The organism is Streptomyces sp. NPDC026417, assembly GCF_055567695.1.
Genome location: NZ_JBVHPY010000011.1, coordinates 127907 through 183021 on the forward strand (window position 1 = coordinate 127907; position 55115 = coordinate 183021).

Annotated in this window: 56 protein-coding genes, 1 tRNA gene and 1 riboswitch (1 of these 58 cut by a window edge); of the genes, 36 read left to right on the forward strand and 21 right to left on the reverse strand. The window is 70.5% G+C overall.

The annotated features are described in order from the left end of the window. Positions 1–151: 151 nt before the first annotated feature. Positions 152–1480: a nicotinate phosphoribosyltransferase gene (locus ACZ4NT_RS19145; protein ID WP_121402699.1), complete on the reverse strand. Its 1329-nt coding sequence runs from the start codon at positions 1478–1480 to the stop codon at positions 152–154. An 80-nt stretch (positions 1481–1560) separates the two neighbouring features. Here ACZ4NT_RS19145 and clpS point away from each other — a divergent pair, with 80 nt between their 5' ends. The 7 genes from clpS to ACZ4NT_RS19180 all read left to right on the forward strand — a co-directional run bounded on the left by clpS (position 1561) and on the right by ACZ4NT_RS19180 (position 6382). Next, complete coding sequence (gene clpS, locus ACZ4NT_RS19150) at positions 1561–1878, forward strand: ATP-dependent Clp protease adapter ClpS (RefSeq protein WP_121402701.1); 318 nt, start codon at positions 1561–1563, stop codon at positions 1876–1878. A gap of 80 nt (positions 1879–1958) precedes the next feature. After that, on the forward strand, positions 1959–2564 hold the full coding sequence (locus ACZ4NT_RS19155; protein ID WP_467726465.1) for a DUF2017 domain-containing protein: 606 nt from the start codon (positions 1959–1961) through the stop codon (positions 2562–2564). A 332-nt stretch (positions 2565–2896) separates the two neighbouring features. Next, entirely contained in the window at positions 2897–4339 is a 1443-nt protein-coding gene (locus ACZ4NT_RS19160; protein WP_121402705.1) for an amino acid permease, read from the forward strand. Positions 4340–4430: 91 nt separating this feature from the next. Further along, positions 4431–4853, forward strand: a complete 423-nt coding sequence (locus ACZ4NT_RS19165; RefSeq protein ID WP_121402706.1) for a M67 family metallopeptidase — start codon at positions 4431–4433, stop codon at positions 4851–4853. 79 nt (positions 4854–4932) lie between these two features. Then, positions 4933–5034 carry a putative leader peptide gene (locus tag ACZ4NT_RS19170; protein ID WP_356134259.1) on the forward strand — a complete coding sequence of 34 codons (102 nt, stop codon included), beginning with the start codon at positions 4933–4935 and terminating at the stop codon, positions 5032–5034. 113 nt (positions 5035–5147) lie between these two features. Next, on the forward strand, positions 5148–5426 hold the full coding sequence (locus tag ACZ4NT_RS19175; protein WP_121402709.1) for a MoaD/ThiS family protein: 279 nt from the start codon (positions 5148–5150) through the stop codon (positions 5424–5426). Positions 5427–5431: 5 nt separating this feature from the next. Continuing rightward, positions 5432–6382 (forward strand): cysteine synthase, encoded by a 951-nt coding sequence (locus ACZ4NT_RS19180; RefSeq protein WP_121402710.1) that lies wholly within the window; start codon positions 5432–5434, stop codon positions 6380–6382. 130 nt (positions 6383–6512) lie between these two features. Here ACZ4NT_RS19180 and ACZ4NT_RS19185 read toward each other — a convergent pair whose 3' ends face one another. Continuing rightward, positions 6513–6980 carry a type II toxin-antitoxin system PemK/MazF family toxin gene (locus tag ACZ4NT_RS19185; protein WP_467726468.1) on the reverse strand — a complete coding sequence of 156 codons (468 nt, stop codon included), beginning with the start codon at positions 6978–6980 and terminating at the stop codon, positions 6513–6515. Positions 6981–7218: 238 nt separating this feature from the next. Here ACZ4NT_RS19185 and ACZ4NT_RS19190 point away from each other — a divergent pair, with 238 nt between their 5' ends. Further along, a complete protein-coding gene (locus tag ACZ4NT_RS19190; RefSeq protein ID WP_121402712.1) occupies positions 7219–7971 on the forward strand; it encodes an MBL fold metallo-hydrolase in 753 nt (250 codons plus the stop codon). A gap of 61 nt (positions 7972–8032) precedes the next feature. Here the strand turns inward: ACZ4NT_RS19190 and ACZ4NT_RS19195 are convergent, their stop codons facing one another. Further along, positions 8033–9298, reverse strand: coding sequence for a PTS transporter subunit EIIC (locus ACZ4NT_RS19195; protein ID WP_467726470.1), 1266 nt, complete (start codon positions 9296–9298; stop codon positions 8033–8035). A gap of 238 nt (positions 9299–9536) precedes the next feature. Further along, positions 9537–10823, reverse strand: a complete 1287-nt coding sequence (locus ACZ4NT_RS19200) for a PTS transporter subunit EIIC (protein ID WP_121402715.1) — start codon at positions 10821–10823, stop codon at positions 9537–9539. Between the two features lie 121 nt (positions 10824–10944). On the opposite strand from ACZ4NT_RS19200, the gene ACZ4NT_RS19205 reads away from it, so the two are divergent. The 4 genes from ACZ4NT_RS19205 (at position 10945) to rdgB (ending at position 13286) form a co-directional block, all read left to right on the forward strand. Beyond that, entirely contained in the window at positions 10945–11232 is a 288-nt protein-coding gene (locus ACZ4NT_RS19205; protein WP_121402717.1) for a PTS glucose/sucrose transporter subunit IIB, read from the forward strand. A 74-nt stretch (positions 11233–11306) separates the two neighbouring features. Continuing rightward, positions 11307–12041, forward strand: a complete 735-nt coding sequence (gene rph / locus ACZ4NT_RS19210) for a ribonuclease PH (protein WP_121402719.1) — start codon at positions 11307–11309, stop codon at positions 12039–12041. 83 nt (positions 12042–12124) lie between these two features. After that, entirely contained in the window at positions 12125–12517 is a 393-nt protein-coding gene (locus ACZ4NT_RS19215; protein ID WP_121402721.1) for a hypothetical protein, read from the forward strand. A gap of 166 nt (positions 12518–12683) precedes the next feature. Then, the gene (gene rdgB / locus ACZ4NT_RS19220; RefSeq protein WP_121402723.1) at positions 12684–13286 is read left to right on the forward strand and encodes an RdgB/HAM1 family non-canonical purine NTP pyrophosphatase; all 603 of its coding nucleotides are present in this window, start codon (positions 12684–12686) and stop codon (positions 13284–13286) included. Between the two features lie 56 nt (positions 13287–13342). On the opposite strand, the gene ACZ4NT_RS19225 is transcribed toward rdgB, so the two are convergent. The 5 genes from ACZ4NT_RS19225 to bcp all read right to left on the reverse strand — a co-directional run bounded on the left by ACZ4NT_RS19225 (position 13343) and on the right by bcp (position 16984). Further along, a tRNA-Leu gene (locus ACZ4NT_RS19225) sits at positions 13343–13426 on the reverse strand. Between the two features lie 85 nt (positions 13427–13511). Next, on the reverse strand, positions 13512–14174 hold the full coding sequence (locus ACZ4NT_RS19230) for an HNH endonuclease signature motif containing protein (protein ID WP_467726473.1): 663 nt from the start codon (positions 14172–14174) through the stop codon (positions 13512–13514). After that, a complete protein-coding gene (locus tag ACZ4NT_RS19235; RefSeq protein ID WP_467726474.1) occupies positions 14171–14824 on the reverse strand; it encodes an HNH endonuclease signature motif containing protein in 654 nt (217 codons plus the stop codon). Before ACZ4NT_RS19235 ends, ACZ4NT_RS19230 begins: the two co-directional genes overlap by 4 nt. Positions 14825–14899: 75 nt before the next feature. Further along, positions 14900–16408: a glycine betaine/L-proline transporter ProP gene (gene proP, locus ACZ4NT_RS19240; protein ID WP_467726476.1), complete on the reverse strand. Its 1509-nt coding sequence runs from the start codon at positions 16406–16408 to the stop codon at positions 14900–14902. A gap of 108 nt (positions 16409–16516) precedes the next feature. Then, positions 16517–16984: a thioredoxin-dependent thiol peroxidase gene (gene bcp / locus ACZ4NT_RS19245; RefSeq protein WP_121402729.1), complete on the reverse strand. Its 468-nt coding sequence runs from the start codon at positions 16982–16984 to the stop codon at positions 16517–16519. A gap of 166 nt (positions 16985–17150) precedes the next feature. On the opposite strand from bcp, the gene ACZ4NT_RS19250 reads away from it, so the two are divergent. The 3 genes from ACZ4NT_RS19250 to ACZ4NT_RS19260 all read left to right on the forward strand — a co-directional run bounded on the left by ACZ4NT_RS19250 (position 17151) and on the right by ACZ4NT_RS19260 (position 18345). Continuing rightward, the gene (locus tag ACZ4NT_RS19250) at positions 17151–17489 is read left to right on the forward strand and encodes a DUF3618 domain-containing protein (protein ID WP_121402731.1); all 339 of its coding nucleotides are present in this window, start codon (positions 17151–17153) and stop codon (positions 17487–17489) included. A gap of 43 nt (positions 17490–17532) precedes the next feature. After that, on the forward strand, positions 17533–17877 hold the full coding sequence (locus ACZ4NT_RS19255) for a GroES family chaperonin (protein WP_121402733.1): 345 nt from the start codon (positions 17533–17535) through the stop codon (positions 17875–17877). A 47-nt stretch (positions 17878–17924) separates the two neighbouring features. Further along, positions 17925–17994, forward strand: a riboswitch (guanidine-III (ykkC-III) riboswitch). Between the two features lie 30 nt (positions 17995–18024). Further along, positions 18025–18345 carry a DMT family transporter gene (locus tag ACZ4NT_RS19260; RefSeq protein WP_121402735.1) on the forward strand — a complete coding sequence of 107 codons (321 nt, stop codon included), beginning with the start codon at positions 18025–18027 and terminating at the stop codon, positions 18343–18345. 11 nt (positions 18346–18356) lie between these two features. Here ACZ4NT_RS19260 and ACZ4NT_RS19265 read toward each other — a convergent pair whose 3' ends face one another. Further along, positions 18357–20729 carry a transglycosylase domain-containing protein gene (locus tag ACZ4NT_RS19265; protein WP_467726478.1) on the reverse strand — a complete coding sequence of 791 codons (2373 nt, stop codon included), beginning with the start codon at positions 20727–20729 and terminating at the stop codon, positions 18357–18359. Between the two features lie 201 nt (positions 20730–20930). Between ACZ4NT_RS19265 and ACZ4NT_RS19270 the strand changes: the two genes are divergently transcribed. From ACZ4NT_RS19270 to ACZ4NT_RS19285, 4 genes are read left to right on the forward strand one after another with little or no spacing between them, the layout of a single operon-like run. After that, positions 20931–21731: an ABC transporter permease gene (locus ACZ4NT_RS19270; RefSeq protein ID WP_467726480.1), complete on the forward strand. Its 801-nt coding sequence runs from the start codon at positions 20931–20933 to the stop codon at positions 21729–21731. Beyond that, the gene (locus ACZ4NT_RS19275) at positions 21724–22569 is read left to right on the forward strand and encodes an ABC transporter permease (RefSeq protein ID WP_467726482.1); all 846 of its coding nucleotides are present in this window, start codon (positions 21724–21726) and stop codon (positions 22567–22569) included. Before ACZ4NT_RS19270 ends, ACZ4NT_RS19275 begins: the two co-directional genes overlap by 8 nt. Positions 22570–22574: 5 nt before the next feature. After that, positions 22575–23603 carry an ABC transporter ATP-binding protein gene (locus ACZ4NT_RS19280; protein WP_121402741.1) on the forward strand — a complete coding sequence of 343 codons (1029 nt, stop codon included), beginning with the start codon at positions 22575–22577 and terminating at the stop codon, positions 23601–23603. Between the two features lie 44 nt (positions 23604–23647). Beyond that, positions 23648–24571 carry a DUF1707 SHOCT-like domain-containing protein gene (locus ACZ4NT_RS19285; protein ID WP_467726485.1) on the forward strand — a complete coding sequence of 308 codons (924 nt, stop codon included), beginning with the start codon at positions 23648–23650 and terminating at the stop codon, positions 24569–24571. 79 nt (positions 24572–24650) lie between these two features. Here the strand turns inward: ACZ4NT_RS19285 and ACZ4NT_RS19290 are convergent, their stop codons facing one another. Continuing rightward, entirely contained in the window at positions 24651–26009 is a 1359-nt protein-coding gene (locus tag ACZ4NT_RS19290; protein WP_467726487.1) for an SGNH/GDSL hydrolase family protein, read from the reverse strand. A gap of 149 nt (positions 26010–26158) precedes the next feature. Between ACZ4NT_RS19290 and ACZ4NT_RS19295 the strand changes: the two genes are divergently transcribed. From ACZ4NT_RS19295 to ACZ4NT_RS19310, 4 genes are all read left to right on the forward strand, one after another. Then, positions 26159–27562 carry a DUF445 domain-containing protein gene (locus ACZ4NT_RS19295; RefSeq protein ID WP_467726489.1) on the forward strand — a complete coding sequence of 468 codons (1404 nt, stop codon included), beginning with the start codon at positions 26159–26161 and terminating at the stop codon, positions 27560–27562. Positions 27563–27743: 181 nt separating this feature from the next. Then, entirely contained in the window at positions 27744–29249 is a 1506-nt protein-coding gene (locus tag ACZ4NT_RS19300; RefSeq protein ID WP_121402748.1) for an MFS transporter, read from the forward strand. A gap of 209 nt (positions 29250–29458) precedes the next feature. Continuing rightward, positions 29459–29929: a hypothetical protein gene (locus ACZ4NT_RS19305; RefSeq protein ID WP_467726491.1), complete on the forward strand. Its 471-nt coding sequence runs from the start codon at positions 29459–29461 to the stop codon at positions 29927–29929. Between the two features lie 13 nt (positions 29930–29942). Further along, a complete protein-coding gene (locus ACZ4NT_RS19310; RefSeq protein WP_121402752.1) occupies positions 29943–30302 on the forward strand; it encodes a VOC family protein in 360 nt (119 codons plus the stop codon). A gap of 99 nt (positions 30303–30401) precedes the next feature. Here ACZ4NT_RS19310 and ACZ4NT_RS19315 read toward each other — a convergent pair whose 3' ends face one another. Next, positions 30402–30920 (reverse strand): levansucrase, encoded by a 519-nt coding sequence (locus ACZ4NT_RS19315; RefSeq protein ID WP_121402753.1) that lies wholly within the window; start codon positions 30918–30920, stop codon positions 30402–30404. A gap of 10 nt (positions 30921–30930) precedes the next feature. Further along, on the reverse strand, positions 30931–31380 hold the full coding sequence (locus ACZ4NT_RS19320) for a hypothetical protein (protein ID WP_121402755.1): 450 nt from the start codon (positions 31378–31380) through the stop codon (positions 30931–30933). 151 nt (positions 31381–31531) lie between these two features. Here ACZ4NT_RS19320 and ACZ4NT_RS19325 point away from each other — a divergent pair, with 151 nt between their 5' ends. Next, positions 31532–32557, forward strand: coding sequence for a helix-turn-helix domain-containing protein (locus ACZ4NT_RS19325; RefSeq protein WP_121402757.1), 1026 nt, complete (start codon positions 31532–31534; stop codon positions 32555–32557). 70 nt (positions 32558–32627) lie between these two features. On the opposite strand, the gene ACZ4NT_RS19330 is transcribed toward ACZ4NT_RS19325, so the two are convergent. Continuing rightward, positions 32628–32930, reverse strand: a complete 303-nt coding sequence (locus ACZ4NT_RS19330) for a hypothetical protein (RefSeq protein ID WP_121402759.1) — start codon at positions 32928–32930, stop codon at positions 32628–32630. Between the two features lie 182 nt (positions 32931–33112). On the opposite strand from ACZ4NT_RS19330, the gene ACZ4NT_RS19335 reads away from it, so the two are divergent. The 5 genes from ACZ4NT_RS19335 (at position 33113) to ACZ4NT_RS19355 (ending at position 41187) form a co-directional block, all read left to right on the forward strand. Beyond that, positions 33113–34645, forward strand: coding sequence for an ATP-binding protein (locus tag ACZ4NT_RS19335; protein WP_121402761.1), 1533 nt, complete (start codon positions 33113–33115; stop codon positions 34643–34645). After that, positions 34642–35664, forward strand: coding sequence for a PD-(D/E)XK motif protein (locus ACZ4NT_RS19340; protein WP_467726495.1), 1023 nt, complete (start codon positions 34642–34644; stop codon positions 35662–35664). The genes ACZ4NT_RS19335 and ACZ4NT_RS19340 overlap by 4 nt, the downstream gene beginning before the upstream one ends. A gap of 52 nt (positions 35665–35716) precedes the next feature. Further along, positions 35717–38692 carry a Z1 domain-containing protein gene (locus ACZ4NT_RS19345; RefSeq protein WP_467726497.1) on the forward strand — a complete coding sequence of 992 codons (2976 nt, stop codon included), beginning with the start codon at positions 35717–35719 and terminating at the stop codon, positions 38690–38692. A gap of 132 nt (positions 38693–38824) precedes the next feature. Further along, positions 38825–39892: a DNA cytosine methyltransferase gene (locus ACZ4NT_RS19350; protein WP_467726499.1), complete on the forward strand. Its 1068-nt coding sequence runs from the start codon at positions 38825–38827 to the stop codon at positions 39890–39892. A gap of 11 nt (positions 39893–39903) precedes the next feature. Next, positions 39904–41187: a DNA cytosine methyltransferase gene (locus ACZ4NT_RS19355; protein ID WP_121402764.1), complete on the forward strand. Its 1284-nt coding sequence runs from the start codon at positions 39904–39906 to the stop codon at positions 41185–41187. A gap of 13 nt (positions 41188–41200) precedes the next feature. Here the strand turns inward: ACZ4NT_RS19355 and ACZ4NT_RS19360 are convergent, their stop codons facing one another. The 5 genes from ACZ4NT_RS19360 to ACZ4NT_RS19380 form a co-directional block, all read right to left on the reverse strand. Then, complete coding sequence (locus tag ACZ4NT_RS19360) at positions 41201–42163, reverse strand: DUF6339 family protein (RefSeq protein WP_183116836.1); 963 nt, start codon at positions 42161–42163, stop codon at positions 41201–41203. Next, the gene (locus tag ACZ4NT_RS19365) at positions 42163–43140 is read right to left on the reverse strand and encodes a hypothetical protein (RefSeq protein ID WP_121402766.1); all 978 of its coding nucleotides are present in this window, start codon (positions 43138–43140) and stop codon (positions 42163–42165) included. Before ACZ4NT_RS19365 ends, ACZ4NT_RS19360 begins: the two co-directional genes overlap by 1 nt. Next, positions 43137–45221 (reverse strand): transcriptional regulator, encoded by a 2085-nt coding sequence (locus tag ACZ4NT_RS19370; protein ID WP_467726501.1) that lies wholly within the window; start codon positions 45219–45221, stop codon positions 43137–43139. The genes ACZ4NT_RS19365 and ACZ4NT_RS19370 overlap by 4 nt, the downstream gene beginning before the upstream one ends. Before the next feature lie 205 nt (positions 45222–45426). Continuing rightward, positions 45427–45849, reverse strand: a complete 423-nt coding sequence (locus tag ACZ4NT_RS19375; RefSeq protein ID WP_121402770.1) for a very short patch repair endonuclease — start codon at positions 45847–45849, stop codon at positions 45427–45429. A 69-nt stretch (positions 45850–45918) separates the two neighbouring features. Beyond that, the gene (locus ACZ4NT_RS19380) at positions 45919–46932 is read right to left on the reverse strand and encodes an SEC-C metal-binding domain-containing protein (protein ID WP_121402772.1); all 1014 of its coding nucleotides are present in this window, start codon (positions 46930–46932) and stop codon (positions 45919–45921) included. Positions 46933–47160: 228 nt separating this feature from the next. On the opposite strand from ACZ4NT_RS19380, the gene ACZ4NT_RS19385 reads away from it, so the two are divergent. The 6 genes from ACZ4NT_RS19385 to ACZ4NT_RS19410 all read left to right on the forward strand — a co-directional run bounded on the left by ACZ4NT_RS19385 (position 47161) and on the right by ACZ4NT_RS19410 (position 52281). Beyond that, entirely contained in the window at positions 47161–47961 is an 801-nt protein-coding gene (locus ACZ4NT_RS19385; protein ID WP_467726503.1) for a class E sortase, read from the forward strand. Positions 47962–48065: 104 nt separating this feature from the next. Beyond that, positions 48066–48326, forward strand: coding sequence for a DUF3311 domain-containing protein (locus ACZ4NT_RS19390; RefSeq protein WP_467726505.1), 261 nt, complete (start codon positions 48066–48068; stop codon positions 48324–48326). Beyond that, positions 48323–49846: a sodium:solute symporter family protein gene (locus ACZ4NT_RS19395; protein WP_467726507.1), complete on the forward strand. Its 1524-nt coding sequence runs from the start codon at positions 48323–48325 to the stop codon at positions 49844–49846. The genes ACZ4NT_RS19390 and ACZ4NT_RS19395 overlap by 4 nt, the downstream gene beginning before the upstream one ends. 258 nt (positions 49847–50104) lie before the next feature. Next, the gene (locus ACZ4NT_RS19400; protein WP_121402778.1) at positions 50105–50416 is read left to right on the forward strand and encodes a DUF6412 domain-containing protein; all 312 of its coding nucleotides are present in this window, start codon (positions 50105–50107) and stop codon (positions 50414–50416) included. Between the two features lie 109 nt (positions 50417–50525). Continuing rightward, positions 50526–51275, forward strand: coding sequence for a YidC/Oxa1 family membrane protein insertase (locus ACZ4NT_RS19405; protein WP_121404709.1), 750 nt, complete (start codon positions 50526–50528; stop codon positions 51273–51275). Between the two features lie 148 nt (positions 51276–51423). After that, positions 51424–52281 carry a fumarylacetoacetate hydrolase family protein gene (locus tag ACZ4NT_RS19410; protein ID WP_121402780.1) on the forward strand — a complete coding sequence of 286 codons (858 nt, stop codon included), beginning with the start codon at positions 51424–51426 and terminating at the stop codon, positions 52279–52281. A gap of 83 nt (positions 52282–52364) precedes the next feature. Here the strand turns inward: ACZ4NT_RS19410 and ACZ4NT_RS19415 are convergent, their stop codons facing one another. Continuing rightward, positions 52365–52838: a heme-degrading domain-containing protein gene (locus ACZ4NT_RS19415; protein WP_121402781.1), complete on the reverse strand. Its 474-nt coding sequence runs from the start codon at positions 52836–52838 to the stop codon at positions 52365–52367. Further along, entirely contained in the window at positions 52835–53944 is a 1110-nt protein-coding gene (locus ACZ4NT_RS19420; protein ID WP_121402784.1) for a Gfo/Idh/MocA family oxidoreductase, read from the reverse strand. The genes ACZ4NT_RS19415 and ACZ4NT_RS19420 overlap by 4 nt, the downstream gene beginning before the upstream one ends. A gap of 47 nt (positions 53945–53991) precedes the next feature. Between ACZ4NT_RS19420 and ACZ4NT_RS19425 the strand changes: the two genes are divergently transcribed. Further along, positions 53992–55115, forward strand: partial view of an ROK family transcriptional regulator gene (locus ACZ4NT_RS19425; RefSeq protein WP_121402786.1) — the 5' portion only. 40 nt of this gene lie beyond the right edge of the window; 1124 of the gene's 1164 nt are visible here — the first part of the coding sequence; the start codon lies at positions 53992–53994; its stop codon lies beyond the right edge, outside the window.

Below are 55115 nucleotides of genomic sequence, written 5' to 3' on the forward strand. Positions count from 1 at the left end.
CCTTGGGGGGGGGGGGGGGGGGGGGCGTTTTGTTGTTGCGGGGAGGGGGGGGGCTTTGTTTTGCGTCCCCGCCAACCTTTTGTTCATGTGCGACCACGCGGCCGGGGGGGGGGCCCCCCCCCCCCCCCCCCGCGCCCCTCGGAGGTATTCCTCAGACGTATTCCGTCGGGATGACCGGCTCGCCGCGCGAGAGCTGGGTCGCCGACAGCGGCAGGTTCGCCCGGGCCGCCGCGTGCCGGCTGCGGACGACGTCCAGGGACTCGCGGGCCAGCACCCGGCCGCCCCTGACCAGCTCGACCAGCAGCAGGCGGTCGGCGAGTTCCTCGGGCACGGGCCCGGTGCCGATCACCTCGGCCTCCGCGACGCCGTACCTGTCCTGCCGGCGTGCGGCCCACTTGCGGCCGCCGACGGAGGTCTTGCCGCCCGTCGACTTCTTCGCCACCGGCTCCAGCGGGGCCTTCGGATCCGCCGACCCCGCGCGGGCCACCAGCTTGTAGACCATCGAGGACGTCGGGTGGCCGGATCCCGTCACCAGCTGGGTGCCGACGCCGTACGCGTCCACCGGCGCCGCCGCCAGCGAGGCGATCGCGTACTCGTCCAGGTCGGAGGTGACGACGATCTTCGTCTTGGCCGCGCCGAGCTCGTCCAGCTGCTGGCGCACCCGGTGCGCGACCATCAGCAGGTCCCCGGAGTCGATGCGCACGGCGCCCAGCTCCGGCCCCGCCACCTCGACCGCGGTACGGACGGCCTCGTCCACGTCGTAGGTGTCCACGAGCAGCGTGGTCCCCCGGCCGAGGGAGGTGACCTGGGCCTGGAAGGCGTCCCGCTCGCGGTCGTGCAGCAGCGTGAACGCGTGGGCGCTCGTCCCCACCGTGGGAATGCCGTAGCGGAAGCCCGCGGCCAGGTCGGAGGTGGTCGCGAAGCCGCCGACGTACGCGGCGCGCGCGGCGGCCACCGCGGCCAGCTCGTGGGTGCGGCGGGCGCCCATCTCGATGAGCGGCCGGCCGCCGGCGGCCGAGGACATCCGGGACGCGGCCGCCGCGATCGCGGAGTCGTGGTTCAGGATGGACAGGATCACGGTCTCCAGGAGCACGCACTCCGCGAAGGAGCCCTCGACCCGCAGGATCGGCGAGCCGGGGAAGTACACCTCGCCCTCGGGATAACCCCAGATGTCCCCGCCGAAGCGGTACGCCGCGAGCCACTCCAGGGTGGGCCGGTCGACGATCCCGTTCTCCTCCAGGAAGCCCAGCACGTCCGCGTCGAAGCGGAAGTTCTCGACCGCGTCCAGGACGCGCCCGGTGCCCGCCACCACGCCGTACCGACGGCCGTCCGGCAGCCGCCGGGTGAAGACCTCGAAGACCGAGCGCCGCTCGGCGGTCCCCCCTGCCAACGCGGCCTGCAGCATGGTCAGCTCGTACTGGTCCGTGAAGAGCGCCGTCGAGGGGACGTCCACCGGCAGCCCAAGGTCCGCTGTGTTCATGACGACGGATCGTACTCCCATCTCGTCACACTGACGATTTGTGGGTCTCGTTTGGCCGGGTGCCCCCCTCAGGTGGCAGCATGGGCGGTGTGACGGCTCCCGCACCCCTAGAGACCGAAAAGACAGAGTCGGCGGAGGAGGTCTTCGCCGTACCCGAGCCCGACGTCCCCTGGGTGACGATCGTCCACAACGACCCGGTCAACCTGATGAGCTACGTGGCCTACGTCTTCCAGACGTACTTCGGCTACTCCAAGGACAAGGCCACCAAGCTCATGCTCGACGTCCACCACAAGGGCCGGGCGGTCGTCTCCAGCGGCACGCGCGAGGAGATGGAGCGCGACGTGCAGGCCATGCACGGCTACGGTCTGTGGGCGACCCTTCAGCACGACCGGAAATGACCGCACCGGCCGCGGCGCGGCACCGCAGGGCCGAACCGGCCGACCGCAGCGCGCAGTACTGGAAGTAGCGACGCAACCTGATGCCAGGACACTTCGAACCGCTCCCCGGCGGCGGCGCGGCCGTCGCGCTCGACGAGGTCGAGATCTCCATCATCCGCTCGCTCGCCGTGCAGCTCCTGGAGCTCATCGGCCCCGGCCCCGCCGAGAACGCGCCCGACGACCCGCTCGCCGAGCTGTTCGCCGAGGGCCCCAGTGAACCGCCCGCCGACCCCGTGCTGCAACGCCTCTTCCCGGACGCCTACGGCGGCCCCGACGTCGACGCCCACTCGCCCGAGCAGGCCGAGGAGCAGCGCGCCCACTCCTCGGAGTTCCGCCGCTTCACGGAGAACGACCTGCGCGCGGGCAAGCGGGACAACGCGCTGACGGTGATCCGCTCCCTGGACGCGCTGACCCCGGCCGGGGACGGCGGCGCGATCCTCGAACTGTCGGCGCAGGAGTCCGAGCAGTGGCTGCGGGCCCTCAACGACCTGAGGCTGGCGATCGGCGCCCGGCTGGACCTCGTCGACGAGGAGGACACCGACCTCCTCTACCGGCTCCCGGACGAGGACCCGCGCAAGCCGATGGTGCTGGCCTATCTGTGGCTGGGCGGCCTCCAGGAGACCCTCGTGGAAACCCTTATGCCCTGACCTGTCACGACAAGCCACCCTCTGTTGTTCGCTCAGCGGACGCTCAAATCCGGATAACGATCGCGTCACCGCAGCCGCGTCCTATGGGGCGCGGCTCGACTTTTGTCCGGTTCTTCCTGTGGTGTGCGCCACGAACGCCTCCGCCGATCACTGTTGCGGCCGTGATAAATCTTCACGACCGCCCGACGGGACGACACCCATGTCCCGCCGGGTGCGCCACCGAGCCGGCGGATCGCCGGCCAGGCACAGGCTCCATCACATCCGGGGGGATCGGGACCCGATCCGAGGCCACGCAGACGGCTCGGGTCGGCATGGAGAAAGGCGCACCAACCATGACCTCATCGCAGGTCGACAAGCAGTACGACGGCAGTGAGGCCGTACAGAGCGCGGCGACCGACGAGGGCGAGGGCTACCAGCGCGGTCTCGGCGCCCGCCAGATCCAGATGATCGCCATCGGCGGCGCCATCGGCACCGGGCTGTTCCTCGGCGCCGGCAAGGGCATCTCGAAGGCGGGGCCCAGCCTGATCCTCGCCTACGCCATCGCGGGCGTGGTCATCTTCTTCATCATGCGGGCCCTCGGCGAACTGCTCATGTACCGGCCCGTGTCGGGCTCCTTCTCGGAGTACGCACGCGAGTTCATCGGCCCCTTCGCAGGCTTCGTGACCGGCTGGACGTACTGGCTGTTCTGGGTCATCACCGGCATGACCGAGGTCACGGCAGCCGCCCAGTACATGAAGTACTGGACCCACGACGGCGTCCCGCAATGGGTCACCGCACTGGTCTTCACGATCATCCTGTACGCCGCGAACCTCATCTCCGTGAAGCTCTTCGGCGAGCTGGAGTTCTGGTTCTCCATGGTCAAGGTCACCGCCATCGTCGGCATGATCCTGATCTGCGCCGGCATCCTCACCCTGGGCTTCTCCGACGCGGGCGACACGGCCTCGGTCAGCCACCTGTGGAGCGACGGCGGCTTCTTCCCGCACGGCGTCGGCAACACCCTGATGACCCTCCAGATGGTCATGTTCGCGTTCCTCGCGGTCGAGCTCGTCGGCGTCACCGCGGGCGAGTCCAAGGACCCGAAGACCGTTCTGCCCAAGGCCATCAACACCGTGCCGTGGCGCATCGCCGTCTTCTACGTCGGCGCCCTGATCATGATCCTCTCGGTCGTGCCGTGGACGCACTTCCAGCCGGGCGTCTCCCCGTTCGTCGCCGCCTTCGAGAAGATGGGCCTCGGCGTCGGTGCGGCCATCGTCAACTTCGTCGTCCTGACCGCCGCCCTGTCCTCCTGCAACTCCGGCATGTACTCCACCGGCCGCATGCTGCGCGACCTCGCGCTCAACGGCCAGGGCCCCCGCTTCTTCACCCGGCTCACCAAGAACGGCCTGCCCCTGATCGGCACCTCGTTCTCCGCCGCGATGATGCTGGTGGGCGTCTGGATCAACTACCAGTGGCCCGGCGAGGCGTTCAACTACGTCGTCTCCTTCGCCACCATCTCCGGCATGTGGGCCTGGATCATCATCCTGGTCTGCCAGATCCGCTACCGCCTGAAGTCCGACCGCGGCGAACTCCCGGTCTCCGAGTTCCGGGCCCCGGGCGGCATCTGGGCCAGCGTCTTCTCGCTCGCCTTCATCGGCATGGTGATCGTGATGATGGGCATCGACAAGGACGCCCGCATCTCGCTCTACTGCGCCCCGCTGTGGGCCCTGATCCTGGGCGTCTCCTACCTGGTGCTCAAGAGCCGCGACCCGCAGGCCGCCGCCTTCGCCAAGCGCTGACGACAGCGGAAGCCGGCCCACGCGTCCGGCATCCGGGCCGCCCCGTACCACCCTTCGGTACGGGGCGGCCCTTCTGCTTATCCTGACCGGCATGCTGACCATCACCCAGGAGCTCTTCGACCAGATCGTCGCGCACGCGCGGCAGGACCACCCCGACGAGGCCTGCGGCGTCGTCGCGGGCCCGGCCGGCTCGGACCGCCCGGAGCGGTTCATCCCGATGCTGAACGCGGCCCGCTCGCCCACCTTCTACGAGTTCGACTCGGGCGACCTGCTCAAGCTGTACCGCGAGATGGACGACCGCGACGAGGAACCGGTCGTCATCTACCACTCCCACACGGCGACCGAGGCCTACCCCTCCCGCACCGACATCTCCTACGCCAACGAGCCCGGCGCGCACTACGTCCTGGTCTCCACGGCCGACGCCGACGAGGCGGGACCCTTCCAGTTCCGCTCCTACCGGATCGTCGAGGGCGAGGTCACGGAGGAGGAGGTCACCGTGGTGGAAAGCTACTGATCCCGCATTCCGGTCAGAATTCATCCACCATTCGAGATCACACTCCGGGACCCCGGCCGGGAATCGATACGATGAGCCCATGGTTTCCCACGACGTGAGCGAGAAGACGCCGGGCACGCTGCTCGTGGCGCGGCTGCACGTCGACCTGTGCAGGCTCAACAGCGCCCTCTGTCCGCGCTGACTCCTGCCGCCGTACGGCCGTGGAGCCGCGGCGTCCCCCTCGCGTCCCGCTACGCACGCAGCGCCGCCGCGCGCCCACCGACCCGACTTTCCTCCCGACAGGAGCCCGCAATCATGGCCATCGAGGTCCGCATCCCCACCATCCTCCGCACCTACACCGACGGCCGGAAGGCCGTCGAGGGCGGCGGGGAGACCCTCGCCGAGCTCTTCGCCGACCTCGAGACCCGGCACACGGGCATCCAGGCCCGGATCGTCGACGGCGGCGAGCTGCGCCGCTTCGTCAACGTCTACCTGAACGACGAGGACGTCCGCTTCCTCGACGGCATCAACACCAAGCTGACCGACGGCGACAACGTCACGATCCTGCCGGCCGTGGCCGGCGGCATGGCCTGATCGGTATGCGCTACGACTCCCCGCTGGCCGCGGTGGGCAACACCCCTCTGGTGCGCCTGCCGCGGCTGTCGCCGTCCGAGGACGTGCGCATCTGGGCCAAGCTGGAGGACCGCAACCCCACCGGCTCGGTCAAGGACCGCCCGGCCCTCCACATGATCGAACAGGCGGAGAAGGACGGCCGGCTCACGCCCGGCTGCACCATCCTGGAGCCGACCTCCGGCAACACCGGCATCTCGCTCGCCATGGCCGCCAAGCTCAAGGGCTACCGCATCGTCTGCGTCATGCCCGAGAACACCTCGCAGGAGCGCCGCGACCTGCTGGCCATGTGGGGCGCCGAGATCATCTCGTCCCCGGCGGCGGGCGGCTCCAACACGGCGGTACGCGTCGCCAAGGAGCTCTCGGCCGAGCACCCGGACTGGGTGATGCTCTACCAGTACGGCAACCCCGACAACGCGGGCGCCCACTACGCCACGACCGGCCCGGAGATCCTCGCCGACCTCCCCTCGATCACGCACTTCGTCGCCGGCCTCGGCACCACCGGCACCCTCATGGGCGTCGGCCGGTTCCTGCGCGAGCACCGGCCCGGCGTCAGGATCGTCGCCGCAGAGCCGCGCTACGACGACCTGGTCTACGGCCTGCGCAACCTCGACGAGGGCTTCGTCCCCGAGCTGTACGACGCCTCCGTCCTCACCACCCGCTTCTCCGTCGGCTCGGCGGACGCCGTCACCCGGACCCGGGAGCTGCTCCAGCAGGAGGGCATCTTCGCCGGTGTCTCCACCGGCGCCGCCCTCCACGCGGCGATCGGGGTCGGCAGGAAGGCGGTGGCGGCCGGAGAGTCCGCCGACATCGTCTTCGTCGTGGCCGACGGCGGCTGGAAGTACCTGTCGACGGGCGTCTACACGGCCGCGACCACGGAAGAGGCCATCGAGACGCTGCACGGACAGCTCTGGGCCTAGGCAGAGGGCTCCGAAAGCGCGCGCCGGAGGGGCCGGGGAACACCCGGTCCGTCCGGTGTCCGGCGTCCGGCCTTCGCGACCCGGGACCCCGGCCCCGCACGGACGGCCGCGGCGGGACCCGCCGGGACGGTCACGACAGGTGGCGCACCCGGTCCCACAGCACGGGGTCCACGATCCCCACCCGCCGCCGGAAGTCCCCCACCGGAACGTGCCGCAACTCGTCCGTCTCCAGGAAACTGGGCCTGCCGTGGGCATCGCCCACCGATCCCGGGGGCAGCGGGATCACTCCGGCCCGCTCGTCGTGGTACTTGCTGGTGATCTTCGCGACCGTGGCCCGGCCCCCGCGCACGGACAGCACCAGGCAGGGCCGGTCCTTCGCGCCGGGCGCGTCCTCGTAGGGCACGTTCGCCCACCAGATCTCCGCGGGCCGCGGCTTCGGCACCCGCCCCCGCGGCCTGGGCGTCCGGCCGGTCGGCCGGCCCGGCGGACGCGTACGCCCCGGCGGCCGGCGCCCGCGGCGCCCCCAGCCGTCGACCAGCGTCGCAACCAGCGCGAGCAGCACCACGGCCACCAGGGCGAGCCACCAGGACGTGTCCATACCGTAGAAGGTACCGGCGCGCACCTCCGCCCGCCGCCCCTGCCGCCGCCCCCGCCCGGTGGCCCGCCCGCCCCACGTCCATCCGAACCGGTGACAGCACAGGTGAGTTCGCCCACAACGGCCCCTGGCGGAGGAGCGACGGGACCTTTTGCGCCTTACGCTCGACGGACCGCACGACCCCCGTTCCCGTTTCGTTTCTGCCTTTGCATTTCCCGCCAGCGCGGAGGTTCCAGCTCTCATGAAGCTCACCGTCGTCGGCTGCTCGGGGTCGTTCCCGTCCGCGGAATCGGCCTGCTCGAGCTACCTCGTCGAGGCCGACGGCTTCCGGCTGCTCCTCGACATGGGCAACGGTGCCCTGGGCGAGCTGCAGCGCCACTGCGGTCTCTACGACCTCGACGCGATCTTCCTCAGCCATCTGCACGCCGACCACTGCATCGACATGTGCGCGTACTTCGTCGCGCGCTACTACCGCCACGACGGCGGACGCTGCGGCCCGATCCCCGTCTTCGGACCCGAGGGCACCGAGCAGCGGCTGACCACCGCCTACGCGGACACGCCCTCCGCCTCCTCGATGAGCGAGGTCTTCGACTTCCACACGGTCAAGCCGGGCACCTTCGAGATCGGCCCGTTCACCGTGCACACGGAGAAGGTGCGCCATCCCGTGGAGGCGTACGGCATCCGGGTCGAGCACGGCGGCCGGTCGCTGACGTATTCCGGGGACACCGGAGTGAGCGACACCCTGGACCAACTGGCCCGTGACAGCGACCTGTTCCTCTGCGAGGCGGCGTTCACGCACGGCAAGGAGAACATCCCCGACCTCCACCTCAACGGCCGCGAGGCGGGTGAGACGGCCGCCCGCGCGGGCGCCCGCCGGCTGGTCCTCACCCACATCCCCCCGTGGACGGACCCCCAGGCCAACCTGGCGGACGCCCGGGCCGCGTACGACGGCCCGGTGGAACTGGCGGTGCCCCGCAGGTCCTACGAGGTGTAGCCCCCCGCACACACGAGAAGGCCCCCGGAGCGGACTCCGGGGGCCTTCTGCGGTGGCTCGTCTACTTGGCCTCCGCCTTCTGGAGCTCCGCCAGTTCCTCGTCGGACTCGCGGCCCGGCGTCGGCAGGTTCCACTTCGTGATCGCGAAGCGGAAGACGGCGTAGTAGACCGCGGCGAAGCACAGGCCGACCAGGACCAGCCCCCACGGGTTGGTCGCGATGCCGAGGTTCAGGCCGAAGTCGACCGCGCCGGCCGAGAAGCCGAAGCCGTCCTTCATGCCGAGCGCCCAGGTCAGCGCCATCGAGACACCGGTGAGGACCGCGTGGATCGCGTACAGGGCCGGCGCGATGAACATGAAGGTGAACTCGATCGGCTCCGTGACGCCCGTGACGAACGAGGTCAGTGCGAGCGAGAACATCATGCCGCCGACGACCTTGCGGCGCTCGGGGCGGGCGCAGTGCACGATGGCGAGGCAGGCTGCGGGCAGCGCGAACATCATGATCGGGAAGAAGCCGGTCATGAACTGTCCGGCGGTCGGGTCACCGGCGAGGAAGCGCGAGATGTCGCCGCTCTTGCCCTCGTACGAACCGGCCTGGAACCAGGGGAAGGAGTTCAGCAGGTGGTGCATGCCGATCGGGATGAGCGCACGGTTGGCGACACCGAAGATGCCCGCGCCGACGGCGCCGGAACCGACCAGCCACTCACCGAAGTTGTGCAGGCCCGTACCGAGCGCCGGCCAGATGTAGCCGAAGACGACACCGATGACGAGGCCCGCGAAGGCGGAGAGGATCGGGACGAGGCGGCGGCCGCCGAAGAAGCCCGCCCAGTCGGGCAGCTTGGTCCGGTAGAACTTCTGGTACAGCAGGGCCACGACTATGCCCATGACCACACCGCCGAGGACCTTGGCGTCCACGGCCGCGTCGACCATGACGACCTTGCCGTCGACGACCGTTGCGACCTTCGGCAGGTTCTTGTCGGTGAACGTGGCGAGCACGTTCTTGAAGACGAGGTAGCCGACCACGGCCGCGAGGGCGGTGGAGCCGTCCGACTTCTTCGCGAAACCGATCGCGATACCCACGGCGAACAGCAGCGCCATGTTGTCGAGGATGGCGTTGCCACCGGCCGACATGAAGCCGGCGATCTTGGTGAGGAACCCGGGGAACGACTCGCGTCCCAGCATGTCGGTGTTGCCGAGGCGCACCAGGAGCGCGGCGGCGGGCAGGACGGCGACCGGAAGCATCAGGCTGCGGCCGATGCGCTGCAGAACAGCCATCGCGCCGGCACCCTTCTTCTTCTCGGCCGCGGGAGCGGCGCTGGCCGTGGACACAACTTCCTCCAGTGGGCAAGGCGCCGCCCGGGGACAGGGGGTTTGGGGAGCGGCGTGGTCTACACCACTCAGTGGTGTAGACCTGTTGTAGCACGGTGAAGGCTGGATAAGGAACCCGCGGATTTTGTGGCCTCGGCCATAGCGGAGGAAGTGGTTCCATACATGCCGAAGGGCCCCCGGACCAGGCAGGTCCGGGGGCCCTTCGGGCGGCCACGGGGCTCCGGGCCCCGTGGCGGCGCTACGCCTTGGTCGTGTCCTCGACCTCCTCCTCGGGCTCGCGCCCCGGAGTCTTCAGGTCGAACTTGGTGATCGCGAACCGGAAGATCGCGTAGTACACCGCGGCGAAGCACAGCCCGATCGGAACGATCGCCCACGGCCTGGTCGCCAGGTTCCAGTTGATGACGTAGTCGATCAGGCCCGCCGAGAAGCTGAATCCGTCGTGCACCCCCAGCCCCCAGGTCACCGCCATCGAGACACCCGTGAGCACCGCGTGGATCGCGTACAGCACCGGCGCGATGAAGAGGAACGAGTACTCGATGGGCTCCGTGATACCGGTCACGAACGACGTCAGCGCGACCGAGAGCATCAGACCGCCGATCTCCTTGCGGCGATGCGGCTTCGCGCAGTGCGTCATCGCCAGACAGGCGGCCGGCAGCGCGAACATCATGATCGGGAAGAAGCCCGAGGTGAACTGCCCCGCGTTCGGGTCGCCCGCCAGGAACATGTTGATGTCACCGTGCACCACCGTCCCGTCCGGCTTGGTGAAACTGCCGAACTGGAACCAGATGGGCACGTTCAGGAACTGGTGCAGACCGATCACCAGCAGCGCCCGGTTCGCCACACCGAAGACACCGGCACCCCACGCCCCGAGGCCCACCAGCCAGTCGCTGAAGTTCTCCAGCCCGTCACCGATCGGCGGCCACACCCACAGGCACAGCGCCGAGAACGCGATGGACACGAACGCCATGATGATCGGCACCAGCCGGCGGCCGTTGAAGAACCCGAGCCAGTCCACCAGCTTCGTACGGTGGAAACGCTGCCAGAAGTACGCCGACAGCAACCCGATCACGATGCCGCCGAAGACCCCGGGATTCTGGTACGTGAACTCCACCACGGAGTTGTCCTCCGCCTGGCAGCCCAGCTTGATCGCGATGCTGCCCGACGGACAGTCCTCCGGAAACGCGCGCAGCACGTTGTAGTAGACGAGGAAGCCCACCACCGCCGCCAGCGCCGTGGAACCGTCCGCCTTCTTCGCCATTCCGATGGCCACGCCCACGCAGAACAGCATCGGCAGCCCGAGCTGACCGTCGAGCAGCGCGCCACCCGCCGCCCCCATCACCTTGGAGACGTTGTCCCAGCCGAGCCCCTCCGCGCCGAACACGTCCGGCTGGCCGAGCCGGTTGAGAATGCCCGCCGCCGGCAGCACCGCGATGGGCAGCTGAAGACTCCGGCCCATCTTCTGGAGCCCCTGGAAGGCGGTGTTCCAGCGGGCGCGCGCTGGTGAGACGGCGCTGTCGGCACTCATGGGCGTCCTCCGGGAACAGGACCGGGTTTGGCGGCCGTTGAAAAGTGGTGTAGACCAGTTGCGAACGGTGAGCTGTCGTGATCGTCATCTTTCGGCACGGACACCATGACCGCTCGCGAAGATGGGCCAACTGTGGGTTACTGCGACAAAAGCGGTTCGGATCAGGGAGAAGGACATGGCCACCAAGGCTGAGAAGATCGTTGCCGGGCTCGGCGGCATCGAGAACATCGAAGAGGTCGAGGGCTGCATCACCCGCCTCCGCACCGAGGTCGTCGACCCCGGCAAGGTCGACGAGGCCGCCCTGAAGGCCGCCGGCGCCCACGGCGTCGTCAAGATGGGCACCGCCATCCAGGTCGTCATCGGCACCGACGCGGACCCCATCGCAGCCGACATCGAAGACATGATGTGAGCAGCTGAACCCCCGAGGGGCCGCTTCCCGTACCCGGAGCGGCCCCTCGCCCGTATACGGCTAGGCTCGTCGCCATGTCTCGAATCGACGGCCGCACCCCCGACCAGCTCCGCCCCATCACCATCGAGCGCGGCTGGAGCAAGCACGCCGAGGGCTCCGTCCTCGTCTCCTTCGGCGACACCAAGGTCTTCTGCACCGCCTCCGTCACCGAAGGCGTCCCCCGCTGGCGCAAGGGCAGCGGCGAGGGCTGGGTCACCGCCGAGTACTCCATGCTGCCCCGCTCCACCAACACCCGCGGCGACCGCGAATCCGTCCGCGGCAGGATCGGCGGCCGCACCCACGAGATCAGCCGCCTCATCGGCCGCTCCCTGCGCGCCGTCATCGACTACAAGGCCCTCGGCGAGAACACCATCGTCCTCGACTGCGACGTCCTCCAGGCCGACGGCGGCACCCGCACCGCCGCCATCACCGGCGCCTACGTCGCCCTCGCCGACGCCGTCGCCTGGGCCCAGGGCAGGAAGCTCGTCAAGGCCGGCCGCCAGCCCCTCACCGGCACCGTCTCCGCCGTCTCCGTCGGCATCGTCGCCGGCGTCCCCCTCCTCGACCTCTGCTACGAGGAGGACGTCAAGGCCGACACCGACATGAACGTCGTCTGCACCGGCGACGGACGCTTCGTCGAGGTCCAGGGCACCGCGGAGGCCGAGCCCTTCGACCGCAAGGAACTCAACGCCCTGCTCGACCTGGCCGTCTCGGGCTGCGACGAACTGGCCGCCGCACAACGCGCCGCCCTCGAGGCAACCACGCGCTAGCCGTTCGCGTTCTTAGGGGTACGGACGCACGGCCCCGCCGTGCGTCCGCCGACCACATCATGCCCACGGGGAGGGACCGTTCCATGGCTTCGCGCCACCGCCGCCGCACCGCGGTATTCGCCGTCGTCGCCGCACTCGTCGCCGTTCCGGCGGCCGTCGGCTGCGACGCCGTCAACAAGGCCCTGGACTGCGTCCAGACCGCAGACGCCATAGCCGACAGCGTCACCGACCTCCAACAAGCCGTCGAGAACGCGGCCGACGACCCGACGCAGACGGACGAGTCCCTCACCTCCATCGAGCAGAACCTCGACAAGATCGGCGACACCACCGACAACGCCGACGTCGACAAGGCCGTCGACGACCTCGGCCGAGCCGTCGACAACGTCCGCACCGCCATCAAGAACGGCGACGACACCCCCGACATCAGCCCGGTCACCGACGCCGCCGGCGAACTGACGAAGGTCTGCACGCCGTAGCACCGGCACACCGACGACGACCTCCCCGCCGTACCACCGGCGAACCGTCAACGGCCCGCCCGCCACCGCAACACCGGCGAACCGACGACGGCCCGCCCGCCCTTGACGCCGGCCACGTCCCCGGGCGGACCGCCCGGGCCCCGCGCACCCCTGGATACTGGTGCGCATGACCCGCCTGATCCTCGCCACCCGCAACGCCGGAAAGATCACCGAGCTGCACGCGATCCTCGCCGACGCAGGACTGCCCCACGACCTCGTCGGCGCGGACGCCTACCCCGACATCCCCGACGTCAAGGAAACCGGCGTCACCTTCGCCGAGAACGCCCTGCTCAAGGCGCACGCCCTCGCCCGGGCCACCGGACTGCCCGCCGTCGCCGACGACTCCGGCCTCTGCGTCGACGTCCTCGGCGGCGCCCCCGGCATCTTCTCCGCCCGCTGGGCCGGCCGCCACGGCGACGACGCGGCCAACCTCGACCTGCTCCTCGCCCAGCTCGGCGACATCGCCGACCCCCACCGCGGCGCCCACTTCGCCTGCGCGGCGGCGCTCGCCCTCCCGGACGGCACCGAACGCGTCGTCGAGGGCCAACTGCGCGGCACCCTGCGCACCGCCCCCTCCGGCACGAACGGCTTCGGCTACGACCCGATCCTCCAGCCGGACGGCGAGACCCGCACCTGCGCGGAACTCTCCCCCGAGGAGAAGAACGCGATCAGCCACCGCGGCAAGGCGTTCCGCGCCCTGGTACCGGTGGTACGGGAACTGCTGGGCTGAGACACGAAGAAGCCGTGGCGCCGACCCTTCGAGGCTGGCGCCACGGCTTCCCGCGGTGCGGCCGGTGGGACTCGAACCCACACGGGTGTGAACCCACTGGGACCTAAACCCAGCATGACTGCCAGTTCCATCACGGCCGCGCGCAGCCGGTGAGATGACTCGACCGGCGGCGATTCAGTGTACCGAGGACGGGCTGATCGGCGGAGGCCCGTGGGCAGACGCCCTCTACGTGCGGCGCCGTCGGCCCCCACGGCACCACGTGGCGGTGACCGCATGGCAGTTGGGGCAGAGCAGCCGCAGGTTCTCGCGCCGGTCGTCGCTCCAGTCCCCGTTGATGTGGTCGATCTCCAGCGTCATCGGCGCACCGAGCCACCGAGGGCCGGTACCGCACTCGGCGCATTCGTCGGGTACGCCGATCTCGTGGAGTGCGCGGCGCAGGAGTGCTGTTCTCGTCCTGCGCTGACCGCTGTGCCGGACGAGCACGTCCTCCGGCCGTTTCAGGGCCGTCGGACCGGGTTTGCCCCGCTGGTGAGCTTGTCCCAGAAAGTGCGAGGTGTCGATGCCGTACGCGCTGGTCAGCCGGGGAAGCAGCGCGCGCATCCTCGAGTCGACAGGGCGTTGCAGTGACCGGAGGGCTCCGGCGACGGAGGTCGATTGGCCGACTGCTCGCCGCAGCTCCTCCTCCGTCGGCAGATCCCGGTCCCCGCGGCGGCGGCTGCGGGGAAAGTGCGAGATGTCGATCCCGAAATGCTCGAATCGGCTGTAGAGATAACGGCGGAGATGCCCATAGGGCCGTGTGCCGAAGAAGGCGATGACCTCGTCGATGTCGGAGCACTGCTCGGCGGCCTCGATCAGCGCTGCGCGGGTGTACCGCTCTCCGCTGCTCATGCGCTGCCGCCCGCGGCGCGTCCCTTGTTGCGTCCTCGGTAACTGCCCGTGACCGCATGGCAGTTGGGGCACAGGAAACGGAGGTTCTCGATGCGGTTGTCCCGCCGGTTGCCGTCGACGTGATCGACCTCCAGGGGGAGCGGGCGTCCGCGCCAGACTGGTGCGATCCCGCAGCGTGCGCACCGTTCCGGCACCCCCAGAGCCGTCATCGCCGACTTGAGGCGGGTGCCGGGAACGCGTCGGGCACCACCGGCCGGCTCCTCGACGAGCAAGGTGTCCGGCGTGCGAGAGCGCCTGCTCTCCCCTCGCCGGGAAGGGGGCTGGAAGTGCGATGTGTCGATCCCGTACGCCTTGATGCGGCGGCTGATGTGCGTGTGATGGCCGCCGACGACTTCGAGTCCGAGCCGGCGCAGCACCTCGCACATGTTCGTCGAGGCCGCGACTGCCGCGGCGAGGACGTCCCGGGTCCACCGAACGCCCTCGCGCTCGAAATGGGAGGTGCTCACCCCGAGCTTCTTCATGCGCGCCTGGAGGTAGCGGCGCGTCGCACTCCCCGGATCCACCCCCAGCTTCTCAAGTGCTTCCGACAGGGTGCGTGACGTGCTTGCCGCTTGGTGCAGGCGGGTTCTCGTGTAGGGGCTGGTTCCCATGATTCCCTCCGTCCGGCCGCGTGTTCGCGGCTCGTACGGAGTAACGAACCGGCTGTCGGGCCGTCACGGAGGTGGTCAGAACCTCGGGGACGGGGCCTGCGCCTCGACCAGGGCGGCTGCTTCCTGGGGGGTGCCCACCGCCGGAGGGGAGCCGGCCAGGGGCTGCCGGGCCGTCTCCTTCATGCAGGCGACCGCGACGACGCCGACGAGGGCCGCGGCCATCGCGTAGTACGCGGGCATCATGTCGCTCCCGGTCACGCTGATGAGGGCGGTGATGACCAGCGGGGTCGTGCCGCCGAAGAGGGAGGCGGAGAGGTTGTAGCCGACCGAGAGGGAGCCGTACCGGACCTGGGTCGGGAAGAGCGCGGGCAGGGCCGCGGACATCGTGCCGAGCATGCAGACCAGGGAGAGGCCGAGCATCAGCATGCCCGCCGACACCGCCACCAGGCCGCCCTGCTTGACGAGCAGGAAGGCCGGTACGGACAGGACGAGGAAGCCGAGCATGCCGGCCATGAGCAGCGGCTTGCGGCCGTAGCGGTCGGAGAGGGTGCCCACCCGGTTGATGAGCAGCATCAGGACGAGCATGGTGGCGATCAGGATCAGCAGGCCGTGGGTCTCGCTGTAGCCCATCTCGTCGGACAGGTACGTCGGCATGTAGGACAGCAGCATGTAGTCGGTGATGTTGTACGCGCCGACCAGGCAGATGCAGAGGATCAGCGTCGGCCAGTGGTCCCGGAAGATCTTCGCGAGGTCGCCCTTGGCGGTCGTCTCGACGGTGGACGCCGCGTCGGTCGCCTTGTGGGCGGCCTCGTCCTCCAGCTTCCGGAAGGCGGGCGTCTCGTCGAGCTTCAGCCGCAGGTACAGGCCGACGAGGCCGATGGGTCCGGCGACCAGGAAGGGCACGCGCCAGCCCCAGGACTCCATGCCGCCGCTGCCGAGCAGCGAGGTCAGCAGGGTCACGAGGCCGGCCGCGCCGACGTACCCGGCGAGCGTGCCGAACTCCAGGAAGCTGCCGAAGAAGCCGCGGCGCTTGTCGGGCGCGTACTCGGCGATGAATGTCGACGCGCCGCCGTACTCGCCGCCCGTGGAGAAGCCCTGGACGAGCCGGAAGAGGATCAGCAGGACCGGGGACCAGAAGCCGATGGTGGCGTACGAGGGGATCAGGCCGATGGCGAAGGTGCCGACGGCCATCAGGATCATGGTGAGGGCGAGGACCTTCTTGCGGCCGATCCGGTCGCCCATCGGGCCGAAGACCATGCCGCCGACGGGCCGGACGAGGAAGGAGACGGCGAAGGTCGCGAACGACGAGAGAAGCTGGACGGTGCCGTTCCCGGACGGGAAGAAGACATGGCCGATGGTGACGGCGAGATAGCTGTAGATGCCGAAGTCGAACCACTCCATGGCATTGCCGAGCGAGGCCGCTTTCACGGCCCGCTTGACCGCCCGGTCGTCGGTGACCGTGATGTCGGTGCGCCGCAGTGGCGGGTTCCTGCGCCGCCTGACCGCACGGAAGAGGGTGCGGTGGCGCTTCACCGCGTCGGGGTCGGCGGTGACCCCGTGGGGCTCGGGCCCGGTGGCCGCCATGGAGGGATCCTCTCGTTGCTGGATCACTTGGTCCAGGGGATCACCTGCTCCATGGTGGCGACCGCAAACGAAGGTCCCCGGCGGGAGGGACCTTCGTCACAGGATCCGTCAGATTCCGAGGTCCTTGATGATCTTCGCCACGTGGCCGGTCGCCTTCACGTTGTACAGCGCCCGCTCGACCTTGCCCTCCTCGTCCACGATCACCGTGGAGCGGATGACCCCGACGACGGTCTTGCCGTACAGCTTCTTCTCGCCGAAGGCGCCGTACGCCTCCAGGACCGTCTTGTCGGGGTCGCCGACCAGGGTCACCTCGAGGGACTCCTTCTCGCGGAACTTGGCGAGCTTCTCGGGCTTGTCCGGGGAGACGCCGATGACGTCGTAGCCGGCGCCCGCCAGTACCTGGAGGTTGTCCGTGAAGTCGCAGGCCTGCTTGGTGCAGCCGGGGGTCAGGGCGGCGGGGTAGAAGTAGACGATGACCTTGCGGCCCTTGTGGTCGGCAAGGGACACGTCGTTGCCGTCGGCGTCCGGCAGGGTGAAGGCGGGGGCGGTGTCGCCGGGCTGGAGTCGCTCGCTCATCGGTACCTCACGTGGCAGGGGCGGGTTTCGGGGAACGAGCCTAATGCGCCCGCGCACGTCCAACAGGGGGTGCCGTGGGGTGCGATCGCCCATGAGCTGACAGACTGTCGACCAGAGACAGTCCGGAGTAACAGAGTTACGTCGCAACGACCACGGAGGCAGCGCGGTGTCGGATACGTCGGAAACGTCGGATACCAGGACTCCGGCGCAGATCGAGGCGGACATCAAACGCCGCCGGGAGGTCCTCGCCGAGACGCTGGACGAGATCGGTGTGCGGGTCCATCCCAAGACCATCGCCGGGGACGCCAAGGCCAAGATGGTCTCCCACATCGACCACACGCTCGGCCGCGCCTACGTGGGCGTGAACCGGGTGGTCGGCGATGTCCGGGGACAGTTCGTCACCGAGGAGGGCGCGCCGCGGCTGGAGCGCATCGTGCCGGTGGCGCTGCTGGCGGTGGGGCTGGTGGGTCTGCTCACGCTGACCCCGCGGCGCCGCAGGCGCTGACCCGATTGCGTACGGAAGTGGCCGGGACAGGTAGGTTCGTGGCGTGAGCGAGAAGAGCCATCACGACGACAAGCTGCCCATCCGGATGCTGCACGACCGTGTGCTCGTGCGGCAGGACGCGGCCGAGGGCGAGCGCCGTTCCGGCGGCGGCATCCTGATCCCCGCGACGGCGGCCGTGGGCCGGCGCCTGGCCTGGGCGGAGGTCGTGGCGGTCGGACAGAACGTGCGGACCGTCGAGCCGGGCGACCGGGTTCTCTACGATCCCGAGGACCGTGCCGAGGTCGAGGTGCGGGGTACCGCCTACGTCCTGATGCGTGAGCGCGACCTGCACGCGGTGGCCGCGGACCGCTTCGAGGGCTCCGAGGACTCCACGGGGCTGTACCTGTAGGCAGGCGCGTCGGGAGGGGCCGGTGACGGGTGTCACCGGCCCCTTTCGCGTTCCTTTGCTACGTTGGAGGGACCCGACGAGACGCGCCGTACCGGGACCTCGCAAAGACGACGCACCCCTGTTGATCCACTGACGGAGGTGCCTGTCATGGCCTGGATTCTGCTGTTCGCCGCCGGTCTGCTCGAAGTCGGCTGGTCGGTCGGGATGAAGTACACCGACGGTTTCACCCGGCCGGTGCCGAGCGTCCTGACGGGCGCGGGCATCGTGGCGAGCATGCTGCTGCTGTCGTACGCGGCCAGGTCCCTGCCGATCGGGACCGCCTACGGCGTCTGGGTCGGGATCGGTGCGGCCGGTGCGGCGGTGCTGGGCATGGTGGTGCTGGGGGAGCCGGTGACCGCCGCCCGGATCTTCTTCGTGTGCCTGCTGCTGGTGGCCGTGGTGGGGCTGAAGGCGACCTCGGGTCACTGAGGCCGCGCCCTCTAGGCGCGTCTGCCGGTGGGCCGGCCGAACAGGCCGGCCGCCGTGCCCGCCGTGTCGCCGCCGTCCGTCGTGCCGCCCGTGTCCGTCGTGCCGCCGTCCGCGGTGCCTCCGGTGTCCGTGCCGCCGCCGTCGGTGCCCCCGGTGTCGGTCGTGCCGCCGTCGGTGGCACCGCCGTCCGTGGTGGTGCCGCCCGTGGTGGGGGTGCTCCCGGTGGTGCCGCCGGTGGTGGGCGTGCCGCCGGTGTCCTGGCCGCCGGTGGTGGGGGAGGCGCCGGTGGTGCCGCCGGTGTCCTGGCCGCCGGTTCCGGGGGTCTGGCCGGTGGGCCCGGTCGACGGCGGTTGCGGCTGCTCCGCGCCCGCCTCCAGTTCCAGGTCGAAGTCCTCCACGGCGCTGCCGCGCAGGGCGGTCCGGGTGTACTGGGCCCAGATCTGCGCCGGGTAGCCGCCGCCGTTGATGCGTGCCTGGCCGAGGGCGCCGTACAGCGGCTCGTGCGCGCCCGTCTCGGGGTCCTGGCCCATCACGGAGACGACGGTGGCGAGGTCGGGCGTGTAGCCGGCGAACCAGGCCGCCTGGTCCTCCTCGGCGGTGCCGGTCTTGCCCGCGGCGGGCCGTCCCGCGGCCTGGGCCGCGGTACCGGTGCCGCCCTCGACGACGCTCTGCAGGACCGACGTGGTGGTGTCGGCGGCCTCCCGGTCGACGGCCTGCCGGGTGTTCCGGCCGGGCAGGTGCACGTCCTCGGCGCCGTCCTTGGTGATGTCCTCCACGAGCGTGTACGTGCCGTGCCTGCCGTGGTTGGCGAGCGTCGCGTAGGCCTGCGCCATGTCGAGGACGCTGGCGGTGGCCGGGCCGAGCGCGATGGACGGGGTGGCGGTCAGGTCGGGGGTGTTGGCGGGGACGCCGAGCGCGACGGCGGTGTTCTTGACCTTCTCGGGGCCTACGTCGACCGCCATCTGCGCGTACACCGCGTTGACGGACTTGTCGGTGGCGGTGCGCACGGTGATCGGCCCGTAGGAGACGTTGTCCTCGTTCTCGGGCGCGTAGGTGCCGCCGCTCCAGCCCTGGACGGGGCGCTTGTCGGTGCCGTCGTAGACGGTGTTCGGGGTGATCGTGCGGCCGTCCTGGGTCGTGGAGCCGTTCTGCACGGCCGAGGTGAAGACGAACGGCTTGAAGGTGGAGCCGACCTGGTAGTCGCGGCGGGTGGCGTTGTTGACGTACTGCTTGGTGTAGTCGATGCCGCCGTACATGGCGACGACCTTGCCGTTGGCGGGGTCGATGGAGACGCCGCCCGCGCGGACGTAGGTGTCGACCTTGCGGTTCTTCTTGTCGAGCCGGTCCATCACCTGGTCGTCGACGGCCTCGACGAAGGCGTTCTGCTTCTTCTTCTGGATGGTCGTCGTGATGCGGTAGCCGCCGGTGGCGAGGGTGTCCTCGTCGATGACCTTGTTCGAGGTCAGCCAGTCGCGCACGGCCTGGACGAGGTAGCCGCGCTGTCCGGACATGCCGGCGGAGCCCTTGGCCTCCCTGGGTGCGGGGAAGGCGACGCCGGCGCGGGCCGACGGGCTGAGCCACTCCTTCTTGACCATGCCGTCCAGGACGTAGTTCCAGCGGGCCACGGCCGCGGACTTGTTCTCGGGGTGCGCGATCACGTCGTACTCGCTGGGCGCGTTCAGCAGCGCGGCCAGGTAGGCGCCCTGGCCCACGCTCAGGTCCTGGGCGTCGACGCCGTAGTACGCCTGGGCGGCGGCCTGGATGCCGTAGGCGTTGCGGCCGAAGTAGCTGGTGTTGAGGTAGCCCTCCAGGATGTCGTCCTTGCTCTTCTCGCGGTCCAGCTTGATGGAGATGAAGAACTCCTTCACCTTCCGCGAGACGGTCTGCTCCTGGCCGAGGTAGTAGTTCTTCACGTACTGCTGGGTGATCGTCGAGCCGGACTGCCTGCCCTTGCCGGTGACGGTGTTCCAGCCGGCGCGGATCATCGCCTTGGGGTCGACGGCCGACTCGGTGTAGAAGTCCCGGTCCTCGGCGGCTAGCACCGCGTGCTGGGTGCCCTTGGCGATCTGGGCGAGCGTCACGTTCTCCCGGTTGACCTCGCCGTCGCGGGCGAGCTGGCTGCCGTCCGCGTACAGGTACACGTTGCTCTGCTTGACCGCGGCGGCGTTCGCCGGCGGGATCTTGACCAGGTAGTAGCCGAGCGCGAAGAGGCCGACGAAGAGGAGGATGACGCCGACGAACGTGCCGAGCACCATCCGCCAGGTGGGGATCAGCCGACGCCAGCCGGTGCGCCGGGGCTTCTTTCCGGACGCCGGCGGAGCCTGTCCGGGCTCGTCGGGCGGCCCGCCCTGGCTGCTGTCCTGCGGCTGCGGCTCGTCGCTCATCTCGGTGCCGGACTCCTGTTTCGCGTGGTACTGACCCGTACGACCTCGTACGTCTTCTGCGCCCCCACTTGAAGACTCTCGCACCAAGCGTTCCGTTCCCCGATCCCGGAACGTGTCGCGGCGGAAAAATGCGTGGCAGGCCGCGTCGTGCGGGGACTAGGCTCCTGCGCTTCGGCCTGAACGGGTAAGGGGGCTGTGCCGGTGGGGACAGCGCGGTTGTACGCGGCGGTCGCGGTGAGCGGGTTCCGGCGGTACGCCACCTATCGGACGGCCACGGCGGCGGGTGTGTTCACCAACACCGTCTTCGGGCTGATCCTGGCCTACACGTACCTGGCGTTGTGGCACGAGAGACCGCATCTCGGGGGGTACGACCAGTCGCAGGCCCTGACCTACGTGTGGCTCGGGCAGGCGATGCTCATGGTGGTCGCCGTGATGGGAGGCGGCTTCGAGGACGAGCTCATCGAGCGCATCCGTACCGGCGACATCGCGATCGACCTGTACCGGCCCGTCGACCTCCAGGCCTGGTGGCTGGCCGCGGACGCGGGCCGGGCCCTCTTCCATCTGCTCGGGCGGGGGGCGGTGCCGATGGTGTTCGGGGCGCTCGTCTTCGAACTCGCCCTGCCCGCGGACCCGCTGGCGTGGCTGGCGTTCCTGGTGGCGGTGGCGCTCGGGGTGGTGGTCAGCTTCGGGATCCGCTTCCTGGTGGCGCTGTCGGCGTTCTGGCTGATGGACGGCGCGGGAGTGGCGCAACTGGCCTTCCTGGCAGGGATCTTCTGCTCGGGCATGCTGCTGCCGCTGAACGTCTTCCCGGGCGCGCTCGGGGAAGTGGTGCGTGCCCTGCCGTGGGCGTCGTTGATCCAGGCGCCGGCGGACGTGCTGCTCGGCCGGGCCGACCCACTGCCCACGTACGCGTTCCAGGCGGCGTGGGCGGTGGGGCTGCTCGCGGCCGGACGGCTGCTGCAGAGCGTGGCGACGCGGCGGGTGGTGGTGCAGGGTGGCTGACACCGGACCGCTCGTGCACGGCGCCCCGGCCCGCCTGCGGGACGCCCTGCGCGCCTACCGCATGATCGCCGCGATGTGGATCCGCTCCACGATGGCCTACCGCGCCTCCTTCGCCATGACGGCGTGCGGCAACTTCGTGGCGACCGCCCTCGACTTCGCGGCGATCCTGCTGATGTTCTCGCAGGTCGACCGGCTCGGCGGGTACACGCTGCCCGAAGTCGCCTTCCTGTACGGCCTGTCCGGGACCGCGTTCGGGATCGCGGACCTCGCGATGGGCTCGATGGACCGGTTGGGCCGGCGGGTGCGCGACGGCACCCTCGACACCCTGCTCGTGCGTCCGGTGCCCGTACTGGCCCAGGTCGCGGCGGACCGCTTCGCGCTGCGCCGCCTGGGGCGGATCACCCAGGGCCTGCTGGTCCTCGGCTGGGCGACCGCGTCCCTGGACATCGCCTGGACGCCGCTCAAGGCGCTGATGGTCCCGGTGACGCTGCTCAGCGGCGGCGCGATCTTCGGGGCCCTGTTCGTGGCGGGCGCGGCCTTCCAGTTCGTGGCGCAGGACGCCTCCGAGGTGCAGAACTCCTTCACCTACGGCGGCAACACGCTCCTGCAGTATCCGCCGACCGTGTTCGCCGGGGACCTGGTGCGCGGGGTGACCTTCGTGCTGCCGCTGGCCTTCGTCAACTGGCTGCCCGCGCTGTACGTGCTGGGCCGCCCCTATCCGCTGGACCTGCCGGCCTGGCTCGCCTTCGCGCCTCCGCTCGTGGCGCTGGGCTGCTGCGCGCTCGCGGGACTGGCCTGGCGCGCGGGACTTCGTTCCTACCGGAGCACGGGGAGTTAGCAGACATGGACCGTCACGACACCGCCGAGGTGACCGGACCGGACCCCGTGGTCCGCCGACCGGTGCCCGCACAGGGCGGCTTCATCGAGCTGGACGGCGTCGAGAAGGTCTTCGACGTGCGCAAGCGGACCGGGTTCCTGCGCGGCGAGCGGCGGCAGGTGCGGGCGGTCGACTCGCTCTCGTTCACCGTGGCGCGCGGCGAGATGGTCGGCTACATCGGCCCGAACGGCGCCGGCAAGTCGACGACCATCAAGATGCTGACCGGGATCCTCACGCCCAGCGGCGGCCGGCTGCGGGTCGCGGGCATCGACCCGTCCCGGGAGCGGACCCGGCTGGCGCAGCGCATCGGCGTCGTGTTCGGCCAGCGTACGACGCTGTGGTGGGACCTGCCGCTGATCGACTCCTACCGGCTCATGCGCCGCATGTACCGCATTCCCGAAGGCCGTTACCGGGAGAACCTGGACCGCTGCGTCGAACTCCTGGAACTGGCGCCGCTGCTGGACGTGCCGGTGCGTCAGCTCTCGCTGGGGCAGCGGATGCGCGGTGACATCGCCGCGGCACTGCTGCACGACCCGGAGGTGCTCTACCTCGACGAGCCGACGATCGGGCTCGACGTGGTCTCCAAGGCCAGGGTCCGCGGCTTCCTGGCGGACCTGAACGCCGAGCGCGGCACCACGGTGCTGCTCACCACGCACGACCTCACCGACATCGAGCAGTTGTGCCGGCGGGTGATGGTCATCGACCACGGGCGGCTCATGTACGACGGTCCGCTGACCGGGCTGCACGAGGTGGGGGAGAGCGAGCGGACGCTGGTCGTGGACCTGGAGCGGGAGATGCCGCCCATCGAGGTGGAGTCGGCGAGGGTGGTGCGGGTGGAGGGGCCGCGGCAGTGGCTGGCCTTCCCGGCCTCGCAGTCGGCGGCTCCGCTGGTGGCGCGGATCGCCGCGGAGCATCCGCTGGTGGACCTGTCGGTCCGCGAGCCCGACATCGAGGCGGTCATCGCGAAGATGTACGCGGAGAAGGCGAGCTCGTAGGCGGCTCATGTACGCGGAGGGAGTGAACTCGTAGGCTGCTGTGCATGACGGACGAACTCCCCGGGCTCCGGGCCTCCGACGCCGATCGTGAACGAGTCGCCGAGCAGCTGCGGGACGCCCTCGCCGAAGGCCGCCTCGACATGGGGGAGTTCGAGGAGCGCCTGGAGGCGACGTACGGGGCCCGTACGTACGGGGAGCTGGCGCCGATCACCCGCGATCTGCCCGGGGCGGCGGTCGCGGCCCCGCTCTCCGCGGCCGAACCGGCCCGGGCGCAGGGGGATTGGGGCGGGCGGATCGTCGGAGGCGAGGGCTCGTCGTCCTGGGGAGTCGCCGTCCTGTCGGGGTTCGAGCGCAAGGGCCGCTGGACCGTGCCGCGCCGCTTCACCTCGTTCGCGTTCATGGGCGGCGGCGACATCGACCTGCGGGAGGCGAACTTCGCCGGGCGCGAGGTGGTCCTCAACTGCGTGGCGGTCATGGGCGGCGTGAACGTCCTGGTGCCGCCGGGCGTCGAGGTGGTCGTCCGCGGTGTCGGCATCATGGGCGGCTTCGACCATCGTGAGGACGGCGTCCCGGGCGACCCCGGCGCCCCGCGCGTCGTGGTCACCGGCTTCGCCTTCTGGGGCGGGGTCGGCGTCCAGCGCAAGCTGACCAAGGCGGAGCGGCTGCGCCTGAAGGAGGAGCGCCGCCGGCAGAAGCTGGAGCGCAGGGCGGCCCGCAAGGAGCTGCGGGGCCCCGGCCGCGACCACCCGGACGGCCTCGACGGCCTCGACGGCCTCGACGACCTCGATGACGCGGACGACGGCGAGGACGTCGACGGACGGGACGGCCGGTACGACGCGCACCGGGCGGCCCTCACGGACCGCCACGACCTGAGGCGCGAGCGGCACGCGGAACGCCGGGAGGAGCACCGCGAGCGCCGGGAGGCGCGCCGCGAGGACCGCGACAGGCACCGGCACGGGGGCCACTGACCGGCGGCGCCGGTGCTGCCGGCCATCGCGGGCCCCGGACGGGCGCCGGCACCGACGGCACCGCACGGCCGCGGCTGCGTCAGAGTTCCGCGGGCACCGGCCCCTTGAGGTCGCCCAGGTCGAAGGAGTCCGCCATCTTCTGGAACCCCTTGTCGCTCGGGTGGAGATGATCGCCCGAGTCGTAGTCGGAGCGCAGCCGGCGCGGGTTGTACGGGTCGCGCAGCGCCTTGTCGAAGTCGACGACCGCGTCGTACACCCGGCCCGACCTGATCTGCGCGTTGACGGCCTGGCGGACGGCCTCGCGGTTGTCCGTGTAGCCGCGGTGGCCCTGGAACGGCATCAGCGTGGCGCCGACGACCCGCAGCCCGCGGGCGTGGGCCTGCCGGACCAGCTTGCGCAGCCCGCCCGCGATCAGCTCGGGGTCGGCCTGGTTCGGGTTGCGCAGGATGTCGTTGACGCCCAGATCGACGACGACGGACTTGACGCCCGTGCGCCCGAGGACGTCCCGCTGGAAGCGGGCGAGCCCGCTCGGGTTGTCGGCGGGGCGGCCCAGGCCCGCGGCCAGCACCTGGTTGCCGCTGATGCCCTGGTTGACGACGCTGTAGCGGGGCACGTCACCGGAGCCCGCCGCCTCGCGCAGCCGGACCGAAAGAGCGTCCGTCCAGCGCCTGTTGGCGCCCAGGGTGGAAGTGACGCCGTCGGTCAGCGAGTCGCCGATCACGACGACCGTGCCGTCCGACTCGTTGCTCAGCACGTCCAGGGCGGTCAGGTAGCGCCAGTACGGGGTCTGCGCCGTGTACGGGGTGCCGGTGACGTCCTCGGCGCGGTCGCCCTCGGCGGTGTAGGAGATCTGCCGCGCCTGCGGGTGGTAGGTGACCGGCCCCGACGGGGTCGGCGAGTAGGTGGTCACGAGGACGTCGCTGCCGCGCGGGACGGTGATCCGCACGACGTCGCTCAGCACCTGCTGTCCGGCCGGGATGACCACCGAGGCGTTGCCCGCGAAGGTCAGCCGGCGCATGGTGTCGGCCGCGGCGGCCGCGTTGTCCGGGGCGGCCGCGACGGCCAGCGAGGCGTGCGTGATGTTGAGCGGCTGCTGCCCGTAGAGATTGGACAGCGTGATGCGGGCACTCGTACCACCGACACTCGCGTGCACGACGTTACGGACGGAGCGGCCCGCCATGCCGTTCGCCTCGGTGCCCGGTTCCGCGCCGGCCGGGGAGGCCGACCAGGCGCCGACCCAGGTGCCGGTGGACGCCGGGGCGGCCGAGTTGTGCGGGGTGCGGCCGCCGGCCATGTCGGTCCGGTCGCCGCCGTCGTCGGTCGAGGCACCGACGTATATGGCGGCGGAAAAGATCACGATCACGGCGATGATCGCGGCGAGCAGGGCGCCGTGCCTTGCGGGGGACACCCCCGCACCCCCGGCGTGACGCTTGGTCATGCGGCGTGTGTCTCCTCGGGCGATGGGAGCCCGAGGCTCCGATGTGATGACCCCATGATGCGGCATGGGGAAGGAGAACACCGAAAGGACCCCTTGGTCCCCGGTGGAACTCCCGTCCGGACAGACGCCGGGAACGCCTGTTCCGTTCCATGAGTCGGTCAGGAAGGGACAATGTGTACGAGGTCACCGAACGGGTGGAGCGGATGCAACATACGAAAGCGGAAGAAACAGGTGTCGAGGGCCAGCATGCCCGACCGGGCGCCCCCGTGAACCGGACATCCCCCGGCCCGATGTCCTCGTTCAGCCCCGCCGACGAGGAGAAGCGCCGCGGGGTGCGCCGGATGAAGATCACTGCTACCGGCCTGCTGCTCTTCGTCGCCCTCGTGTACGTCCTCGCCGAGTGGGCGACGAACGAGGGCGCCGGGGCCTGGGCCGGGTACGTCGCCGCCGCGGCCGAGGCCGGCATGGTCGGCGCGCTCGCCGACTGGTTCGCGGTCACCGCCCTGTTCCGTCACCCGCTCGGCCTCCCGATCCCGCACACGGCGATCATCCCGAACAAGAAGGACCAGCTCGGCGTCTCCCTGGGCGAGTTCGTCGGGGAGAACTTCCTCTCCGAGGAGGTCGTACGGCAGCGGCTGCGGGCCGTCGGCATCGGCAGCCGGCTCGGCGCGTGGCTCGCCGAGCCCGAGCACGCCGACCGGGTCACCGCCGAACTGGCCACGGCGCTGCGCGGCGCCCTGACGGTGCTGCGCGACTCCGACGTCCAGGCGGTGGTCGGGGAGGCCATCACCAGGCGGGCCGAGGCCCAGGAGATCGCGCCCGGCATCGGCAAGATGCTGGAGCGGATCGTCGCCGACGGCGGCCACCGGCGGGTCGTGGACCTGGTCTGCGTGCGCGCCCACGACTGGCTGGTGCTGCACGGCGACTCGGTGATGGACGCCGTGCAGGGCGGCGCCCCCGGCTGGACCCCGCGGTTCGTCGACCGCAAGGTCGGCGAGCGGGTCTACAAGGAGCTGCTCCGTTTCGTCACCGAGATGCGCGACGCGCCCTCGCACCCCGCCCGCGGCGCGCTGGACCGCTTCCTCACCGACTTCGCCTCCGACCTCCAGTCCGACACCGACACCCGGGCCCGCGTGGAGCGCCTCAAGGGCGAGGTGCTCGGACGCGGCGAGGTCCAGGATCTGATCGCCTCCGCCTGGACGGCCGTACGCGCCATGATCGTTTCCGCCGCCGAGGACGAGCGCAGTGAACTGCGGCTGCGGGTCCGCGCCTCCCTGCTCTCCCTGGGCGCGCGCATGGCCACCGAACCCCGGGTACAGGACAAGGTCGACCGCTGGGTGGAGGGCGCTGCGGTGTACGTCGTGACGACCTACCGCAAGGAGATCACCTCCCTGATCACCGACACCGTGGCCGGCTGGGACGCCGAGCACACCACCCGGAAGATCGAGGCCCACATCGGCCGCGACCTGCAGTTCATCCGGATCAACGGCACGGTGGTCGGATCGCTGGCCGGCCTGCTCATCTACGTGCTGTCCCGGGCCCTGGGGGCCTGAGGAGACGGGACGCCGGGCGCCGGCCGCCGGGGCCGCGGGCATGCCGCCGGCCGGTCGCCCACGGGTTGGCGGAATGCCGGGCCGCCAGGGTCCTCCGGCGCGCTGCTCGCCGGGCGTGAGAAACGCAGATCAGGGCACCCTGGAGTGGGTCACCCGCGGGTCACTCAATGGAGAGGGAGCCATGACAGCATCAGCGACGCCGGACTCCGTGCCCGGCTCCACGGGAACCGTCACCACAGCAGTACCGGCCCGCCTGGACCGGCTGCCGTGGTCCCGCTGGCACTGGATGATCGTGATCGGCCTGGGAACCGTCTGGATCCTGGACGGCCTGGAGGTCACCACCGTCGGCAACATCGCGGGCCGCCTCTCCGAGGAAGGCAGCGGACTGGCCATCACCTCGGCGCAGGTCACCGGCGTCGCGGCGGCCCTGTACGTGGCCGGTGCCTGTGCGGGCGCGCTGTTCTTCGGCTGGCTGACCGACCGTTACGGCCGCAAGAAGCTCTTCATGATCACCCTTGCGGTGTATCTCGCCGCGACCGCGCTGACCGCGCTGTCCTTCTCCCCGTGGTGGTTCTTCACGTTCCGCTTCCTCACCGGCTTCGGCATCGGCGGTGAGTACGCGGCCATCAACTCCGCGATCGACGAGCTGATCCCGTCCAAGTACCGCGGCCGGGTCGACCTCATCATCAACGGCAGCTACTGGCTCGGCGCCATCGGCGGGGCCCTGCTGTCCATCGTCATGCTGAACACGGACATCTTCCCCAAGAACATCGGCTGGCGGCTGACCTTCGCCCTCGGCGTCGTTCTGGGCCTGGTGATCCTGCTGGTCAGGCGCCATGTGCCGGAGAGCCCGCGCTGGCAGTTCATCCACGGCCGGGGCGCGGACGCCGACGCGCTGGTCTCCTCAGTGGAGCACGAGATCGAGCAGGAGAAGGGCAAGCCGCTCCCGGAGCCCGACCGGGAGATCACCATCGAGCAGCGCAAGAGCATCGGCTTCGGCCTCATCGCCAAGACCGTCTTCGGCCGCTACCCGAAGCGGGCCACGCTCGGACTCGCCCTCTTCATCGGCCAGGCGTTCCTCTACAACGCGATCACCTTCGGCTTCGGCGCCATCCTCACCAAGTTCTTCGACGTGCCCACCGGCGGCACCGGCTACTACTTCGCCGTCATCGCGGCCGGCAACTTCCTCGGCCCGCTGTTCCTCGGCAAGCTCTTCGACACCGTCGGCCGCCGCATCATGATCTCGTCGACGTATCTGCTCTCCGGCATCCTGCTGTTCGGCACGGCCTGGCTCTTCGACCAGGGCTCCCTCAACGCCGTGACCATGACGGCCTGCTGGTGCGCGGTGCTGTTCTTCGCCTCGGCGGGCGCCTCCAGCGCCTATCTCACGGTCTCGGAGGTCTTCCCGATGGAGACCCGGGCCATGGCCATCGCCTTCTTCTACGCCCTCGGCACCGCCGCCGGCGGCATCAGCGGCCCGCTGGTCTTCGCCGACCTCACGGAGTCCGGCGTGGTCGGCGACACCGTGCTCGCCTTCCAGATCGGCGCGAGCCTGATGTGCGCGGCGGGACTGGTCGCCGCGTTCCTCGCCGTGAACGCCGAGCGCCGTTCCCTGGAGGACATCGCCACCCCGCTGTCGGCCACGGAGAAGGAGTCGTCCGGTCCGACCTCGGCCCCGGCGACCTGAGAGGGCGTCCGGGCGGCAGGAGCGGAGCGCCGTCCGAAGGGGGCCCGGACCGCGGGAGCGGCGCGCTACCCGAGGGGCACCCGACCGGGGTGCGGAGCGTGCCACCCGAGGGGCGCCCGGGCCGGGAGAGTCGAGTGCGCGTACTCACGGCGAGGACCTGAGTACGCGTACTCTGTCGGACCGCCCCCCTCCGGGCGAACCTCGTACGCATGACCGAGAAGCTGTTGAGCCCCTTGCGAACGCGCCCCTGGCCGGAACGCTGGCTGACGCGCGTGCTCGGCGCCGTCCTCTCCGGGACGGCGTATCTCCTGTGCCTGCCCTGGGACCTGCGCAACCGCGTGCAGGTCCCGGGATCCTCCGACGAGACCACGCCGGTGACGGGCGCCGGCGTCCTGCTCCTCGCCGCCGTCCTGATCGTCCTTGCCGCCTACTTCGGCCACCGGGACGCCCTCGCCTGGCCGTTGCTGCTGGTCGCGGTGGTTCCGGCGGCACTCATGCACGTCTCCCTGCGGACCCACCCCGGACCGCCCGACGGGTTCGCGAACGCGTGGCCGCTGGCCTGGGCGTTCTGGACGCTCCTGATCGCCACCGGAGTGCTCGTGGCGGCAGCGGTGGCACGGCAGTTCAGGGCAGACTCGCAGGACGAGGACCTCGTCCTCGCCCACACCTGTGACGCGTGAGGAGCCGCTCGCCATGACTGTCCGCAGGATTGTTCCGAACGTCCGGGTCGAGTCCCCGGAGGCGATGAGCGCCGGCCGGGAGTTCTACGGACTGCTCGGCTTCGAAGAGGTCATGAACCTGGGCTGGATCACCACCCTGGCCTCCCCGTCCCACCCCTCCGCCCAGATCAGCCTCTTCACCGAGGACCGCACCGGGCCGGTCGCCCCCGACGTGAGCATCGAGGTCGACGACGTCGACGCGGTGTACGCCCGGGTACGCGCATCGGGCGCGGAGATCGTACGGGAGCTCCGCGACGAGGAGTGGGGCGTACGGCGGTTCTTCGTACGGGATCCGAGCGGGCTGGTGGTGAACGTGCTGGGGCACCGGGCCTGACCCGACCCGGTCCGGCGGATGGCGCCGGGGGTTCCGGGCGCGCGTGGGCTGTCCGGGCCTGGGGCTACCTGGCCGTGGGGGCCGGGTGGCCCGTGCCGGTCACCGGCCGTAGAAGTACGCGGAACCCTTCTCGACGAAGTGCGAGGCGTAGACCCGGCCGAGCGCGGGCTTGCCGCGGTAGGTGCCCACGTACTGGCGGGCGCTGTCGACCACGACGGGCCGGGTCATCACGGCGAACCTGAGGCGCTGCTGGGCCTCGGCCCAGTGCACGGCCGCCGGGTCCACCCGGTCGCTGACCAGGACGGGGAACGCGCCGATCCCGTTCTGGAAGCCGACCGGCAGGCCGCCCTTGTTGTCCTTGGCGTACTTCATCACCTGGTCGGTGAACCCGGAGACGGCCTCCACGGTTATCTCCGGAACGGCCGCCGCCACCGTGAACAGGTGCAGCCGCGTGGCCATCCAGCGCATGCGGAAGTCCGCCCGGCGCCCCACGAGTACCGGCACCCCGGCCCAGTCCTCCCAGCGCGTACTGCATCCGTCGGCCGTCAGCCGCTGTTCCAACGAGGCGAGATAGGCCTGCGACGCCGGGCTCCCCGGCTGTCCCTGCTGTGCGTACATGAGCGGGATCCTATGCGCCCGTGGTGGACCCCGGTCGCACGATCATCAGAACGGTGACCGTGGCCCAGAGCAGGTTGAACACCCCCGTGAACAGGGCGAGCCGGACCGTCGCCGCCCGGTCTCCCGCCCCCTCCAGAAGCGCGCTCTGCCGGGGCAGGACCAGCGCGGCGAGGACCACGGCCGCGAGTGCCGTCAGCACGATCGAGACGATCAGCCAGACGTCCCCGAGCACGCCCATGTTGCTCGCGGTGGCGAACCCGAAGACGGGCACGACGACGCCGACGGTGGCGTACACCCGGCAGATGCGGTGCAGCAGCCGCGTGGTCGCGAGGGCCCGGGCGTCAGCGGGCGTATCGAGCACCTTGCGCGCGGCGGGCGGGAACAGGCTCGCGGCGACGGTGACGGGACCGACGGCGACGATGGCGGCCAGGACGTGGACGGCGAGGAGGAACTTGGTCACGGGGTGACGCTAGGCGGAGGGTGGATCTTGGAGAAGTGGCGATACTGCCAGGGTCCAACGGATTCTCGCCAAGGCCGTGTGGCCCTTGAACGACGGTCGGAGAGCGAGGGCGAGAGCCGGCCGCAATCCGTCGTACGCCTACGCTCTCGCCATGCACACCGTGGCCGTACTGGCGCTCGACCAGGTCATCCCGTTCGACCTCTCCGCCCCGATCGACACCTTCGGCCGGGCCCGCCTCCCGGACGGCCGCGAGGCCTACCGGGTCCGGGTGTGCGCGGTGGCGGAGGAGGTGAGCGCGGGCCCGTTCGCGGTGCGCGCCCCCTACGGCCTTGACGCCCTGGCGGAGGCCGACACGATCATCCTGCCCGGTGTGGCCGACCCGGCGGCTCCGCTGCCACCGGGCGTGACGGAGGCGCTGCGGGCGGCGGCTGCCGACGGTACGCGCATCGCCTCGATCTGCGTGGGCGCGTTCGTCCTCGCCGCCACCGGTCTGCTGGACGGCCTGCGCGCGACGACGCACTGGGCCGCGGCCGCGGACCTCGCGGCCGGGCACCCGGCCGTCACCGTCGACCCCAACGTCCTGTACGTCGACAACGGGCAGTTCCTCACCTCGGCGGGGGCGGCGGCGGCGATCGACATGTGCCTGCACATGATCCGCCGGGACCACGGCTCGGCGGTGGCGGCGCACGCGGCGCGGATGTCGGTCGTACCGCTCGAACGGGAGGGCGGGCAGGCCCAGTTCATCGTCCACAGCCGGCCGCCGGCTCCGGCCGGCGGCACAATGGAGCCGCTGCTGCACTGGCTGGAGGAGAACGCCGGCAGGGACCTGAGCCTGGAGGACATCGCCGCGCACGCCGGTCTGAGCACCCGCACCCTCAACCGCCGCTTCCGCGAGCAGACGGGCACGACGCCGCTGCAGTGGCTGCACCGGGCGAGGGTCCACCAGGCCCAGTACCTGCTGGAGACGACGACGTACTCCGTCGAACGCATCGCGGCCCAGGCGGGGTTCGGCTCCCCGACGGCGTTCAGGGAACGCTTCCGGCGCGTGGCGGGCACGAGCCCGCATGCCTATCGACGGGCGTTCCGGGGGGTACCGGGGGAGGGGACGCCGGTTCGAGCCCGCGGTGACGGGCCCGCCGCGGGCGTCGGAGGCGCCGCGCGCCGGCGTCAGAGGTGAGCGACCCGGCGTCGGGCGGCAGAGGGGTTTCGGGCGTGGGCGTAGACCGTGACGGACCCGGCGTCGGGTGTCAGGCGTGCCGGTCCGACACGGCCCAGGAGGCCAGGGCCACGGCGCCGGCGACACCGAACACGGCAGGCCAGGCGCCCACCTTCTTGGCCAGCGGGTGGGACCCGGCGAAGGCGGCGACGTACGCGGCGCCGAGCGCCCCGGCGGCCTTCCCTCCGGCCTGCTGCTTCCACTGCCGGGCGGCAGCGGCCCCGGCGACGGCGAGGACGACCCCGCCGAGCTGCCGCTTCCTGGTCCACCGGGCGACCCCGTATCCCCCGACAAGCCCCCCGGCGGCCACCACCGCGGCCGGTACCTTCGCCATTGCTGCCTCCTGATCGATGAACCGAGGCCAACTCCTCGGCCGAGCGTACGGGGATGCGCTGGGCATTGTCGGAAGCCGACTTTCACGGACCGTTGTCCCAGGCATCGACTACCGTTTTGCCTGCGTTGCATCATGATGCTCGATCTCGGTCGCATCGAGTGGACTCGGCACAAAGGCAGGACATGGTCAGTCAGTGGCAGTTCGAGATCCCCACGGCGGGCAGCAAGCACCTGCCACCGGACGGACGCTACATGGAAGCGCTCAGCAGCCAGGGATACGGCTTCGAGGTCGCCATCGCCGACCTGGTCGACAACTCCATCGACGCCGGCGCCGAGAACGTCCTGGTCCATTTCCTGCGTGACGGGGACAATCTCGTCAGCCTGGTGATCGTCGACGACGGCAAGGGCATGACCGAGACCGAGCTGGACGTGGCGATGACGGTCGGTGGTCGACGGGACTACGACGCCAAGGCCCTCGGGATGTTCGGCACCGGGCTGAAGTCCGCCTCGCTCAGTCACGCCGAGTCGGTCACCGTGGTGAGTCGTACCAAGCGGAGCCGACCCGTCGGACGCCGGTGGCTCATGGAGCGCGCCAAGCGCGGTTTCGAATGCGACATCATCGACCCGACGTATGCCCAGGACTTCATCGACTTCTATCAAGGGCGTCCGATCGCCTTCCAGGGCACCATCGTCCGCTGGGACGGCGTCAAGGATTTCCCGCAGCGAGGTGGCGGTGGTCAGACGGACCGATACCTGCACCGCACCGTCAACAAACTCGGCCTGCATCTGGGACTGCACCTTCATCGCTTCCTGGCTCGGGACGACTTCCACATCACCATTTCGGTCCAGGACGTACGGACCGGAATCGAGTACGCCAACTACGGCGTGGAGTCGCTCGATCCCTTCGCCTATCCCGTTTCGGGTGACTCGGACTATCCGTGCACCTTCACCACGGACCTGCCGGGGCTGGGGCCCGTACGACTGGAATCGCACATCTGGCCGCCGCGCTCGTCACTCGACGAGTACAAGGCGTTCGGCGCGGTTCTGGAGCGAGCCGGCTTCTACTTCTACCGAAATGACAGGCTTGTGCAGGCGGGGGGTTGGAACAATTACCGGCAGCCGGAACAGCATCTTTCCCTGGCTCGGGTCGCGGTGGACCTGCCCGACGACCCCGCAGGGAAGTTCTTTCGGCTGACGGTCAAGAAGGACGGCGTCCAGGCTTCGCCCGAGTTCGCCGACTCGCTCGACACGGCGCCCGGAAGTGCGGGCCGCGTGTTCGCGTCCTACCTGGCGGACGCGGAACGGGTGTACCGGGAAGCCCGCAGGCATGCCGGTATCGTGCGCAAGGCCGCCGTACCCCCGGGGCGCGGCCTGGATTCGCAGGTCCGCCAAGTGGTGGAGGAGGAACTGCCAATGCTCGATCACGAGACCCCGCTGCAGTTCCGCTGGCAGAGGCTTCCCACCGACACGTTCTTCGAGATCGAGCAGGAGGGCAAGGTGCTCTTGCTCAACCAGCACTATCGGGCGGCGCTGCTGGGAGGACGCGCAGGGTCCGTCGATGACGCGCCGATGGTGAAGGCTCTCATGTATCTCCTCATGCAGGACGCCTTCCAGCGAGAACGGATAGGCAGCCGCCTCAAGGACAACCTCGACCTTTGGCAGTCGGTCCTCGTGGCCGCTGGCCGTGCCGAACTGGATCGGATGGCCGACTCGTGACCGGTGTCGGCGTCAACGCGTCCGGAGCTCCCGGTGGCACGTCCGCCGAGACACCCGCCCCTTCGGCGGCGCTGCCCTGGACCACGGTCGAGCACTACCTCGGCCACGGCTTGAGCGCGAGTTATCGCCTGTCGGGAAAGGGGAAGCCGCTCGTCTCCTACGAGATCGCGGACGCCGGTCGAGGCATCGCGCTCCACGTGGAGCTGGCGGGCACGTGCCGCCCCTCCACCTCGCCGATGCCCGCCGTGCGGATCGAACCGATCGTCCACCAGGGCCGCCGCATGGCGCGGTTGACCACGACGGAGACGGAGCTCGTACGGGACTTCCACGATCTCGTGTTGGCGGTCGCGGACCGCGTGGTCGCGGACGGGCTGACCTTCGACCGCGCGTTCGACGAGACGGTGCACGCCTGGAGCGCCCTGCTGGGGCGTCCGCGCGGACTGTCACTCGAGAGACGTCTCGGACTGCACGGCGAGTTGGCCGTCCTGGGTCGTTTGGCGGAGACCCACGGCTGGAGTACCGCACTTGACGCGTGGGTGGGCCCACAAGGCGAGGAGCACGACTTCGCGCTGTCCGAGGCCGATTTGGAGATAAAAACCACCGCGTCCGAGACGCGCCGGCACACCGTCCACGGTCTGGGGCAGCTTGCCGAGACCGTGGGGCGACCGTTGTGGTTCGCGTCCCTTCGCCTCACTCGCGGAGGGGCCGCGGGCCGTACGTTGCGGGAGTCGGCCACAGCCGCCCGAGACGCGGCGGCCGCCGAGACCATCGCATTGGGGCGGCGACTGGACTCCCACCTCGCCGCCTGCGGCTACGACCCCGAACAGCCCGACGACGAACGCTGGACCCCTCGGGACAGCCCCCTGGTGATGCGGGCGACCACCATGCCGCGTCTCACGGAGGACGACCTCCTCGTCCACGACGGACGCATCACCCGGGTCACCTATGTTGTCGACGTCACCGGACTGCCCGCGTCCGACGCCCCGCCGGTCGACCTGAGCGACCTCGGCCTCCTTTGACGATTCCCGGGCCCGGAGTCACCGCCCATCCGTTCGGACCTCAAGGAAGACCATGACCAGCAGTGCTTCTCTCGACCTTTTGCTGCAATTGCACAACGCGGCTCTGTCCGACATGCACACCAGCCGCCCGAAGAAGCTGGTCCGAGCTCTGGTCTACCAGGCGGAGGACCTGACGCCCGAAGCCGAAGACCTTGCGAACGAACACTGTTTCAGGGAGGCCTTGCAGACCGCTCGCTCCACAGACCAGCTGGTCGAGGTATGGCGCAAGCAGCTGACCGACTGGGATTTCACGTCCGCTCCGGAATGGTCCGACACCGAGGGGCGTACGGAAGCCCGACGTCGCGCCATCTACGAGTTGTTGGGCCTGGCCGAGGAAACCCGGAAGTTGCTGGACGATCTGGTTCCGGTCTCCAAGGCGGAAGGGCCGGTCGTCATCACGGACGAGTTCACTCCCTGGTATACCCCGCAGTCGCAACAGGGGCGGCCCTGGTATTGGCCGTCCTACCGTTCGTACCTGGAGAGCAAGGGCTGGAATCCGGAGGCGGTCGCCGGTCTCGATGTGGCAACGGACGCCGTGGTGGAGCGGCTGGCCGACCCCACGCAGACCCTTCCATACCAGTCCAAGGGTCTGGTCGTGGGGTATGTCCAGTCCGGCAAGACCGCCAACTTCGCCGGCGTGATCGCCAAGGCGGTGGACGCCGGCTACCGCTTGGTCATCGTTCTCGGCGGCACCCTGAACATGCTGCGGGCCCAGACTCAGCGGCGCATCGACATGGAACTCGTCGGCCGAGAGAACATCCTGCGCGGGGCAAGCGAGTTCGAGTCCGACTACGCGACCGACCCGGCCTGGAGCCAGGGAAGGTTCGCGACGTTCGGAGCCCTCCCGTCGACGCTCGGCGCGTTCGACATCGTGCGTCTGACCACCAGGGACGACGACTACAAGAGCCTGCTCCAGGGCATCACCGCATTGGAGTTCGAGAAGCACGAGCCGGCTCGTCCTCTGTTCGATCCACGCAACCTGCATCGATCCTCGGCGCGGCTGATGGTGGTCAAGAAGAACAAGTCGGTTTTGAGCAAGTTGGTCAAGGATCTCGGGAAGATCAAGACCCCGCTGTCGGAGATTCCGGTGCTGATCATCGACGACGAGTCGGACGAGGCGTCCGTGAACACCTCCAACCCGGCCAAGGCGGACGCGGAGCGGACCGCCATCAACAAGGCCATTTCCGATTTGCTGGGTATGTTGCCTCGGGCGCAGTACGTCGGCTACACGGCCACCCCCTTCGCCAATGTCTTCATCGACCCCAGCGACACTCAGGACATCTTCCCCAAGGACTTCATCGTCTCGCTGCCCCGTCCCGACGGATACATGGGTGCCCGGGACTTCCACGACCTGGATTCCTTCGTACCGGAAGACGAACGCGTCTACTCCAACTCCAACGAACTCGCCCATGTCCGGGACATCAACGTGAAGGAGGAGAACGACGACGACGCGTGCCTGCAGCGGGCCATCGATATGTTCGTCCTCACCGCGGCCATGAAGCTGTATCGGGAGCAGGAGGGCGGCCTCGGGGACCGGTATTTCCACCATCACACCATGCTCATCCACGAGTCGGTGCGCACCGCCGAGCAACGGGAACTGCTGATCCGGGCGACACGCCTGTGGTGGAACGGCGGATACATGGGCCCTGCCGGGCACGCACGCCTCAGGGACCTGTTCGACAACGACGTGGCACCCGTCTCGGCTGTTCGCGCGGACGGTCACGCGGTCCCGACGTCCTACGACGCGCTCGCCCCTTACGTAGGTCCCGCCGTCACCCGCATCGGAGGCGACGACAAGCCGATCGTGGTCGTGAACAGCGACACCGATCTGGAGACGGGCGAAGCCGACTTCGACAAGCGATCGATCTGGAAGATGCTCATCGGCGGGCAAAAGCTCGCCCGAGGATTCACGGTCGAGGGCCTTACGGTCTCGTACTTCCGCCGGCGTGCGGGAAACGCTTCCACGCTGATGCAGATGGGCCGTTGGTTCGGGTTCCGTGAGGGCTACCGCGATCTCGTCAGGCTGTTCCTCGGCCGGGCGGAGACCATGGGAGCCAAGGAGATCGACCTGTACGCGGCCTTCGAGGCGATCTGTCTCGACGAGGAGAACTTCCGCTCCGAGTTGAAGCAGTACGCGACGATGGTCGACGGGAAGCCGCAGATCACTCCCGCGCAGGTGCCGCCGTTGGTGTCCCAGCACCTGCCCTGGCTGAAGCCCACCAGCCCGGACAAGATGTACAACGCCCGTCTGGTCGAGGTCCGTTCGCCGGGGCAGTGGCAGGAGCCCACCGCCTACCCGGCGAAGGTGGCGGACCTTCGCCACAACACCGCGTTGTGGCTGCCCGTACTCGGGCGACTCTCGAACGAACCCACGACGTTCTCGTATCACTTCCCGGCCGAGGGATCGCGTGCCGCCGTCACGCATCGCTTCGATGCCCTTGTGGGCCGTCTGACGCCCGGTGAATTCCTCGGTCTCGTGCGTGGCGCCCGGTGGGTTACCTCCACGCAGTTCGCGCCGCATCTGGTCTACCTGTCGGAAATCACGGAAGGGTCCGCACCGGCCGTGGACGAGTGGGTGGTCCTCGCGCCGCAGCACGCGAAGACCGGGCAGCGCCTCAGCCTCGGCGGAAGGACCGGAGCCTTCTCCTGGTTCGGTCGTGACCGCAGGCGTGGACCGCTTTTCGGCGCCATCAGCGAACCGAAGCACCGAGCGGTCCCGCTGCGGATCGCGGGATCCCTGGCCGACCCGGGCAATGCCGCCACCGAGGCCCTTGCCGGTCCGAGGACGGGTGTCGTGATCGTCTATCCCGTGGTGGAGGGCGTCCACCGCGGCGACATCGACGCGGACGGCCACCTCGCTCCCGAGAAGGTCGTCATGACGTTCTCCTTCGTGGCCCCCGCGACCGCACGCCGCTCCGACGGCCGGGTGGTGCGCTTCACCACGATCGATTCGGCCAAGGAAGGTCAGGCAATCATCGACGCAGACTGATTCGACCCACGCGCGCCCGACCGATCGATAGTCTCCTTCCCGGTGATCTTCGGCCGGCCGGGCGCCGCCTGTCCGACGGGCCCCCGCCGGGGGCGGCTTGGGAGCCTCACCGCCATGGACAGGGGGAGCGAGGTGGCAGTGGAGAGCGCGTACGCGAAAGTGCCGTCGAGCCGATTCAAGTCACTCGAAATCTGCGCCGGTGCCGGGGGACTCGCCCTGGGCCTGGAACAAGCCGGGTTCGATCCCGTTCTGCTGATCGACAACCGGGATGTGGCGTGCGAGACCCTCCGTCTCAACCGACCAGGCTGGGACGTCAGGGAGGTCGACCTGCTGACGTTCAATCCCGATACGGCGCGTCACGCCTACGACGTCGATCTCCTGTCCGGCGGTTTGCCGAGGGTGCAGTCGTCGGCGACCGCGGGGCGCGCTCGCGGCGACGACAGGGAGTTGGCCGTCCTGCGTGCCGCGGTTGACCTGGTGCACGCTGTACAGCCCCGAGCGGTCCTGCTGGAGAATGTGCCGGAGCTGGTCCGCAAGGACGCCTACGAAGAGATCCGTGCCTTCATGGCGGACGAATTGGACCACCTCGGTTACCGGCTCCGTTGGAGTGTGGTGAACGCCGCGCACCATGGTGTTCCGCAGAACCGGGAGGTCGGCGTCCTCGTCGCCTTCAAGGGCAACCTGATCGACCGGTTCGTCTGGCCCAGGCCTCTACCGGGTCCGCCGCCGACCCTGGGAGAGTCGCTGCGCGAGAGCATGGGCGCCGGCGGATGGGCCGGCGTCGACGCGTGGGCGGTGCTCGCCGACGAGACCGCCCCGACGATCATCGGCGGCTCCTGGGAACGGGGTGGTGGCGACCTCGGGCCCACGGGTGCCAAGCGGAAGTGGGCGAGGCTGGGCGTGGACGGTGGCACCATCGCCAATGCTGTCCCGACAGCCGACTTCGTGCTCGATCCGAATCTGGGGCGCAAAGGTCTCGTCGCTCTCACCGTGGAACAGGTCGCCTTGTTGCAGGGGTTCCCGTCGGACTGGACGATCGCCGGCCACAAGACGAAGCGCTATCGCCAGGTCGGCAATGCCACACCGCCGCCCCTGGCCCACGCGCTCGGGGCGGCTGTCTTCGACGCTCTGGCCATGGCCGACGACCAGGGTGTGGGTACCGGCTCCATCACTCCGTTCCACCCCCTTGATCGGCGATAGACTTCCGCACCATGACTGGAACGCCGCCTCATCAGCAACGAAACGCACCCTTTGTCGTTGTTGACCTATTTGCCGGACCGGGTGGTCTGGATGTGGCGGCCGAAGTTCTGGGTGTCCCGTCGATCGGCATCGAGTGGGACGCGGACGCGGTCGAGACCCGCAAGGCCGCGAGGCTCCCGACCGTGCACGGCGATGTGCGCGACTACGGGCCTTGCGACGAGCAATTCAGCGAGGCCAACGTGCTCGCCGGCGGGCCCCCCTGCCAGACCTTCTCGATCGCCGGCAGTGGCTCGGGCCGCAAGGCACTCGACGAAGTGCTCCGCTTCATCGGTCGGACCCACGCGTGGTACGAGCGGGAGTCCGCCGGTGAGGAAGGAGAGAGCTGGGACGACATCCAGAAAGAGCTGGACGATCTCAAGGATGTCCGTACCGGCCTCGTGCTGCAGCCGCTTCGTTGGATCTTCCAGGCGCTGTTGCGTCCCCGTGACGGCGGCGACGAGCCCATGCCGTTCGAGGTGGTGATCCTGGAGCAGGTCCCGGCGGTGCTCGAGGTGTGGCACGCCTACGAACGCGTCCTGCGCAGGGTCGGTTACCAGACCGCCGCCAAGGTCTTCCACACGGAGCAGTACGGCGTACCTCAAACCCGCCGTCGGGCTGTTCTCGTCGCCCGCCGAGGTGACCGGCCGGTACAGATGCCCGCGCCGACGCATCCGTTGTACCGCAAGGGAATTGCACCGGCCGGCGGCCTGTTCGACCAGTGGGTGTCGATGGAGCGCGCCTTGACTGCCGCCTATGAGCACGAGGGTGTCCCCGACAGCCGTCGCCTGCCGATGCCCTTTCGCGTCGTGTCGAACTACGGCAGCGGCGGCGACCCGAAGGCACGCGGCCGACGTGACTCCAACCTGCCTTCCGCGACCATCACCGGCAAGTGGGCGCGCAACCGCATCGTCAGCGCCGACGCGCATGAGACGGAGAGGCGGCGTCTGAGCATGCCGGAGGCCGGAGTCCTGCAGAGCTTCCCGTACCGGTATCCGTGGAGCGGCAACGATCAGGCCCAGCAGATCGGCAACGCGGTGCCTCCACGCTTCGGTGTCCACATCCTGTGCGCGGCCTTGGGCCTCGGTGTCCCCGACGACGCCGTCTGGAAGAGGCTCCTGGCCTGGCCTCCCCGCCCGGCCGTCGCCCGGAACGCCGAGAGCGAATCGACTCCCGCACACGAGCAGCGGGTGCCGGCGACACGGACGCGGGGGACCGCTGCTCGGGTCGGTGTTGCGGCGGTCCCCGCCGGCACCTGATCCCGCCCTCTGGTCACCCCATCCCCGGCGGCAGGATCTTGTCCAGGCTCACACCTGTTCGCTGGACCGGAAGCCCGGAGACCCTCTGCGGTGCGGACGTGGCGTCCGCCGCACGACTCCGCCGGCGTACCGGCGCCTCGGAGCGCAGCCTCTCGAAGAGGGGAAACAGAGCTTCCACGGAGGCCGGGGGCACACGGCCGTCGTCGGGACCGTCGGGAAGGCGGTCCCAGGGGGCGGGCTTCGCAGTCGCGGCGTCCGCGATCCAGTCGTGCAGTTCGTCCGCGAGACGTGGCGAGTCCGGAGCGAGGACGTCGTACACCAACGTGCTGCCGGCGCTGTTGATCGCTGACGACAGCGCGTTGACATGGTCGCCCAGACGCGGCGTGCCTGCCGCCGTCAGAGCCGCGAGTACGCGCAGAAAGGCCTGCGCCGTGGGTCGGTGGTCTACGACGTCCAGACGCAGCGTGGTGTTGAGGACGTCCTGAACACCGCATGCCAGCGTGACCGGCGTGTAGTCCCGACCGTCGCGAAACAGCTCGGCCGCCCACCACAGACGTGAGAAGCACTGGGTGTAATGCGGCCCCGAGAAGCGCGAACTTTCCGCGATCTCCGTGCCTTTGTGGCGCCACACCACGTAGTCCGGGGCCACCAGCATCGCAAGGTGGTTCCACAGACGACCGTCCCCCGCTTCGGCACGGGTCAGGCGGAGGGTGGCATGCAGCCGGGGGGCCAACCAGGCATCCGCGTCGGTACGGCGGTCCTCGAAGCGCTCCATCGCCTCTTCAAGTAGTTCCCTGATCGGCTGGGAGTGCCACCGTGCATCGCCTTCGTCCGGAAGGATGCTTGCTTTGCGGAGCGTGACCTGTGGCGGATACTCCTGTCCGGACTGCATGCCGCGACTGAGGTGCTTCGCCACGGCCGCGTCCGGGAGAAGACCCAGAAACTCGGGGGCGTCGAACGACGCGCGGCGCGGCATCAGTCGGTACTCCTCTCGGCGCGGTCGGCCGTACGGACCGCGAAGGTCAGCTTCTTGCCGATCTGTGCCCGCCGCCCTGCGGCGAACTGGATGCCTGTCTGCAGTTCGGACCAGCCGAATCCCTGCGTACGCCGTTCGTTGATGTCGTAGAGGGCGTCGGTGAGTTGTCTGCCCGGAAGGACGTCGGGAAGCATGGCGCGCAGGACCGACTCGCGCCAGCCGTTCGGCATGACGGGAGTGCCGTCCTCGTCCACGTCGAGGTCGCTCACGGCGCTGTGGAACATGGCCGTCCACGCGTCCTGGGCAATCTGCGACGCGGTCATCTCCCTCACGATCCGTTCGGCCGGGCTGCCGCCCGACGCGGACAGCAGGGTGACGAGGCCTTCGACGGCCGTGGTGTTGAGATACACGGTCGGCATCTCCCCGGAGGTCTCGACGACCCAGGACGACTCCTTGTAGGGACGCAGCCAGTCGTGGGTACCGTCCGCGAAGTCGACCTGAACGATCTCGATGTCACGCTGCCGAACGGGCGTCACCTCCGCGAGGTCGACGTACCAGTCCTCCTCGCAGGTGCCGATCAGTCGTCCGGGGACGCCGTCCACCGTGGCGACGACCAGGACGGAGAGAGTGGCTCGCCGCAGGTGGGACGGACGCGACAGGAGGATCGGTCCGGTTCGAGCGCCGTCCGGTCCGAGGCGAAGGGGAGCCGTGGCCCTCGCGTTGGTGGCCTTCTCGGTGAGTACGGCCCAGCAGGTCACGTTCTGCCACCGGCCCTCGCTCAACTCGTCCTCGGGGAGCCGCACGGACACATCGAGGACCGCCTCCTCCCAACCGGCCCGCCCGGACTGGTGCAGAGCCACGACGCGTTCGTCCTTCGAGACGTTCGTGTACGGCAGCGGTTTGCCGTCGACCCGGACGGCGACGATCTCGCAGCGCACGTCACCGAGCAGCGTCGGATAGGGAAAGACCGCCTTCACTCCGCGCCTCCCCTGGCCTTGGGCACGTCGATCGCCAGTCGCGCGTACGTGCCTCGCACGGGATGGCTGGCGGGATCCGTCACCCCGCTGAACTCTGCCAGCCTCACTCCGGGTTCCACGACGATCGTTCCGTTCTCCGCACGACACGATTCCGAGCCGACGAGCAACTCCCACTTCACGGAGGGGCGGCCACCGGACCGCACGTCGAACTTGGCCACCGGCGCGAGCACCCAGGGATCGTCGGCCTCCGGGAGACGGAGACGGACGGTCACGTGCCAGGCACCGCGTTCGTCCACGGAGGCCTGGATGTCGCGTACGGTCGGGAACGACTGGGTCCGCCGGGCGCCGGCGCCTCGGCCCGGAGCATCCAGCTTCAGCAACTCCCGCAACACCGCGGGACCGGCGGATGGGGGTGTGCGCCGCTTCCCCAACAGCGATCGGACCGTTTTGTCGATGTCCGCTCGGAACTCCTTCAGACGGCTCAGCGCGCCCCGTTCATAGGACGTCGTCAACTCCTCGGTTCGGTCCCAGCGATCGTGTTCCGGCGGCTCGGAGGCGCGAAGGAACGCCTCGGCCGGCCGTACCTCCTCGTCAACCCGACCGGTCGCGTAGCCCGCCAACAGCACCGCCTGGAAGGCAGTGGTCCCCAGGGGCAGTTCGCGAGGACGATGGGCCACGATCGTCATACGGTTGCCCCGCATGCAGATCACGCGGTTGACCTGACCGTCGTTCTCGTCAGCCGGAGTGAGGAGCAGAACGGCCAAGTGCTCGCGTCCCTTGTCGCGGGGGCGGCCCTGCCCCTTGAGCGGCGTCACGATCAACGGAACCTCGGCTCGGACCACTTGGTCCGCCGCAGTCAGTTCATCGACGGTGGTTCCGTCGAGGTAGGCCTGGAGGGCCCGGCTGGTCGCCGGGTGATAGGCGTGCGGGTCGACCTGCTGCTCGGCGATGTGCACCCGTCCGTTGCGAAGCGTGGTGACGCTCGCTTCCAGCAACGGGCCTGCCGAACGTCCGCCGACCATCGCGGCCCAGAAACCGTCCGCGAGCGACCGCAGGAGTTTGTCGTGCATCTCCTCCAGCGACTCGGCGTCGCCGGAGGCATCGTGCGCTCCGACCACGAGGAACGAGGTGCCGGGTCCTTCGTCGACGCGATCGAGATGCAGGGCCTGCAGCGTGTCGTCGTCGGCCCACCAAGAGCGCGACACTCCCTCGTGTTCGGGATCCGTGTCCGGGAGTCCGAGCCACGCCGGTCCCGCGTACGGCTTGCCGTCCACCTGGTGCCAGGGCAGGTCCAGACGACCGATCACGCGACCGGCACGCCGGCCTTCGTGCGGCTCGGACAGCGTCGAGTTGATGAGGACCAGGCCGAATCGACTGGTCGCCCAGAGGGTGGCCTTCCCCAGCCCGTAGGAGCCGCCCGCACGACCGCCGGTGACCTTGTGGCTGTCGAGTTGGCGTCGGACGACGGCGGCGAACCGCCCGTCCCCGTACTCGGGACCGGTCAGGCCCGACGCGTTGTAGTCGTCGACACGCAGCAGCCTGAGTCGGCGCTCCCGGGAAAGGTCCTCGATCGCGGATTTCAGGCTCCGTGAAACCTTCTGGTCTCCGCGGCAGGCCTCCGCGTAGTGGGGGAGTACCTCGTCCCACCGAAGTGCCGTGAGGAAGGCGTCGAGATGCGCCCCGTCCAACTCGTGCAGCGTGTAGCGGACACGGACGGGCGCCTGATCGTCCCGGCGCTCGTCCAACGAGTTCTGGGTGGCCTCGCGGGCGAGCACCGAAAGATCGGCGTCGAAGGCGAACGCGGCGGCGTTGCCGTACTCCCGTCCACCGTCGTGGTGGGCCGGGCGATGATGCCATCGCACGGGCGAATCCGGGTTCGGTTTACGCCCGGAGGTGACCTGCGCGGGCTGGGATGTCCGCGGCATCGGGACATCGTTGGGCGGCGGATCGGTGTGATCCGGGTCGAGTAGAGCCGTGATGATCTCCTTGAGCTCGCTGCGCGGCTCGGAACGCGCATTCACCCAGGCGGAGACGGCCGCCGGCGTCCTCTCGACCCTCACGGCAAGGTCCGTCTGGGACATACCGAGATGCTCTAGGCGCCGACTCAGCCACGAGCCGTAGGTTTCGCTGCCGGGGGCGGGCATCGTGGAGCGTGCCTCCTGTGACAGGACCGGTTGAGACGGCAAAGTCGGGCGCCAAGATTAACAGTCGCTTTGCGGACTGTAGGTGCGGAAGAATTTTGGTACGGCCGTCTCCGGCGCCCCTGCGACCCGCACAACCTGAGGATCAGGGATGACCGGGGCGAGGACGTCGCAACGCCACGATGTCCCGCACCCGGGCCGCCGCCAAGAGTGGCTCCTCGTGCTCCCAGACCCGCACCGCCAGCCAGCCTGCGGCAGCCAGGCGCAAGTCGGTGTCGAGGTCCCGACGCCGATTGCCTTCGATCTTCGTACGCCAGAAGTCCGAATTGCGTTTCGGCCAAGTGGCGTGCTCCGGACACCCGTGCCAGAAGCAACCGTCCACGAAGACCGCCACTTTGGCGGGCCCGAAGACGATGTCGGCCTCGCGTCGCACCCCCTTCAGGGGCCGGCGATGCACTCGATACCGCAGGCCGGCGCTGTGCAGCGCCCGCCGCAACGTCATCTCCACCTCGGTGTTCCGGCTCCGCTGTCGGCTCATCCGCCGGCGGGTCTCGGGTGTCGTCTCCACCGTTCGCCACTAGTCCTAGGTCCGGCGTCCGTAGTGCCTGGTGTCGTGTCTTCCGGTCGGACCCGGGCCCTAGCCCGCCCGGTGGCACTCCTCATAAGCATTCCCCGACCCGCACCAGCACTCCGCCCCCCGCTGCGGGGGCCACGCCACCGCGAGGCCTCGGGCTGCGAGGGTCGTCGCGTACTGGGGCAGGAGCGTCGCGTCCGTCGGGGACGAGGCCTCCGACGCCGCGAAGGCCTCGTAGGAGGGGACCGTGCCGGTGACGATGCCCAGGTTCGGGGTGCCGGAGGCCGACAGTTCCCGCAGGGACGCCTCTATCGTCGCGAGGTGCTCCTCGTGGGACGGGTACTCCTCCGTCAGCGACGGGTACGCCGCCAGCAGCTCCGCCAGCTCGTCCGCCGGCCAGTGCAGCACCGCCACCGGGAACGGCCGGGACAGCGCCTCCCGGTACGTGCCGAGCTCCGCGCGCAGGCGGGAGATCTCCGCCGCCAGCTCCGCCGGGTTGTCCGAGCCCAGCGACCACACCCGCTTGGGGTCGTGCAGTTCGTCCAGGGAGACGGGGGACGAGTGCAGCGTGTCCGCGAGCATGTCCCAGTCGTCGTGGGCCACGCCCAGCATGCGGCGCACCCGGTGGCGGCCGAAGAGCAGGGGGTGCGTCGCGTACGGCGGTTCCGAGACGTCCGCCAGGAGGAGCCGCGCACCCTCCGTGAACGTCTCGTGCGCCGCCTCCAGCTCGTCGTGCGACTCCAGGGCCTCGGCCACGATCACCCAGGCCGCGGGGTCGCGCGGGGACGACGCCCGGACGCCGTCGATGATCGCCCGGGCCTCGGCCTCGTGGTCGTACTCCCAGAGGTTCGCCGCCTTCAGCGCGCGGACCAGGTGGGGGTTCTCCAGGGGCTCGGAGGACGACAGCAGGCGGTCGTACAGCGCGGTGGCGCTGGGGCGGTCGCCGGACAGTTCGAGGTGGGCCGCGGCCTGCACGAGCAGGTGTTCGGCGTCCTCGGGGTACAGGCCTGCGGTCCGCTCCAGGCGTGCCGCTTCGGCGTTGTGGTCGACGTTCTCGGCTGGCGTGTCGGGGCGCATGGTGGACACCGTACTGCCGTGGACCGACAAAAGAGAGAGATCCGCAGGCCAGAGCGTCGCCGGCCACGATGGGGAAGGGGCCCCGCCTCCCGGTCGCGAACGGCGGCCCCCTGACGTCCCCGGCGGAGACCTTCACGTTCCGAACCGGCAACGCCCCGACCCGCCCCCGTCGCTGGTGACTTGCACCGGCACCCCCTATCGTGCGGCCCCGGCGAAGGAGGCGTACGCATGCGGGCTCCCGGGATCGTGCACCACGGCTCGCGGCGGCGGCGGGCCGCGTACCGGCGGGCGCTGTGGAGCGGGGGTGAAATCCTCGTCACCGTCGGGGTGGTGCTCCTGCTCCTCGTCGTGCACCAGCTGTGGTGGACCAACCGGCAGGCCCGCGAGGGCGCGGAACGCAGGGTCGAGGGGCTGGAGAGGGAGTGGGACCGTGCGGCGCCGGGCGGGACGACGGACCCGGAACGGGGTGCGGACCCCCCGTCGGGCGGCGGGAGCGGCGGCGGAACGGACGCTGCGGCCGGCCGGGGCGGCCGGGCGGACGCCGCCGGCACCGCGGCCACCCGCGAGCGGCCCCGCCGGTCCCAGGCCTACGCCGTCCTCACCGTGCCCCGCCTCTCCCTCCGCGTGCCCGTCGCCGAGGGCATCAGCAAGCCGGACGTGCTCGACCGGGGCTACGTCGGCCACTACCCACGGACCGCACAGCCCGGCCGGGCGGGGAACTTCGCGCTCGCCGGGCACCGCAACACCCACGGCGAGCCCTTCCGGCACCTGGACCGGTTGCGGCGCGGCGACACGATCGAGGTGGAGACCCGCACGGCCACCTACGTGTACGTCGTCGACCGGACGCTGCCGCGGACGTCGCCGCGCGACGGCGGTGTCGTACGTCCCGTCCCGCGCAGCACCGTGCGGCCGGACTACGGCTACGGCGAGCCCGGGTACTACCTCACCCTCACCACCTGCACCCCGGAGTACACCTCGAAGTACCGCCTGGTGGTGTGGGGCCGGCTGCGCTCCATGCGGCCCCGCTAGACCCCGCGCGCCGGAAGCCGTTCACCGGACCCGCTCGCGTTCGCCGGTGCGCCCCGGCACCGGCGTCCCGGGGCCCCCGTGCCCCGTCGGTAGGGTCGTCTTCCGTGAACGCACGCCCCGTGAACGCGAGCCCGGAGCCGTCCCACCCCGTGAGAGCGCGGCTCCACAGACTGTGGCTCCTCACCCCGTTCGTCCTGTACCTGGGCGTCCTGCCGCTGGTGAACCGGGTCGAGCCCGTGCTCCTCGGGCTCCCCTTCCTCTTCGTCTGGCTGCTGGGGGCGACCGTCCTCACGCCGCTCGCGGTGTGGCTGACCTGGCGGGGCGACCGGCGCATGAACGAGCGCCGCGGGAGCGTGCGGTCATGAGCAACGCGGCCGTCGCCACCGCCGTCTTCGGCGTCTTCATGGTGGCCACCGTGGTCCTGGGGCTGCTCGCGGTGCGCCACCGCGGCGGGGGCCAGGGCGGGCTCGCCGAGTGGTCGGTGGGCGGGCGCAGCCTCGGAGCGGTGTTCATCTGGGTGCTCATGGCGGGGGAGTCGTACACCAGTTTCAGCTATCTGGGCGCCGCGGGATGGGGGTACAACTACGGCGCCCCGGTCCTCTACGTCGTCGCGTACATGTCCTGCGGATACGCCGTCGGATACCTGGTCGGCCCCATGTTCCACGCGTACGCCCGGCGCCACGGTCTCGTCGGCATCACCGACATGGTCGCCCACCGCTACGGCCGGCCCTGGGCCGGCGCACTGATCGCGGTCCTCGCGACGCTCTGCCTGCTCCCCTACATCCAGCTCCAGATCACCGGGATGGGCGTCGTCGTCTCGACGATCTCGTACGGTGCCGTCAGCCTCGACTGGGGCTACTTCGTCGCCTTCGCCGTCACCACGGCCTTCGTCGTGGTCAGCGGGCTGCGCGGCAGCGCCTGGGTGTCCGTGCTGAAGGACGCGCTCGTCATCGTCACTTTGGCCTTCCTCGCCGTCTACGTCCCGCTGCACTACTTCGACGGGTACGGCGACTTCCTCGGCCGGCTGGTGGAGGAGAAGCGCGACTGGCTGACCCTGCCCGGGCACGTGGGCGCCGACAGCGGGCTGGGCACCCCGTGGTTCGTCACGACCTCGCTCCTCAACGCCCTGACCGTCGTCATCTTCCCGACCACCGTCGCCGGGTACCTCGGCGCCCGCGACGGCGACGCCCTGCGCCGCAACGCGATCTGGCTGCCCGCGTACAACGTGCTGCTGTTCGTGCCGATGCTGCTCGGCATGGCCGCGCTGTTCGTGGTCCCCGGGCTGGCCGGCGCCGGCTCCAACCTCGCGCTGTTCCGGATGGTCGTGGACTCGCTGCCGGCCTGGGCGGTCGGTGTCATCGGGGTCGCGGCGGCCCTGTCCTCCATCGTGCCGATGGCCGTGTTCATGCTGGTCATCGGCACGATGTGGGGGCGCAGCGTGCTGTCCCTCGTCCCCCGTTGGCGCGCCCAGCGGGCCCAGAAGCGGGCCTCGCAGACCGTCGTGGTGATCGCGGGCACGATCGCGCTGGTCATGACGTACGCGGCACCGAACACCCTGGTGCGGCTGTCGCTGATCTCGTACGAGGGGATGGCGCAGCTGGTGCCGATGCTGCTGCTCGGCCTGGTGTGGCGGAGGTTCACGCTCACGGCGGCGCTCGGCGGGCTCGCGGTCGGCGGCGCGCTGGTGTGCTGGCTGGTCTTCAGCGGGCGGGACCCGGTGTTCGGGGTGAACGCCGGGATCGTCGCACTGGCCGCCAACCTCCTGGTGGCGCTCGGGGTGGCGTACGCCGGTGGCGGCGCCCGGGACGACGGGCGCCCCGACGGTGAGGTGCTCGCGGTCGCCCCCGGCCTCGATCCCTTCGCTCCCGAAGCACCCGCACGTTGACGCTTCGAGTGCAGGCCCGCCGCCTTGACGCTTGCAGTGCAAGCCCGCCGCCCGCTCCCGACCGGCCGGGCACGGGAGCCGGCCTCACGCGTGGCGGCGAGCCGGTCTGACGCGTCGCCCCACGAGCCGGCCTCACGCGTGGCCGCGGGGCGCCCCGACCGTGTGCGTCGCCGCAGGGCGAGCCGGTCCCACCGGCCCGTGCGGGGGCCGATCCTGTATAACGACAGGACGACCATGTGTGCGAAAGGAGAGCGGCCGATGATGCGGACCTGGGTGACCGTGCGTCCCGTCGCCGCGCTGCTCCTGCTCGTCCTCCAGGTCGCCCTCCTGGACGCCGGAAGCCTCTCCGCCGTGGTCGCCTTCGCCGCGACCGCCGCCGCGGGCTCCGCGCTCGCCGCCTGCGCCGTCATCGCCGGGCGCTGCGCCCCCGCCGTCCCGCCGACGCGCGTACGGACGGCCATCCGCGACCGTGAGCACCGCACGGCCTTCCTGCCCCAGCGGGATCCCGACGCGTCGGGCCGCACGCGTCCCCGGGCGCCGGGGCGTGCCCTCCCGACGGTCACCGCGTAGGGACACGCACCACCTCTCAGCACCGCTGCGTACCCGCGCGGGCCGTCCTGCCGATCTCCTCACGTCCGGCACGACGAGACCCCCGGAGGGCTCACCCATGTCCGCTTTCATGTCCGTTTTCGCGACCCTGGTGGAGCGGTTGGCCGACCTGCTCCAGCCGCTGTTCCACGCCTCCGCGGCGGCCGCCGCGATCGTCCTGTTCACCGCCCTCGTACGCCTCCTGGTGCATCCGCTGTCCCGGGCGTCGGCGCGCGGGCAGCGGGCCCGTGCCAGGCTTCAGCCGCAGATCGCCGCGCTGCGCGAGAAGCACGGCAGGAACCAAGAGAAGTTCCAGAAGGCCCTCCTGGAACTGCACGCCCAGGAGAAGGTGTCACCGCTCTCCGGCTGCCTGCCGAGCCTCTTCCAGATGCCGGCCTTCTTCCTGCTCTACCACCTGTTCTCCAGCACGACGATCGGCGGCGAGGCCAACGCGCTGCTCGGGCACACGCTGTTCGGCGCCCCGCTCGGCGGCCGGTGGGCGGACGCCCTGGGGGACGGCGGGCTCCTCGGCGCGCAGGGGCTCGTCTACCTCGGGCTCTTCGCGATCGTCGCCGTGGTCGCCACCTTCAACTACCGCCGCACGCGGCGGATGATGGCCGCCGCGCCCGCCCCGGCCACCGGCGGCGAGCAGGTACCCGGCCTCGGCGCGATCAACAAGGTGGTGCCGTTCATGTCCTTCTTCACGCTCTTCACGGTGGCGGTCGTGCCGCTGGCCGCCGCGCTGTACGTCGTCACCAGTACGACGTGGAGCGCGGTGGAGCGGGCGGTGCTGTACCGCGACATGCCGGGAGCGGCTCCGGCGGCCGCCGCCCTGGTCTGACGGCGGGGCGCGAGGGGCGGTCCCGCCGGTTACGGTCCAGTCCGTGAACGGGGTATTGCGGACTGGACGCCCAGCTTGGAGGATCGACCAAGTCCTCCGATGGCTGCACCCATCGGTCGGGCTGCCGCGATCGAAGGAGATTGTGATCATGAAGCTGCTGCGAGTCGGTACGGCGGGGGCGGAGCGGCCGGCGCTGCTCGACGCCCAGGGCACCCTGCGGGACCTGTCGGGAGTCGTGCCGGACATCGACGGAGCGCTGCTCGCCGACGACGAGGCACTCGGCCGGATCCGTGCCGCGGCCGAGGCCGGCGAGCTCGCGGAGCTGGACGCGGCCGGGCTGCGCGTCGGGCCGCCGGTGGCCCGGATCGGCAAGGTCGTGTGCATCGGGCTGAACTACCACGACCACGCGCGGGAGACCGGCGCGGAGCCGCCCGCCGAGCCGGTGATCTTCTTCAAGGCGGCGGACACGGTGGTCGGACCGCACGACACGGTGCTCGTGCCGCGGGGCTCGGTGAAGACCGACTGGGAGGTGGAGCTGGCCGTCGTGATCGGCCGTACGGCCCGCTACCTGGAGACCCACGAGGAGGCACTCGCGCACGTCGCCGGGTACGCGGTGGCGCACGATGTCTCCGAGCGCGAGTTCCAGATCGAGCGCGGCGGCACCTGGGACAAGGGCAAGAACTGCGAGACGTTCAACCCGCTCGGCCCGTGGCTGGTGACGGCGGACGAGGTGCCCGACCCGCAGGCGCTCTCGCTGAAACTGTGGGTCAACGGGGAGCTCAAGCAGGACGGCACGACCGCCGAGCAGATCTTCCCGGTCGCCGAGGTGGTCCGCTACGTCAGCCGGTTCATGACCCTCTACCCGGGCGACGTCATCAACACGGGCACGCCCGCCGGCGTCGCGCTCGGGCAGCCCGAGCCGAAGCCCTTCCTGCGGGCCGGTGACGTGGTGGAGCTGGAGATCGAGGGCCTGGGGCGGCAGCGCCAGGAGCTCAAGGACGCCTGAGCGGGAGGAAGGCCGGGGGCGCCCTCGGGGGAGAGGGGGCGCCCCCGGCCGGTCGGGGGGAGGGGGCGGGGCCGGTGCCCTGCTCAGCCCTTGAAGTGCTCCAGCGCCTCGACGACCATCAGGTGGTCCTCCACCTGCGGCAGCCCCGAGACGACCACCGTGCCGACGACTCCCGCGCCCTCCACGGCGATCGGGAACGCCCCGCCGTGGGCCGCGTACCGGTCGGGGTCCAGGCGCGAGGACTCCTCGAACGTGGTGCCCTTGGCCCGGAAACGGGCTCCGACCAGGTACGAGGAGCAGCCGTAGCGCTCGACGACGCGGCGCTTGCGGTCGATCCACGCGTCGTTGTCGGGGGTCGAGCCGGGCAGCGCGGCGTGGAACAGCTGCTGCCCGCCGCGGCGGATGTCCACGGCGACCGGCGCGCCGCGCTCCCGGGCCAGCTCGACGAGCAGCGAGCCGAGGGCCCAGGCATCGTCGTACGTGAAGCGCGGGAGCGTCAGCCGGCGCTCCTGCTCCTCCAGTTCGGGGATCGTCGGAGCGGTCGTCGAGGTGCTCACAGCGTCACCGCCGACCCGTCGCGGGCGGAGCGCCGAGCCGCCTCCAGGACGTCGAGGGCGTCGGCCGCCTCGTACGCCGTGACCGGGTTCGGGCCGCCCTCGCGCAGGGCCGCGGCCACCGCCTCGTAGTACGCCGGGTACGCGCCCCGCAGCGTGGGCTCCGGGCGGCCGCCGCCGGTGAGCGGGGACTCGCCGGATCCGACGTGTCCCCACAGGGTCTCGGGCTCGACGCCCCACTCGGCCGTGCTGCCGGGACGCCGGCCCTCGCGCAGCGCCGCCTCCTGCGGGTCGAGGCCGTACTTCACATAACCGGCCCGTGAGCCCAGGACGCGGAAGCGCGGGCCCAGTTGGGCGGTGGTCGCGGAGACGTAGAGGTGGGACCGGACGCCGTTCACGTGCGTGATCGCGAAGAACGTGTCGTCGTCGGCCTCGGCGCCCGCGCGGCGCACGTCCGACTCGGCGTACACCTGCGCCGCCGGACCGAACAGGGTCAGCGCCTGGTCGACGACGTGGCTGCCGAGGTCGTAGAGCAGACCTCCGATCTCCGCCGGGTCGCCGGACTCGCGCCAGCCGCCCTTGAGCTCGGGGCGCCAGCGTTCGAAGCGGGACTCGAAGCGGAAGACGTCGCCCAGCTCGCCCTCTTCGACGAGCTTGCGCAGGGTCAGGAAGTCGTTGTCCCAGCGGCGGTTCTGGAAGACCGACAGGAGCAGACCGCGTTCGTCGGCCAGCGCTGCCAGCTCGCGCGCCTCGGCCGCCGTGCCGGCGACGGGCTTGTCGACGACGACCGACAGGCCCGCCTTCAGGGCGGCGGTGGCGAGCGGGACGTGCGTCTTGTTCGGGGAGGCGATGACGACCAGATCCAGCTCGTCGGCACGCGCCCACAGCTCGTCGGGCGCGGCGGCGAACCGGAGGCCGTCGCCGAACTCGGCCCGGGCCTGCTGCTGCCGCTCCGGGTTCGAGGTGACGACCGTGTCCAGGGCGAGGCCCTCGGTCGCGGCGATCAGCGGGGCGTGGAAGACGGAGCCCGCGAGGCCGTAGCCGATGAGGCCCACGCGGAGGGGGGTGCCGGGGCCGGGTCCTGTGCCGGTGCTGCTGCTGCCTGTCATGCCTCCACTTTCGCAACGCTGTTGCCAAAGTGCAAGCGCGGGGGACAATGGCGTACGTGAACAGGACCAGCGCGGAGTCGGAAGTGAACGGGTCGGGGGTGCGCGGGCGCGGAGCGGAGGCGGGGGTGAACCTGCCGGCGGTGCGCAGCCACAACGCGGCGCTGGTGCTCGACCTGCTGCGCACGGCGGGCCCCGCCGGCATCAGCCGTCTCGAACTCGCCGAGCGGACCGGGCTGACCCCGCAGGCCGTCAGCAAGATCACCGCACGGCTGCGGGCGGACGGCCTGGCGGCGGAGGCGGGCCGGCGTGCCTCGACGGGCGGCAAACCGCGCACGGTGCTGCGGCTGGTTCCCGAGGCGGGCCATGCGGTCGGCCTCCACCTGGACCGGGACGAGTTGACGGCGGTCCTGTGCGACCTCACGGGAGCGGTGGCCGCGGAGCGGCGCTCCCCGCTGGACCTCGGCTCGGGGGCGGACGCGGTCGTCGCGGGGGCGGCGCGGGAGGTGGCGGCCCTGCTCGCGGGGATGCCGGGAGCCGCCTCCGTGCTGGGCGCCGGGGTCGCGCTGCCCGGCCCGCTCGACCATGCCCGCGGGGTGCTGCACCGGGTCACCGGGTTCCCGGAGTGGGACGGCTTCCCGCTGCGGGAGGCGCTCGCGGGACGGCTCGGCATGCCGGTGGTCGTGGACAAGGACACCAACGCGGCCGCCCTCAACCTCGCGGTCGCCGGGGCCGCCGGGTCCGGCCACGGGTCCTTCGCCTATCTGCATCTCGGTACGGGCCTCGGGGCCGGCCTGGTCATCGGCGGGGCGGTGCACCGGGGCGCGCGGACCGGTGCGGGGGAGTTCGGGCACCAGGTCATCCAGCTGGGCGGACCGCTGTGCGGCTGCGGCAACCACGGCTGCATCGAGGCGCTGTGCCTCGCCGCGGTGGCGCGCGGTGCCGTGGACGAGGCGGCACAGGTCCTCGGGGCGGGCGCCGCGAACCTCGCCGGACTGCTCGACATCGACCTGGTGCTCCTCGGCGGCCGCACCGTCGCCGCCCACGAGGAGTCCTTCGTACGGGGGGTCGGCGCCGTCCTCGACGAGCGCGCCCGGCGCGGCGGCCTGGACGCGGCGGTCCCGGTGCGCCCGGCGCCCGGCGGCGCCCGGGCCGTGGCGGAGGGCGCGGCCCA

Bases quoted from the DNA above. Each gene is read 5' to 3' on its own strand.
- ACZ4NT_RS19145 (WP_121402699.1), bottom strand. From the start codon at position 1,480: ATGAACACAGCGGACCTTGGGCTGCCGGTGGACGTCCCCTCGACGGCG.
- clpS (WP_121402701.1), top strand. From the start codon at position 1,561: ATGGGCGGTGTGACGGCTCCCGCACCCCTAGAGACCGAAAAGACAGAG.
- ACZ4NT_RS19155 (WP_467726465.1), top strand. From the start codon at position 1,959: ATGCCAGGACACTTCGAACCGCTCCCCGGCGGCGGCGCGGCCGTCGCG.
- ACZ4NT_RS19160 (WP_121402705.1), top strand. From the start codon at position 2,897: ATGACCTCATCGCAGGTCGACAAGCAGTACGACGGCAGTGAGGCCGTA.
- ACZ4NT_RS19165 (WP_121402706.1), top strand. From the start codon at position 4,431: ATGCTGACCATCACCCAGGAGCTCTTCGACCAGATCGTCGCGCACGCG.
- ACZ4NT_RS19170 (WP_356134259.1), top strand. From the start codon at position 4,933: ATGGTTTCCCACGACGTGAGCGAGAAGACGCCGGGCACGCTGCTCGTG.
- ACZ4NT_RS19175 (WP_121402709.1), top strand. From the start codon at position 5,148: ATGGCCATCGAGGTCCGCATCCCCACCATCCTCCGCACCTACACCGAC.
- ACZ4NT_RS19180 (WP_121402710.1), top strand. From the start codon at position 5,432: ATGCGCTACGACTCCCCGCTGGCCGCGGTGGGCAACACCCCTCTGGTG.
- ACZ4NT_RS19185 (WP_467726468.1), bottom strand. From the start codon at position 6,980: ATGGACACGTCCTGGTGGCTCGCCCTGGTGGCCGTGGTGCTGCTCGCG.
- ACZ4NT_RS19190 (WP_121402712.1), top strand. From the start codon at position 7,219: ATGAAGCTCACCGTCGTCGGCTGCTCGGGGTCGTTCCCGTCCGCGGAA.
- ACZ4NT_RS19200 (WP_121402715.1), bottom strand. From the start codon at position 10,823: ATGAGTGCCGACAGCGCCGTCTCACCAGCGCGCGCCCGCTGGAACACC.
- ACZ4NT_RS19205 (WP_121402717.1), top strand. From the start codon at position 10,945: ATGGGCCAACTGTGGGTTACTGCGACAAAAGCGGTTCGGATCAGGGAG.
- rph (WP_121402719.1), top strand. From the start codon at position 11,307: ATGTCTCGAATCGACGGCCGCACCCCCGACCAGCTCCGCCCCATCACC.
- ACZ4NT_RS19215 (WP_121402721.1), top strand. From the start codon at position 12,125: ATGGCTTCGCGCCACCGCCGCCGCACCGCGGTATTCGCCGTCGTCGCC.
- rdgB (WP_121402723.1), top strand. From the start codon at position 12,684: ATGACCCGCCTGATCCTCGCCACCCGCAACGCCGGAAAGATCACCGAG.
- ACZ4NT_RS19230 (WP_467726473.1), bottom strand. From the start codon at position 14,174: ATGAGCAGCGGAGAGCGGTACACCCGCGCAGCGCTGATCGAGGCCGCC.
- ACZ4NT_RS19235 (WP_467726474.1), bottom strand. From the start codon at position 14,824: ATGGGAACCAGCCCCTACACGAGAACCCGCCTGCACCAAGCGGCAAGC.
- proP (WP_467726476.1), bottom strand. From the start codon at position 16,408: ATGGCGGCCACCGGGCCCGAGCCCCACGGGGTCACCGCCGACCCCGAC.
- bcp (WP_121402729.1), bottom strand. From the start codon at position 16,984: ATGAGCGAGCGACTCCAGCCCGGCGACACCGCCCCCGCCTTCACCCTG.
- ACZ4NT_RS19260 (WP_121402735.1), top strand. From the start codon at position 18,025: ATGGCCTGGATTCTGCTGTTCGCCGCCGGTCTGCTCGAAGTCGGCTGG.
- ACZ4NT_RS19265 (WP_467726478.1), bottom strand. From the start codon at position 20,729: ATGAGCGACGAGCCGCAGCCGCAGGACAGCAGCCAGGGCGGGCCGCCC.
- ACZ4NT_RS19280 (WP_121402741.1), top strand. From the start codon at position 22,575: ATGGACCGTCACGACACCGCCGAGGTGACCGGACCGGACCCCGTGGTC.
- ACZ4NT_RS19285 (WP_467726485.1), top strand. From the start codon at position 23,648: ATGACGGACGAACTCCCCGGGCTCCGGGCCTCCGACGCCGATCGTGAA.
- ACZ4NT_RS19290 (WP_467726487.1), bottom strand. From the start codon at position 26,009: ATGACCAAGCGTCACGCCGGGGGTGCGGGGGTGTCCCCCGCAAGGCAC.
- ACZ4NT_RS19295 (WP_467726489.1), top strand. From the start codon at position 26,159: ATGAGTCGGTCAGGAAGGGACAATGTGTACGAGGTCACCGAACGGGTG.
- ACZ4NT_RS19300 (WP_121402748.1), top strand. From the start codon at position 27,744: ATGACAGCATCAGCGACGCCGGACTCCGTGCCCGGCTCCACGGGAACC.
- ACZ4NT_RS19305 (WP_467726491.1), top strand. From the start codon at position 29,459: ATGACCGAGAAGCTGTTGAGCCCCTTGCGAACGCGCCCCTGGCCGGAA.
- ACZ4NT_RS19310 (WP_121402752.1), top strand. From the start codon at position 29,943: ATGACTGTCCGCAGGATTGTTCCGAACGTCCGGGTCGAGTCCCCGGAG.
- ACZ4NT_RS19315 (WP_121402753.1), bottom strand. From the start codon at position 30,920: ATGTACGCACAGCAGGGACAGCCGGGGAGCCCGGCGTCGCAGGCCTAT.
- ACZ4NT_RS19325 (WP_121402757.1), top strand. From the start codon at position 31,532: ATGCACACCGTGGCCGTACTGGCGCTCGACCAGGTCATCCCGTTCGAC.
- ACZ4NT_RS19330 (WP_121402759.1), bottom strand. From the start codon at position 32,930: ATGGCGAAGGTACCGGCCGCGGTGGTGGCCGCCGGGGGGCTTGTCGGG.
- ACZ4NT_RS19335 (WP_121402761.1), top strand. From the start codon at position 33,113: ATGGTCAGTCAGTGGCAGTTCGAGATCCCCACGGCGGGCAGCAAGCAC.
- ACZ4NT_RS19345 (WP_467726497.1), top strand. From the start codon at position 35,717: ATGACCAGCAGTGCTTCTCTCGACCTTTTGCTGCAATTGCACAACGCG.
- ACZ4NT_RS19355 (WP_121402764.1), top strand. From the start codon at position 39,904: ATGACTGGAACGCCGCCTCATCAGCAACGAAACGCACCCTTTGTCGTT.
- ACZ4NT_RS19360 (WP_183116836.1), bottom strand. From the start codon at position 42,163: ATGCCGCGCCGCGCGTCGTTCGACGCCCCCGAGTTTCTGGGTCTTCTC.
- ACZ4NT_RS19370 (WP_467726501.1), bottom strand. From the start codon at position 45,221: ATGTCCCAGACGGACCTTGCCGTGAGGGTCGAGAGGACGCCGGCGGCC.
- ACZ4NT_RS19380 (WP_121402772.1), bottom strand. From the start codon at position 46,932: ATGCGCCCCGACACGCCAGCCGAGAACGTCGACCACAACGCCGAAGCG.
- ACZ4NT_RS19385 (WP_467726503.1), top strand. From the start codon at position 47,161: ATGCGGGCTCCCGGGATCGTGCACCACGGCTCGCGGCGGCGGCGGGCC.
- ACZ4NT_RS19395 (WP_467726507.1), top strand. From the start codon at position 48,323: ATGAGCAACGCGGCCGTCGCCACCGCCGTCTTCGGCGTCTTCATGGTG.
- ACZ4NT_RS19400 (WP_121402778.1), top strand. From the start codon at position 50,105: ATGATGCGGACCTGGGTGACCGTGCGTCCCGTCGCCGCGCTGCTCCTG.
- ACZ4NT_RS19405 (WP_121404709.1), top strand. From the start codon at position 50,526: ATGTCCGTTTTCGCGACCCTGGTGGAGCGGTTGGCCGACCTGCTCCAG.
- ACZ4NT_RS19410 (WP_121402780.1), top strand. From the start codon at position 51,424: ATGAAGCTGCTGCGAGTCGGTACGGCGGGGGCGGAGCGGCCGGCGCTG.
- ACZ4NT_RS19420 (WP_121402784.1), bottom strand. From the start codon at position 53,944: ATGACAGGCAGCAGCAGCACCGGCACAGGACCCGGCCCCGGCACCCCC.